General features: G+C 67.5%; 44 protein-coding genes, 1 tRNA gene and 2 pseudogenes (2 of these 47 running past the window's edge). 23 read left to right on the forward strand and 24 right to left on the reverse strand.

Translation table 11 applies throughout. The annotated features are described in order from the left end of the window. From J3A72_RS08800 to trxA, 5 genes and pseudogenes are all read right to left on the reverse strand, one after another. Positions 1-370, reverse strand: partial view of a hypothetical protein gene (locus J3A72_RS08800; protein WP_032961933.1) — the 5' portion only. Its footprint begins 347 nt before the window's first position; 370 of the gene's 717 nt are visible here — the first part of the coding sequence; the start codon lies at positions 368-370; the stop codon falls past the left edge of the window. Between the two features lie 47 nt (positions 371-417). Continuing rightward, on the reverse strand, positions 418-870 hold the full coding sequence (locus J3A72_RS08805) for a DUF4442 domain-containing protein (RefSeq protein ID WP_014647953.1): 453 nt from the start codon (positions 868-870) through the stop codon (positions 418-420). Between the two features lie 67 nt (positions 871-937). Continuing rightward, on the reverse strand, positions 938-2,563 hold the full coding sequence (locus J3A72_RS08810; RefSeq protein ID WP_049406215.1) for a CHASE2 domain-containing protein: 1,626 nt from the start codon (positions 2,561-2,563) through the stop codon (positions 938-940). Further along, a pseudogene (locus J3A72_RS23220) lies at positions 2,560-4,260 on the reverse strand (FecR domain-containing protein). Before J3A72_RS23220 ends, J3A72_RS08810 begins: the two are co-directional and overlap by 4 nt. A gap of 107 nt (positions 4,261-4,367) precedes the next feature. Further along, positions 4,368-5,225, reverse strand: a complete 858-nt coding sequence (gene trxA, locus J3A72_RS08820) for a thioredoxin (RefSeq protein ID WP_014038035.1) — start codon at positions 5,223-5,225, stop codon at positions 4,368-4,370. A gap of 323 nt (positions 5,226-5,548) precedes the next feature. Here trxA and J3A72_RS08825 point away from each other — a divergent pair, with 323 nt between their 5' ends. From J3A72_RS08825 to J3A72_RS08865, 9 genes are all read left to right on the forward strand, one after another. Next, a complete protein-coding gene (locus J3A72_RS08825) occupies positions 5,549-6,148 on the forward strand; it encodes a DUF998 domain-containing protein (protein ID WP_075076259.1) in 600 nt (199 codons plus the stop codon). Positions 6,149-6,253: 105 nt separating this feature from the next. Further along, positions 6,254-8,896, forward strand: a complete 2,643-nt coding sequence (gene leuS, locus J3A72_RS08830; RefSeq protein ID WP_046431889.1) for a leucine--tRNA ligase — start codon at positions 6,254-6,256, stop codon at positions 8,894-8,896. Between the two features lie 137 nt (positions 8,897-9,033). After that, complete coding sequence (gene lptE / locus J3A72_RS08835) at positions 9,034-9,609, forward strand: LPS assembly lipoprotein LptE (protein WP_041863673.1); 576 nt, start codon at positions 9,034-9,036, stop codon at positions 9,607-9,609. A 12-nt stretch (positions 9,610-9,621) separates the two neighbouring features. Next, on the forward strand, positions 9,622-10,659 hold the full coding sequence (gene holA / locus J3A72_RS08840; protein ID WP_032961944.1) for a DNA polymerase III subunit delta: 1,038 nt from the start codon (positions 9,622-9,624) through the stop codon (positions 10,657-10,659). A 3-nt stretch (positions 10,660-10,662) separates the two neighbouring features. Further along, entirely contained in the window at positions 10,663-11,328 is a 666-nt protein-coding gene (gene nadD, locus J3A72_RS08845; protein ID WP_014647945.1) for a nicotinate-nucleotide adenylyltransferase, read from the forward strand. 58 nt (positions 11,329-11,386) lie between these two features. Then, on the forward strand, positions 11,387-11,797 hold the full coding sequence (gene rsfS, locus J3A72_RS08850) for a ribosome silencing factor (RefSeq protein ID WP_075076260.1): 411 nt from the start codon (positions 11,387-11,389) through the stop codon (positions 11,795-11,797). 66 nt (positions 11,798-11,863) lie between these two features. Beyond that, entirely contained in the window at positions 11,864-12,334 is a 471-nt protein-coding gene (rlmH, locus tag J3A72_RS08855; RefSeq protein ID WP_075076261.1) for a 23S rRNA (pseudouridine(1915)-N(3))-methyltransferase RlmH, read from the forward strand. Between the two features lie 22 nt (positions 12,335-12,356). After that, a tRNA-Asn gene (locus J3A72_RS08860) sits at positions 12,357-12,433 on the forward strand. 77 nt (positions 12,434-12,510) lie between these two features. Next, a complete protein-coding gene (locus J3A72_RS08865) occupies positions 12,511-13,476 on the forward strand; it encodes an alpha/beta hydrolase (protein ID WP_172617732.1) in 966 nt (321 codons plus the stop codon). Positions 13,477-13,525: 49 nt separating this feature from the next. Here J3A72_RS08865 and J3A72_RS08870 read toward each other — a convergent pair whose 3' ends face one another. The 4 genes from J3A72_RS08870 to J3A72_RS08885 all read right to left on the reverse strand — a co-directional run bounded on the left by J3A72_RS08870 (position 13,526) and on the right by J3A72_RS08885 (position 19,714). Further along, positions 13,526-14,947 (reverse strand): basic amino acid/polyamine antiporter, encoded by a 1,422-nt coding sequence (locus J3A72_RS08870; RefSeq protein WP_046431885.1) that lies wholly within the window; start codon positions 14,945-14,947, stop codon positions 13,526-13,528. A 167-nt stretch (positions 14,948-15,114) separates the two neighbouring features. Next, on the reverse strand, positions 15,115-17,910 hold the full coding sequence (locus tag J3A72_RS08875; RefSeq protein WP_014647941.1) for a TonB-dependent receptor: 2,796 nt from the start codon (positions 17,908-17,910) through the stop codon (positions 15,115-15,117). A gap of 196 nt (positions 17,911-18,106) precedes the next feature. Then, positions 18,107-18,757 (reverse strand): energy transducer TonB, encoded by a 651-nt coding sequence (locus J3A72_RS08880; protein ID WP_049406597.1) that lies wholly within the window; start codon positions 18,755-18,757, stop codon positions 18,107-18,109. Positions 18,758-18,976: 219 nt separating this feature from the next. Continuing rightward, on the reverse strand, positions 18,977-19,714 hold the full coding sequence (locus J3A72_RS08885; protein WP_049442355.1) for an SIMPL domain-containing protein: 738 nt from the start codon (positions 19,712-19,714) through the stop codon (positions 18,977-18,979). 129 nt (positions 19,715-19,843) lie between these two features. On the opposite strand from J3A72_RS08885, the gene J3A72_RS08890 reads away from it, so the two are divergent. Genes J3A72_RS08890 through tldD form a run of 4 tightly spaced genes read left to right on the forward strand, consistent with a single transcriptional unit; the run spans position 19,844 to position 27,324 of the window. Next, entirely contained in the window at positions 19,844-20,452 is a 609-nt protein-coding gene (locus J3A72_RS08890; protein ID WP_032961948.1) for a Maf family nucleotide pyrophosphatase, read from the forward strand. Further along, positions 20,445-21,932, forward strand: coding sequence for a ribonuclease G (rng, locus tag J3A72_RS08895; RefSeq protein ID WP_005418079.1), 1,488 nt, complete (start codon positions 20,445-20,447; stop codon positions 21,930-21,932). Before J3A72_RS08890 ends, rng begins: the two co-directional genes overlap by 8 nt. Before the next feature lie 30 nt (positions 21,933-21,962). Continuing rightward, a complete protein-coding gene (locus J3A72_RS08900) occupies positions 21,963-25,820 on the forward strand; it encodes a YhdP family protein (RefSeq protein WP_075076263.1) in 3,858 nt (1,285 codons plus the stop codon). Between the two features lie 58 nt (positions 25,821-25,878). Next, positions 25,879-27,324, forward strand: coding sequence for a metalloprotease TldD (tldD, locus tag J3A72_RS08905; RefSeq protein ID WP_014647936.1), 1,446 nt, complete (start codon positions 25,879-25,881; stop codon positions 27,322-27,324). A gap of 41 nt (positions 27,325-27,365) precedes the next feature. Here tldD and yjgA read toward each other — a convergent pair whose 3' ends face one another. Continuing rightward, the gene (gene yjgA / locus J3A72_RS08910) at positions 27,366-27,953 is read right to left on the reverse strand and encodes a ribosome biogenesis factor YjgA (RefSeq protein ID WP_014647935.1); all 588 of its coding nucleotides are present in this window, start codon (positions 27,951-27,953) and stop codon (positions 27,366-27,368) included. 68 nt (positions 27,954-28,021) lie between these two features. Between yjgA and pmbA the strand changes: the two genes are divergently transcribed. Together pmbA and J3A72_RS08920 are read left to right on the forward strand one after the other, a co-directional pair. Then, positions 28,022-29,389 (forward strand): metalloprotease PmbA, encoded by a 1,368-nt coding sequence (gene pmbA, locus J3A72_RS08915; RefSeq protein WP_075076264.1) that lies wholly within the window; start codon positions 28,022-28,024, stop codon positions 29,387-29,389. 87 nt (positions 29,390-29,476) lie between these two features. After that, the gene (locus J3A72_RS08920; RefSeq protein ID WP_014647933.1) at positions 29,477-29,848 is read left to right on the forward strand and encodes a DUF4870 domain-containing protein; all 372 of its coding nucleotides are present in this window, start codon (positions 29,477-29,479) and stop codon (positions 29,846-29,848) included. Positions 29,849-29,924: 76 nt separating this feature from the next. Here J3A72_RS08920 and J3A72_RS08925 read toward each other — a convergent pair whose 3' ends face one another. From J3A72_RS08925 to J3A72_RS08945, 5 genes are all read right to left on the reverse strand, one after another. After that, positions 29,925-30,803 (reverse strand): farnesyl diphosphate synthase, encoded by an 879-nt coding sequence (locus J3A72_RS08925; protein ID WP_032961955.1) that lies wholly within the window; start codon positions 30,801-30,803, stop codon positions 29,925-29,927. Beyond that, positions 30,793-31,053 carry an exodeoxyribonuclease VII small subunit gene (locus tag J3A72_RS08930; RefSeq protein WP_014647931.1) on the reverse strand — a complete coding sequence of 87 codons (261 nt, stop codon included), beginning with the start codon at positions 31,051-31,053 and terminating at the stop codon, positions 30,793-30,795. Before J3A72_RS08930 ends, J3A72_RS08925 begins: the two co-directional genes overlap by 11 nt. Positions 31,054-31,089: 36 nt before the next feature. Beyond that, positions 31,090-32,376: a tRNA lysidine(34) synthetase TilS gene (gene tilS, locus J3A72_RS08935; protein WP_230374567.1), complete on the reverse strand. Its 1,287-nt coding sequence runs from the start codon at positions 32,374-32,376 to the stop codon at positions 31,090-31,092. A gap of 585 nt (positions 32,377-32,961) precedes the next feature. Beyond that, entirely contained in the window at positions 32,962-33,501 is a 540-nt protein-coding gene (locus J3A72_RS08940) for a WG repeat-containing protein (RefSeq protein ID WP_032960809.1), read from the reverse strand. Then, positions 33,498-35,204, reverse strand: coding sequence for an alkaline phosphatase (locus J3A72_RS08945; RefSeq protein ID WP_049442358.1), 1,707 nt, complete (start codon positions 35,202-35,204; stop codon positions 33,498-33,500). Before J3A72_RS08945 ends, J3A72_RS08940 begins: the two co-directional genes overlap by 4 nt. A 154-nt stretch (positions 35,205-35,358) precedes the next feature. On the opposite strand from J3A72_RS08945, the gene J3A72_RS08950 reads away from it, so the two are divergent. After that, a complete protein-coding gene (locus tag J3A72_RS08950; protein ID WP_014647927.1) occupies positions 35,359-36,693 on the forward strand; it encodes a dicarboxylate/amino acid:cation symporter in 1,335 nt (444 codons plus the stop codon). 212 nt (positions 36,694-36,905) lie between these two features. On the opposite strand, the gene J3A72_RS08955 is transcribed toward J3A72_RS08950, so the two are convergent. Further along, on the reverse strand, positions 36,906-37,613 hold the full coding sequence (locus J3A72_RS08955) for a C40 family peptidase (RefSeq protein WP_223224737.1): 708 nt from the start codon (positions 37,611-37,613) through the stop codon (positions 36,906-36,908). A gap of 197 nt (positions 37,614-37,810) precedes the next feature. After that, on the reverse strand, positions 37,811-38,350 hold the full coding sequence (locus J3A72_RS08960; protein WP_026347086.1) for a C40 family peptidase: 540 nt from the start codon (positions 38,348-38,350) through the stop codon (positions 37,811-37,813). A gap of 111 nt (positions 38,351-38,461) precedes the next feature. On the opposite strand from J3A72_RS08960, the gene J3A72_RS08965 reads away from it, so the two are divergent. The 7 genes and pseudogenes from J3A72_RS08965 to J3A72_RS08990 all read left to right on the forward strand — a co-directional run bounded on the left by J3A72_RS08965 (position 38,462) and on the right by J3A72_RS08990 (position 44,012). Further along, positions 38,462-38,944: a peptidylprolyl isomerase gene (locus tag J3A72_RS08965; RefSeq protein ID WP_014647924.1), complete on the forward strand. Its 483-nt coding sequence runs from the start codon at positions 38,462-38,464 to the stop codon at positions 38,942-38,944. A gap of 99 nt (positions 38,945-39,043) precedes the next feature. Next, positions 39,044-40,288 carry a DUF418 domain-containing protein gene (locus J3A72_RS08970; protein WP_041863671.1) on the forward strand — a complete coding sequence of 415 codons (1,245 nt, stop codon included), beginning with the start codon at positions 39,044-39,046 and terminating at the stop codon, positions 40,286-40,288. 26 nt (positions 40,289-40,314) lie between these two features. Then, positions 40,315-40,476: pseudogene (locus J3A72_RS23005) on the forward strand (amino acid dehydrogenase); the annotation flags it as partial. Beyond that, positions 40,473-41,831, forward strand: a complete 1,359-nt coding sequence (gorA, locus tag J3A72_RS08975; RefSeq protein WP_014647922.1) for a glutathione-disulfide reductase — start codon at positions 40,473-40,475, stop codon at positions 41,829-41,831. The pseudogene J3A72_RS23005 and the gene gorA, both read left to right, overlap by 4 nt. A gap of 160 nt (positions 41,832-41,991) precedes the next feature. Beyond that, a complete protein-coding gene (locus J3A72_RS08980) occupies positions 41,992-42,912 on the forward strand; it encodes a DMT family transporter (RefSeq protein WP_075075895.1) in 921 nt (306 codons plus the stop codon). Continuing rightward, a complete protein-coding gene (locus tag J3A72_RS08985; protein WP_223224586.1) occupies positions 42,909-43,247 on the forward strand; it encodes an MGMT family protein in 339 nt (112 codons plus the stop codon). Before J3A72_RS08980 ends, J3A72_RS08985 begins: the two co-directional genes overlap by 4 nt. A gap of 93 nt (positions 43,248-43,340) precedes the next feature. Further along, on the forward strand, positions 43,341-44,012 hold the full coding sequence (locus J3A72_RS08990; RefSeq protein ID WP_014647919.1) for a rhomboid family intramembrane serine protease: 672 nt from the start codon (positions 43,341-43,343) through the stop codon (positions 44,010-44,012). A 50-nt stretch (positions 44,013-44,062) separates the two neighbouring features. On the opposite strand, the gene J3A72_RS08995 is transcribed toward J3A72_RS08990, so the two are convergent. From J3A72_RS08995 to J3A72_RS09025, 7 genes are all read right to left on the reverse strand, one after another. Next, positions 44,063-45,646, reverse strand: a complete 1,584-nt coding sequence (locus J3A72_RS08995; protein ID WP_014647918.1) for an NAD(P)/FAD-dependent oxidoreductase — start codon at positions 45,644-45,646, stop codon at positions 44,063-44,065. A gap of 76 nt (positions 45,647-45,722) precedes the next feature. Then, positions 45,723-46,217 carry a VOC family protein gene (locus J3A72_RS09000; protein ID WP_014647917.1) on the reverse strand — a complete coding sequence of 165 codons (495 nt, stop codon included), beginning with the start codon at positions 46,215-46,217 and terminating at the stop codon, positions 45,723-45,725. A 123-nt stretch (positions 46,218-46,340) separates the two neighbouring features. Then, the gene (locus J3A72_RS09005) at positions 46,341-48,347 is read right to left on the reverse strand and encodes a M13 family metallopeptidase (protein WP_075075894.1); all 2,007 of its coding nucleotides are present in this window, start codon (positions 48,345-48,347) and stop codon (positions 46,341-46,343) included. A 215-nt stretch (positions 48,348-48,562) separates the two neighbouring features. Next, positions 48,563-50,665, reverse strand: a complete 2,103-nt coding sequence (locus J3A72_RS09010) for a M13-type metalloendopeptidase (RefSeq protein ID WP_075075893.1) — start codon at positions 50,663-50,665, stop codon at positions 48,563-48,565. Positions 50,666-50,837: 172 nt separating this feature from the next. Then, on the reverse strand, positions 50,838-52,865 hold the full coding sequence (locus tag J3A72_RS09015) for a prolyl oligopeptidase family serine peptidase (protein WP_075075892.1): 2,028 nt from the start codon (positions 52,863-52,865) through the stop codon (positions 50,838-50,840). A gap of 94 nt (positions 52,866-52,959) precedes the next feature. Beyond that, positions 52,960-55,938 (reverse strand): TonB-dependent receptor, encoded by a 2,979-nt coding sequence (locus J3A72_RS09020; RefSeq protein WP_032957471.1) that lies wholly within the window; start codon positions 55,936-55,938, stop codon positions 52,960-52,962. Positions 55,939-56,325: 387 nt separating this feature from the next. Continuing rightward, a protein-coding gene (locus J3A72_RS09025; protein WP_075075891.1) for a TonB-dependent receptor crosses the window boundary here: on the reverse strand, positions 56,326-57,671 show its final stretch. The gene runs 1,444 nt beyond the window's last position; only the last 1,346 of its 2,790 coding nucleotides appear in the window; its start codon lies beyond the right edge, outside the window; the stop codon is at positions 56,326-56,328.

Genomic DNA, 57,671 nt, shown 5'->3' on the forward strand with positions numbered 1-57,671 from the left:
GGTCGCTCATCACCGGATTGTCCGGGCGTGGTATCAGCTGGTGGTCCTGCACCGCCAGCACATAGCCTGACGGGCGCGACCACGCCACGGCGAGAATGCGCGGGTTGCTGTCGTACGGCGAGGGACCCAAGCCATCGTGCTCGATGACGTTGCGTGGCGCCTGCTGACGCAGCACCAGCGCCAGGTCCGCGCGGCCATCCTGGTCGAGATCGCCTTCGACACTCGATTCAAGTGCCCAGCCCTGCGGGACGAAGCCGGCGGCATTGGCCGCCTGGGCCGGCAGCGTCGGATATTGCACCGGTGGCAGGTCGAGGGCGTGGGCGGTGAAGGACAGCAGGGTCAGCAGTGTGGCAAGCGCATACGGGCGCATCGGAGCCTCCATGGCAGGGAGGCCGAGGATAGCGCGCGCGTGCTGGATCAGCGTGCGTGCGGCTTCAACCGCAGGTACACCTGCTTGCGTACCTGGGCGACCACTTCGCCGCTTTCGTCGACGACATCGTTGCTGAACCAGCGCAGCACCTTTTCGCCGCCGGCCGCTTCGGCACGCAGTTCGGCCAGCAGTGCATCATCGATGCGGAACGAAGTGCGCACCGTGCCCCGGCCAGGCTTGAGGAAATCGATCGCACCGGCCCGGTCCCACACGTAATAGTCACGGCCGAGGATGTGCAGCAGGCCCAGCATCCAGAATGGATCGGTCATCGCGAACAGGCTGCCGCCGAAATGCGTGCCCACGTAATTGCGGTTCCACGGCCGCAGTCGCAGTGCCACGTCGATCTGCCGGTAATCGGGCGTGATCCGGGTGACGTGGATGCCGGTGAACAGGAACGGCGGCCAGAGGTTGATGCCGAAGCGGAACAGGCGGGCGTTCATGCGGGTCCGGGGCGCGGGGCGAGGTGCCCAGTCTAACCATTCGCATGCGTATGTTGCACCCCGGGAGTCACGTCCCGCCGTCGATCATGAACCCGTCGCGGCCGTTGGCCTTGGCCTGGTACAGGGCGGTGTCGGCGCCTTCCACGAAATGGTGCGGTTGCAGGTCACCGTCGGGCACGCGGGTGAATACCCCGATGGTGAGCGTGACGCCGTCATCGCTGCCATCGCCTGGCGCCGGCAGTGCACGCACGCAGGCAATCAGGTCCTCGATCACCCGGCGCGCGCCCTCGGCCGGCGTATCCGGCAGCACCAGTGCGAATTCGTCGCCACCGTAGCGCGCCGCCATGTCGCGCGGGCGACGGGCATGCGCGCCGATCAGGCGGGCGACATCACGCAGCACGCGGTCACCGACCTGGTGGCCATGGCGGTCGTTGTGGCGCTTGAAGTGGTCGACGTCGATCAGCGCCAGGCTCAATGGCTTGCCACTGCGCCGCGCGGCGTCGCATTCCTGCTGCAGTGACTGCTCGAAGCGCAGGCGGTTGCCCAGGCCGGTGAGGGCATCGCGGTTGGCCAGGCGGTGCCAGGCCGAGATCCGCCACACCGCCCAGACCAGCAGTGCCAGCACCACGCCCAGCATCGCGCTGGCCGGTGCCCACCACAGGTCACCGGTGCGCAGCAGCAGCCAGCTCAGCAGCGGCGGCATCGGCAGCGAACACAGCGCGACCAGCCACGGCAGGCGCAGGCCGAGCAGGATCACGCACAGCGCCACCAGCACGCCACTGATGGCGTGCTGCCAGGCGTGCGGCAGCACGTCGATCTGCTTGTGCTGCAGCAGCATCGAGGTGATGTTGGCCTGGTACTCGCTGCCGCTCATCCAGAACTCGCGGGTGGTCGGGGTCAGCAGGCGAGGCGCGATGCCGCTGGCCGTCATGCCGACCACGATGCGGCGGCCATGCAGCATCGCTCCATCCACGTGCCCATCGAGCACGTCCGCATAGGACACCTGCGGCAGCCGCTCGGGCGGGCCGGCGTAGCGCACGCGCACGTAATCATCGCGACGCCATTGATAGGGCGAGCCCAGCGCCGGGTCGGGGTCGGGCAGGCCGCGTACCGCACCCGCCGGCAGGTCGGCCAGTGCCAGGCCCAGTGCCGGCCAGTGCGGCCGTCCGATACCGGCGTGCAGATAGACGCCGCGGGCGACGCCGTCCCCGTCCACCTCGACATCGGTGTGGCCGATCGCGGCGGCACTGGCGGCGATCTGCGGGATCGGCAGCATTTCCTCGGCCATGCGGTCGCCGGCCGCCGGTGCCGCCAGCACCGGCAGCACCACCCGGCCGTTGCGTCGGATCGCGGCCGCCAGCTCATCATCCTGGCGGCTGTCGCGACGGTCGGGTTCGGACAGCATCAGGTCCAGCGCAACGCGTTCGGCGCCGGCATCGGTCAGGCGGTCCAGCAGGCGGGCATGCACCGAGCGCGGCCAGGGCCACTGGCCGATACGCTGCAGGCTGCCTTCGTCGATGGCCACGATCAGCACGCTGGGGTCGGGGCGGTAGTCCCAGTTGCCGATCAGTGCGTCATAGGCTGCCTCGTCCTGCCGCCACAGCCATTGGCCCTGGCTGGCCACGATGGTCAGCACGCCGGCCAGCAGGGCCAGCAGGATCCGCTTCGACCATGGCAGCGGCGAGCGCCTCACAACAACAACCAGAGCAGCAGTGCACCGCCACCGGCGCCGTAGCACAGGCGGCATGGCAACGGGATCTGCTGGGCAGGAGAGAACTCGCCGGCGTGGCCGTCATCGTCGATGTACTGCACGCGCACGTGCAGCGTGCCGCTCCACGGGCGCTTGAAGCTCACCTGCGGCTGGGCCACGGTTTCATCGATCAGTGGGGCCTTGAAGTCACCGCGGCGATCCACCTGCACCCGGTAGCGCTGGCCTTCGCTGCCGGCCTGCCAGCGCAGGGTGAGCTCGCCGTGCGCGGCCTCGGGCGGTTGCAGTGCCGGGTCCACCGGCTCGTTGCTCAGCTGCAGCGGCAGCGCCTGGCCATAGCGGCCCTGGTGGCCTTCGGCATCGCGCGAGGCCACGCGCCAGTAGTACTGTCCGGGCGGCAGCGGTTGCGCCAGGCGCAGGTCGGTCGCATGGGTAGCCTGCTCCTGCAGTGGCTGCCGGAAGCTGGGTTCGGCGGCGATCTGCAGCACGCTGCTGCGTGCACCGGGGGCCTGGCTCCAGCGGAAGCGCGGGCGGTCGCTGTTGATCGTCTGCCCATGCAGCGGCGATACGGTCAGCGGCGGCGGTGGCTGGTCACTGAGTTCGAAATCGGCGCTCGCATCCATGCCTTCGACGCCCTGTGTGTCGACCGCGCGCAACAGGAGGCGCAGCTGGCCGGGCGGCAGGTCGCCGATCGCCAACCGGGTGTCGGCGGTGGAGGTGGCGAACAGCAGGATCTCCGGCGTTGCCGCCTGCACCACTTCCACCCGGTAGTGATCGGCGCCAGTGACCGGTTCTCAGGCAAGCAGGGTCGGCAGCGGCGCCAGGCGCAGCGCGTCATTGCGCAGGGCCGGCGCCGGCAGCAGGGCCGAGACCGCGGCGGGGGCCGCATCGGCGCTGCTGCTGCGGGTGGACTGCCCCGGCCGTACCAGCCGCTGGCCATGGGGGTTGCCGACCTGCACCTTGCCCTGCAGGACCTCGGTGGCGCCGACGTGCCCGGTATCCCCGGCGCTGACCCGGAACACCGTGCCGCGCACGCTGCTGGTCGCGGTGGGCGCATCGATGATGTAGCGCGAGGCCGGGCCGCGCGCCGGCGTCACCCGGTTGCTGGCGCGCCCCTGCTGCAGGCGCAGGCGGGTGTCGACCATGCCGGTGTGGCCATAGCGGCTGAGCTGGTCCAGGCGCAGGCGCGAGTATTCGCGCAGCTGCAGGCGCGAGGCATCGGCAAATTCCAGCGTGATGCTGGAATCGCCCTCGGTTTCCACGGTGTCACCGATATGCAGCTGCTCGCCGGCCTGGAGCGCACGGGTCGCCGTGCCATCGGCACCGGACAGCTCGACCTTGCCGCGCACCGACAGCACCCGGGCCGGCGCCGGTTCGGTGCGCAGCCAGCTGATCGGGAAGCGCAGCAGCTGGCCCGGCGGCAACTGGTAGGGGTTGTCGATGCGGTTGTGCTGCTGCAGCTGCTGCCAGCGTACCGAGGGTTTCAGGTACAGCCCGCCCAGGTCCCACAGGGTGTCGCCGGGCCGGACCCGGTAGTTCCAGTCCTGGGCGCCGGCGATGGCAGGCGGCAGGAGGAGGGCGCAGAGCAGGGCGCCCGTTAAACGCATGGCGAACGACAGAGAGCGGACGACGGTCACAGTTTGCAATCCCGGCAATGCGGGGGTGCAGCTGCAAGACCCCATGGCCCCGACCTCATCCCCCCGAACGGATCGTGGCGACCGCAAGGCCGCCAGCGCGCGCATTATTGCCCGCGTTCAGTGCAGGGATTCTGAACGGAGCGGGCTTCCGTTCAGAACAGCAGCGACGCCATCCTGCGGCGGTACTGGCCCACCAGGTCCTCGTCGGAGATCACATTGAAGGCGTCGATCAAGGCTTTGCGTGGCAGGCCCTCCTCGAATCCACGGTCGATCCGCAGCATTTCCAGGAACTGCGCCAGGGCGGCCTCGTCATGCCCGCCCAGCAGCAGCTGCACGCCGCGCAGGTGGCGGGCCTTGAGATCCTTGCCATCAGCGGCGATGCGGGCCTCCAGCACCTCGGCCGCCGGAGCATCCTTCAGCGCAGCGGCGAAGGCCAGCCGGGCACGGGCGCGCACGGCGCGGTCGTCGGTGGCCAGATTGGCCGGCAGGCCGTCGATCAGGGTACCGGCCTCGTCCACGCCGCCGATCTGCAGCAGGGCCAGGGCCAGGTCGAGCTTCAGCTCATCCTTGTCCGGCTCGGCGGCGATCTGCGCGCGCAGTACGTCGACCTGCGCCTGCGGGTCCAGCGGGGCGTCATCTTCAGGGGCGGCATCGCCGACATCGGCCGGCACGATGCCGTGCTGGGCCAGGAATTCACGCAGCTGGCCTTCCGGAATGGCGCCGGGGAAGCCGTCCACCAGCTGGCCGCCCTTGACCAGGAACACGGTGGGCACCGAGCGGATCTGGAAGGCTGCCGCGATCTGCTGTTCCTTGTCGACATCGACCTTGGCCAGCTCGAAAGCGCCGTTGTACTCGGCAGCCAGCTTTTCCAGCATCGGGCCCAGGGTCTTGCACGGCCCGCACCAGGTGGCCCAGAAGTCGACCAGCACCGGCGTCTGCAGCGACTTCTGCAGGACTTCGGCCTCGAAGGTCGCAGTGGTGGCGTCGAATACGTAGGTCGTCTCGGTCATGGGGGAGGCATCGCTTGGCATCTGGAGACCGATTCTATGGTGACGATCGATGTCGGTCTCAACCCTGCCATCACGGAGTACGCCCTCGAGTGGTGCTGGCGGGCCGGCAGGGGCGCAGTGCAGCGAGTGGATCACCCACTAGCCGGAGGCGACAGGCTTCGATGGGGAGGCGCGCTTGCGACAGGGCGGAACTGCCATGCCTCGAGCATCACGGTAGGCGCAGCAGGCGGATATTGAAGTGCTCTGGAATGCGCCGCGCTTGGCGCATCGCGCCGCTACCGCGACAATGCCGTGGTCCATTCCTTTCCGGGTGATTGCGCGCAATGTCCGTGGTCCGGCTTGATCGTTGGTTGGGGCTGCTTGCGGCAGTCGTATTCGTCCTGGCCGTGGCCGGCTTCGGTGCCGGCCTGGACGGCTATGCCCAGGCTCGCCACCCGGTGGCGCTGCTGGGTGCGCGCGGTGTACCGCATGCGCTGGCCTTCAATCTGCTGGGTTTCGTGCTGCCCGGCGTGCTGGCGGTGGCGGTGGCTGAACGCCTGCGCCGCAGTCTGCCGGCCACCGCTGGCTGGGCGCCACGGGTCGGCAGCCAGATGCTGCTGCTGGCCGGTCTGGCCTTTGCCGCGATGGGGCTGCTGCCACTGGACGTGGATGACCTGCATGGGCCCGCCAGCCAGCTGCATGCCAGCGCCTGGATGATCTGGGTGCTGGGTTTCGTCGCGGGCACCGTGCTGCTGGGCGTGTCCCATCTGCGCCAGGCGCATGGCCGGGCCTTGGGCGCAGTGGCCCTGGGCTGCGGCGTGCTGGCCGCGCTGGCGGCGTTCGCCCTGCAGGGCACACTGCCGGCGCCGATGGCACAACGGCTCGCGTTCGCCTGCTGGCTGGTCTGGCTGGCGGCGGCCCTGCCGCTGTCGCGCCCGCGCTGAGACGCCTCCCCGAGCGCTGCGGCGCCGGCGTCCGGCAGGCAGGATTGGAGCCATTTGCCGCACTGCGGTACGCTGTACCGCTTTGCCGCCGCATCCGCGTGTTCCATGACCAGCGCTGAAACCAACGCCTACGACCCGCAGCAGGTTGAATCCGCCGCCCAGCAGTACTGGGACGCCACCCGTGCCTTCGAGGTCGACGAGACTTCGGACAAGCCGAAGTACTACTGCCTGTCGATGCTTCCGTACCCGTCCGGTGCGCTGCACATGGGCCACGTGCGCAATTACACGATCGGCGACGTGATCAGCCGCTACAAGCGCATGACCGGCCACAACGTGCTGCAGCCGATGGGCTGGGACGCGTTCGGCCTGCCGGCGGAAAACGCTGCGATCAAGAACAAGACCGCGCCGGCGGCGTGGACCTACAAGAACATCGACCACATGCGCAGCCAGCTGAAGTCGCTGGGCTATGCCATCGACTGGTCGCGCGAGTTCGCCACCTGCCGTCCGGACTATTACGTCCACGAGCAGCGCATGTTCACCCGCCTGATGCGCAAGGGCCTGGCCTACCGCCGCAACGCGGTGGTGAACTGGGACCCGGTCGACCAGACCGTGCTGGCCAACGAGCAGGTCATCGACGGCCGCGGCTGGCGCTCCGGTGCGCTGGTGGAGAAGCGCGAGATCCCGCAATGGTTCCTGCGCATCACCGACTACGCCCAGGAACTGCTGGACGGCCTGGATGAGCTGGACGGCTGGCCGGAATCGGTCAAGACCATGCAGCGCAACTGGATCGGCCGTTCCGAGGGCCTGGAGATCCAGTTCGATGTGCGCGATGTCGATGGCAGCGCGCTGGACCCGCTGCGCGTGTTCACCACCCGCCCGGACACGGTGATGGGCGTGACCTTCGTGTCGATCGCCGCCGAGCACCCGCTGGCGCTGCATGCGGCGAAGAACAACCCGGAGCTGGCGGCGATGCTGGCCGACCTGAAGCAGGGTGGCGTGTCCGAGGCTGAACTGGAAACCCAGGAAAAGCGCGGCATGGACACCGGCCTGCGCGCGCTGCATCCGGTCACCGGCGAGCCGGTGCCGGTGTGGGTCGCCAACTTCGTGCTGATGGGCTACGGCACCGGCGCGGTGATGGCCGTTCCGGGCCATGACCAGCGCGACAACGAAGTGGCCAACAAGTACGGCCTGCCGATCAAGCAGGTGATCGCGCTGAAGGATGCGCGCACCGAAGAGGAGCGCAACTGGGACGGTAGCCGCTGGCAGGACTGGTACAGCGACAAGAGCCGTGCCTTCGAGCTGGTGAACTCGGCCGAGTTCGACGGCCTGGATTTCCAGGGCGCCTTTGAAGCCCTGGCCGAACGTTTCGAGCGCAAGGCCCAGGGCCAGCGCCGCGTCAACTACCGCCTGCGCGACTGGGGCGTGAGCCGCCAGCGCTACTGGGGCTGCCCGATTCCGGTGATCTACTGCGCCAAGTGCGGCGCGGTGCCGGTGCCGGAAGAGCAGCTGCCGGTGGTGCTGCCGGAAGACGTGGCCTTCGCCGGTACCGGCTCGCCGATCAAGACCGATCCGGAATGGCGCAAGACCACCTGCCCGGATTGCGGCGGCGCGGCCGAGCGCGAGACCGACACCTTCGACACCTTCATGGAGTCGAGCTGGTACTACGCCCGCTACACCTCGCCGGGTGCCCGTGATGCGGTCGACAAGCGCGGCAACTACTGGCTGCCGGTGGACCAGTACATCGGTGGCATCGAGCACGCGATCCTGCACCTGATGTATTTCCGCTTCTACCACAAGCTGCTGCGCGACGCGCGGATGGTGGACAGCAACGAACCGGCGCGCAACCTGCTGTGCCAGGGCATGGTGATCGCCGAAACCTATTACCGCCCGAACCCGGACGGCTCGAAGGACTGGATCAACCCGGCCGACGTGGAAGTACAGCGCGACGAGCGCGGCCGCATCACCGGCGCCACCCTGATCGCCGACGGCCAGCCGGTGGTGGTCGGTGGTACCGAGAAGATGTCCAAGTCGAAGAACAACGGCGTGGACCCGCAGGCGATGGTCGGCAAGTACGGCGCCGATACCGTGCGCCTGTTCTCGATGTTCGCCGCACCGCCGGAACAGTCGCTGGAGTGGAACGAAGCCGGCGTGGACGGCATGGCCCGCTTCCTGCGCCGCCTCTGGGCCCAGGTGCAGAAGCACGCTGCCGACGGTGCCGCCCCGGCACTGGATGCCGCGGCGCTGGATGCCAACCAGAAGGCGCTGCGCCGCAAGACCCATGAAACCATCGGCAAGGTCGGTGACGACTATGGCCGCCGCCACAGCTTCAATACCGCGATCGCTGCGGTGATGGAGCTGATGAATGCGCTGGCCAAGTTCGAGGATGGCAGCGAGCAGGGCCGCGCGGTGCGCCAGGAAGCGCTGCAGGCGATCGTGCTGCTGCTCAACCCGATCACCCCGCATGCCAGCCACGCCCTGTGGCAGGTGCTGGGTCATGGCGAGACGCTGCTGGAAGACCAGCCGTTCCCGCAGGCCGACAGCAGCGCGCTGGTGCGCGATGCGCTGACCCTGGCGGTGCAGGTCAACGGCAAGCTGCGTGGCACCATCGAGGTGGCGGCCGATGCCGCGCGCGAGCAGGTCGAGGCGCTGGCCCTGGCCGAGCCCAACGCGGCCAGGTTCATGGAAGGCCTGACGGTGCGCAAGATCATCATCGTCCCGGGCAAGATCGTGAACATCGTCGCTGCCTGATGTCCCCGGCACCGGTCACCCGCGCGGTGGCCGGTGCCATTCCATGAGCAGGGCCGGGCGCCTGATGGCCCTGCATTCACGCGGCTTCGGGCACGCTGTGTGTTGCCGTGATCGCCCGGCTCCGCCAGACTGTCTCCATGACCCGAATCCTGCTTGCCCTCGTTCTTGTCCTCGGCCTCGCCGGCTGCGGTTTCCATCTGCGCAACAAGCTGATGCTGCCGACCGACACTGCCCCGGTGAAGGTGGTCTCCACCGCCCCGTACAGTGAACTGGTCAAGCTGCTCAACCGCAGCCTGCTGGCCTCCGGTGCCAAGCTGGCCGATGAGGACAGCAAGGGACCCAACGCCCAGCTGCAGGTGCTGTCCGAGCGCTGGGGTGACCTGCCGATCGCCATCGACTCGCAGGGCCGCGCACAGGAATACAGCCTGCGCTACGCGGTGATCTTCATCTTCCGTCGCGAGGATGGCAGCGAACTGGTGCCGCAGCAGGTGATCGAACTGTCGCGCGACTATGTGTCGCCGCCGACCGACGCCACCGGTACCACCACCGAACGCGAAATCCTGGCCACGGAGCTGCGCCGGGAAATGTCCGCCTCGATCATCCGCCGTATCGACAGCGTGGTCCGCGCCGAGATCGAGAAGGGCGGCAGCCTGTCCGCGCCGAAGGCCAAGCCGATCGAGGGTGCGGTGCCGGCCGCCGACGCCAAGCACTGAGCGGCAGCGACGATGGAACTGCGTCCGGAGCAGCTGGCCAGCCAGGGCGCTGACACCCCGTTGGCGCCGGTGTACCTGATCGCAGGCCCGGAAACCCTGCGCGTGCTGGAGGCGGCAGATGCCGTCCGCGCGCGCGCGCGCGCCTCCGGCATCGGCGAACGCGAAGTGTTCGACGCCGACGGGCGGGATTTCGACTGGAACCAGCTCGACGCCAGCTTCAATGCGCCCAGCCTGTTCAGCGCCCGCCGCCTGGTCGAGGTGCGCCTGCCCAGCGGCAAGCCCGGCAAGGACGGCGCCGAAGTGATCAGCCAGTTCTGCGCCAATCCGGCGCCGGACGTGGTGCTGATGATCACCGCCAATGAATGGAGCAAGGCCCATCAGGGCAAGTGGGCCGAGGCGGTCAGCCGCATCGGCGTGCTGTCGGTGGCCTGGGCGATCAAGCCGCACGAACTGCCGGACTGGATCGAGCGCCGCCTGCGCGGCAAGGGCCTGCGTGCCGACCCGGCCGCCGTGCAGCGCCTGGCCGAGCGGGTGGAGGGCAACCTGCTGGCCGCCGCCCAGGAAATCGACAAGCTGGCGCTGTTGGCCGATGGCCAGCCGCTGGATGTGGAGCGGATGGAATCGCTGGTGGCTGACGCTGCCCGCTACGACGTGTTCCGGCTGGTGGAGGCGACGTTCTCCGGCCAGCCGCCGGCCGTGCTGCGCATGCTGGCTGGCCTGCGCGGCGAAGGCGAAGCGGTGGCCGCACTGATGCCGATCGTGATCCGTGAACTGCTGGCCGGTGCCGGCCTGGCCCGTGTGCAGGCCCGTGGCGGCAACCTGGCCGCCGAAATGAAATCGCGTGGCATCTGGGAATCACGGCAGGCGCCCTACAAGCGCGCGCTGCAGCGGCACCCGGAAGGCAAGCGCTGGGAACGCTTCGTGGCCGAAGCCGGGCTGGTCGACCGCATCGCCAAGGGGCGGGCCGACGGCGATGCCTGGCTGGCGCTGGAGCGCCTGCTGGTGGCCGTGGCCGAACCGCGTGCCGTGCGCCTGCTGGCGCGGGCCTGAGCGATGAGCCTGCGGATCTATTACGGGGGCACCTTCGATCCGGTGCACCTGGGGCATCTGGCAATCGCGCGAGCCGCCCGGGACGAACTGCAGGTGGCCGTGCGCATGTTGCCGGCAGGCGATCCGCCGCACCGTGCGGTGCCCGGCGCCACCGCCGAGCAGCGCTGCACCATGTTGTCGCTGGCCATCGGCGACGAGCCGGGCCTGCTGCTGGACCGTCGTGAACTGGACCGTGCCACGCGCTATCCCGGTCGTCCGTCCTACACCGTCGATACCCTGCGCGAGCTGCGTGGCGAGCTGGGCCCAAGCCGGCCATTGGCCTGGCTGGTGGGCGCCGACAGCCTGCTGGGCCTGTCCGGCTGGCACGAATGGGAGGCCCTGTTCGGGCTGGCCCACTTCGTGGTGGCCGAGCGGCCGGGCAGCCCGCTTCAGGCGTCGATCGACGGTGAACTGGGGCGTGCCCTGCAGGGGCGCTGGGCCGACAACGAACAGGCCCTGTTCGCCAGCCCGGCCGGACGCATCCTGCGCCTGCACCACCCGCTGCGCGAGGAATCGGCCAGCGCCGTGCGCTCGCAGATCGCCGCCGGTGGCCCCTGGCGCGCCCTGCTGCCGCCGGCTGTCGCGGACTACGTCGCTGCACACGGGCTGTACCGCCCGGCCACAGCGTGAATGGCGCCGCCGTGCCATCCCCGTATAATCGCCCCCACGTTTATCGAGTCGATCCACTTTGAGCAACCAGACCCAGCCCCAGACCATCAAGGTCGATCTGCCCAGCCCGCCGCCGTCCGTGCCGGAACTGCTGGCCAGCGTCCGTCAAGCCACCGAAGACCTGAAGGCCAAGGACCTGGTCGAGATCGACGTGCGCGGCCGGTCCAGCGTTGCCGACTACATGATCGTCGTTTCGGGCACCTCGACCCGCCACGTCAAGTCGATCGCCGATGAAGTCGTGCGCTTCGCCAAGAGCCTCGACGTGATGCCGCTGGGTGTTGAAGGCGAGCGCGAAGCCGAGTGGGTGCTGGTCGATCTGGGCGACGTGATCGTCCACGTGATGCTGCCGCGCGTGCGTGAGTTCTATGCCCTGGAGCGCCTGTGGACCGTTGGCGACCAGCCGCCGTCCAGCGACGACGAAGTGGCCTGAGCCGCACGTTGATGCATCCCTTCGACGGCGCCGATGGCGCCGTCGACGTTTTGGAGGACCGTGTAGATGAAAGCCCGCCTGATCGCCACCGGTGAACGCGCGCCCAGCTGGGTCGCGCAGGGCTTCGCCGAGTACCAGAAGCGGCTGTCGCACTGGCTGCCGTTCGAGCTGGTGGAAATCGAGCCCGGCTTGCGCGGCAAGGGACGTGATCCGCGCCGCGCCACTGAAGAGGAAGGCAAGCGGGTCATCGCCGCGCTGCCGAAGAACGCCTATGTGGTGGCACTGGATGTGCCAGGACGACAGCTGAGTTCCGAACAGCTGGCACAGCGCCTGGAGCATTGGCGCGGGCAGGGCCGCGACCTGGCGTTCCTGATTGGTGGCCCGGAAGGGCATTCGCCGGATGTGTCCGCGCTGGCCGATGAGAAGTGGTCGATCGGACCGCTGACGCTGCCGCACATGCTGGTGCGCCTGGTGGTGGCCGAGCAGCTGTATCGGGCCGCCGCAATGATTGCCAATCACCCCTACCATCGCGCGTGAAGAGTGGTTATACTAGTCGTCTGCCCGAATAGCTCAGCCGGTTAGAGCACTTGACTGTTAATCAGGGGGTCGTTGGTTCGAGTCCAACTTCGGGCGCCACCTTGAGAAACCTGCATCGCAAGATGCAGGTTTTTTTTTGTCGCTACACTCTGCTGCTGCAACCATGGATGCCGATCATGCGCGTGCTGCTGTCCTCGAGCTTCCTGCTGCTGGCGATGGTGCCGTTCGCCACAACGAAGGCCGCGCCTTCCACCTGGCATCCGCCACAGGGCACCACCGAGCTCCCGTTGTGGCCGCAGGGCACGGTGATCGCGCCGCCGAAGTTGAAGGGACCCGAGCAGGTCAGCGAAGTGATCTCCGAAGGCAGTGGCGAACACTGGATGATGCTGCAGAACGTCGCTGCGCCGACCCTCACCGTGTTTCCGCCGAAGGGACCGGCCACCGGCACCGCAGTGATGGTGGTGCCTGGCGGAGGCTATCGGGTGCTGGCGATGGACCTGGAAGGCAGCGAGATCTGCGACTGGCTGACCGCACAGGGCATCACCTGTGCATTGCTGAAGTACCGGGTGCCAGCCTCTGGCCCGAACTGGGACCCCGAGTGCAACTGCCGCGACATTCCGAAAGTGCCGATGGCCCTGCAGGATGCACAGCGTGCAATGGGCCTGCTGCGCGCACAGGCCGAGCGCTGGTCAATCAATCCCAAGCGAATCGGGGCGATCGGCTTTTCCGCCGGTGGTCACGTGGTGGCTGGACTGAGCACGCACGCGCTGCGCAGCTACGCGCCGGTCGATGCTGCGGATGAGCAACCCAGCCGTCCCGATTTCGCCATGGTGATGTATTCCGGGCACCTGTGGGCTGGGCACGGGAAGGGATTGTCGCTGGTCAGGGACATCACCGTGGATGACAAGGTGCCGCCGACGTTCATCGCGCAGGCCACCGACGATCGCACCGATGACGTGCGCGAATCGCTGGCCTATTACCGTGCCCTGGCGGACGCGGGGGTGCCGGTGGAAATGCACCTGTTCGCACGCGGCGGCCACGCATTCGGGTTGCGCATGAAGGATGCACCGGTCGCGGCGTGGCCGCAGCTGGCCGAGCGCTGGATGCAGGATATCGGCATGCTGGCGGATCGCCAGTTGTAGAGCCGAGCCATGCTCGGCCGCCTGTGTGAAGCCGGGCGCGGGCTCGGCTCTACAGTGCCAGCTCACCTCTGCAGAAGGCCACCAGCGTGGCGATCGCCACCGCCAGGATCGCGCCGAACAGTACCCACTCCCAGCGCGTGAATACCCGCTCGCCGCGCTGGCGCCGGGTCAAAGCGAACAACACCACGCCGGGCACGTACAGCAGTACCGACAGCAGCAGGTTGTCCAGGCCGCCGGCATACACCAGCCACAGCGCATAGGCGCTGGCCAGCAGTGCGACCCCGAAATCGCGCCAGCGCACGCCTGGTTCGCCGGCGTAGGCCTGCCCGCGCCAGGCCAGCTGCACGCCGAACGCGGTGGACAGGAAGTAGGGCACCAGGCTCATCGACGCAGCGAGCAGCACCAGCCCGGTGTAGCTGCCCGAACTGACCAGCACCATCAGCAGGAACAACTGGATCAGGCCATTGCTCAACCACAGTGCATTGGCCGGCACGCCACGCGCGTTCTCGCGGCCGAGGAAGGCCGGCATGGTGCCGTCACCGGCGGCGGCATACAGCACTTCGGCGCACAGCAGCACCCAGGCCAGCAATGCGCCGAGTACGGAGACGATCGAACCGATGATGATCACCGTCGCGCCCCATTCGCCGACGATGGCGCGCAGCACATAGGCCATCGACGGATTGGGCAGCCCGGCCAGTTCGGCCTGCGACAGCACGCCCATCGACAGCAGGCTGACCAGTACCAGCAGCAGCCAGACCCCGAGGAAACCGATCACCGTGGCACGGCCGACGTCGGCACGGCGCGCGGCACGCCGCGAATAGATGCTGGCCCCTTCGATGCCGATGAACACCCACACGGTCACCAGCATCATGCCGCGCAGCTGCTGGCCGAGGTCGCCGAGTGCGGGCGTACCGAGGAAATCGGCGCGGAACACGTCCATGCGGAACGCGCCCGCCGCCAGGATCAGGAACAACGCTATCGGCAGCAGCTTGGCCACCGTCACCAGGCCGTTGACGATGGCGGCCGTGCGCAGGCCGCGCAGCACCAGCAGGTGCACGGTCCACAGCAGCAGTGATGAAGCGGCTACGGCGGCGGGTGTATTGCCTTCACCGAAGACCGGCACGAAGTGGCCGAGGCCACTGAAGATCAGTACGAAGAAGCTGGCGTTGCCGAGCACCGACGCCACCCAGTAGCCCCACGCCGCGGAGAAGCCGATGTAGTTGCCGAAGCCTTCGCGCGCATAGGCGTAGATGCCGGTATCCAGGTCGGGGCGACGATTGGCCAGGGCCTGGAACACGAAGGCCAGCATCAGCATGCCGGCGCCACTGACCGCCCAGCCGATCAAGGCGGCGGCCGGGCCGGCGCTGCGCGCGACGTTCTGCGGCAGTGAAAAGATGCCGGCGCCGACCATCGAGCCGACTACCAGTGCAGTCAACGCGGGCAGGCCCAGCCGTTGCGATGTCGCGGCCATGGAGATCCCCTGCGGCGCGAATGCCGCGAGCATACGGTAGCCATGTCCTCGTGAACATGTCCGCAAGAGCCAGCGGGCAAGCGCCAGCCTGCAGGAGCCGGCCCGCGTGAAAACGACGAAGGCCCGGGCAACGGCCCGGGCCTTCGAAGGTGACGCTGCAACCGGTCTTACTTGAACGTGTACTTGAAGCCGACGGTGTAGTAACGGCCCAGCGCACCGGAGAAGTGCATCGGGTTGTAGTTCACCGCGCCGTAGGTGGTCGGATCGAGCGGGGCGATGCGGTCGAACACGTTGGCCACCGAGGCGTTGAGTTCGAACGAGTCGTTGATGCTCCAGCGACCGGACAGGTCCATGGTGGTGAACGAAGAGATCTTCTTCACCGGCGTACCGTCAGCGTAGAAGGCCAGGTAGCTGCCACCACGGCTGTCGATGTTGTCCATCTTGCTGATGTAGTTGACGATGCCGCTGACGCTCCACGGGCCCTGCTTCCAGGTGGTGCCGAAGTTGACCTTGTCCTTCGGCGTACCGATGCAGTTGGTGACGTCGCAGTTGCCGTGGGTACCCACGTAATCAACCGTGTCGCCGCCTTCGGTGCGCTCGAACTTCAGGATGTGGCTCCACTGCAGGTCCAGCTCCAGCTGGCCCGGGCCGATCTCGAAGGTCTGGCGGATATCGGTATCGATACCGCGCACGCGCGACGAGCTGGCATTCACGTAGCCGGTGTTGACCGCCAGGATGGTGCCGCTGTTGGCCACGCCATTGAGATTGTTGCTGTCGCGCAGCACGTTGCCGGCCAGGATCGCCGCCGCCGTGCTGCCCTGCACGATCTCGTTGGTACGCTTGATCTGCCAGGCATCGACGGTCATCGAGGTGGTCGAAGTCGGCTGCAGCACGATGCCGACCGAGTAGCTCTTGGACTCTTCCGGCTTCAGCAGCTTGTTCGGCTTGGTGATGATCGCCACCGAATTGGCGCCACATTCGCTGGCAGCGCCGCCGCTGATCTGGCAACGCACCGGGTCGACCGCAGTGGAGAAGGCGGCCAGGCCACCGTCACCGTTCTCGGCCGGGTTCGGCGCGCGGAAACCTTCGGCGTAGCTGGCGCGCAGGGCGATCCAGTCGGCCGGGGTCCACTTCACGCCCAGCTTCGGCGTAGCCTTGCCTTCGCCGCTTTCGTACTTGTCGTAACGCAGGGCGCCGGACAGTTCCAGCTGTTCCAGCACCGGTGCCGACAGTTCGACGTAGCCGGCGTAGACGTTCTGGGTGCCGTCATAGGCCGAGTAGCCCAGGCCGATGATGTCGCCCTGGTCGGTGTAGGTCTGCGGGGTCAGGCTGTTGCTGGTCTTGCGCCACTCGGTACCGATCGCCAGGCCCAGCGGACCACCCTTCAGGTCCATCAGGCTGCGCGAGACGGTGAAGTCGAACATGTCCAGGCTGGACTTGGCGCGGGCGCTGATCGTGGGCGAGATGTAGTCGTACAGCGCCTGCGAGTTCTTGCCGGCATCATCACCGATACGCCACACGCCACCGGCGCAGTTGGCATTGCCCAGTGCACACTGGACGGCGCTGTAGCGCAGGAAGCCGGTGCGCTTGTTGGTCAGGTCGGTGCCCGAGTGCAGGTAGGCGGTGTCGTAGCTCCAGTCGCCCCAGTTGCCCTTGATGCCGACCAGGAAGCGGTTGAACTCATTGGTGTTGTCGGTCACGCGCGGGCCGACATCCCAGGCCGAGTAACGCACGCGGCGCGCCGTGCCCGGGGTCGGGTTGTCGGGATGGTTCGGGCCCAGCACGGTGGCACCGGGGCCACTGTTGGCATTGACCGGGCCGCCCGGATAGCCCCAGCCGCCCGACACGCCGGACGGGGTGTTGCTGAAGATGGTTTCCTTCTTCGAGTAGCCGATCTCGGTGTAGATCTCGCCGCCTTCACCGAAGGCGAAGCTGGCGCGACCGAACACGTTGACGTACTTCTCTTCCGGAATCAGGTCGCGGTACTGCTGCGCCGGATCCCACAGGCAGCCATCGGCGGCGATGCTGGCCGGGGTCTGCCCACCGATGGTGGTCAGGCCGGCGCAACCCGGCAGCGGCACCAGATGGCCGGTGGCGTCGAGGTAGGAGCCGTTCGGGCCGGAACCGCCGGAGGTGCCACCACGGGTGTAGGCACCGCCGAGGAACTGGGCGGTCTTGTCATAGCCCCACGGGCGGGTGTCACCGGTACCGATCCACTTGCGGTTCTTGCGGTCGCTGATCTTGATCGCGTCGGTCTTGCCAACGTCCAGGCTGAAGAAGGCGTTCCAGCCATCGGTGGCCAGGTCGCCGGTACCGGCGGTCAGGGTTGCCTTCCGGGCGTCGCCATCGCTGTCACCGGACAGGCCGTAGGAGCCACGCAGGATGGCGCCCTGGAAGTCGCTGCGCAGGATGATGTTGACCACGCCGGCGATGGCATCGGAACCGTAGATCGCCGAAGCGCCGTCCTTCAGGACTTCCACGCGCTCGACGGCATCGAGCGGAATGGTGCTGAGGTCGGTGAAGACCTTCTGTCCGTCATCGGCCAGGCCATAGGTGGCCATGCGGCGGCCGTTCAACAGTACCAGCGTCGAGCCGGCGCCCAGGCCGCGCAGCGAGATGCCGGCGCCACCGCCGGCGAAACCGTTGCCGAAGGTCTTGGGAATCGAGCCGGCGCCATCGGCGGTGATGGTCTGCAGGTACTCGGCCAGCGAGGTCTTGCCGGTGCGGTCGATTTCCTGGCGGGTCACCACCTGCACCGGCGACGGTGTCTCGGTGTTGGTGCGCGGGATGTTGGAGCCGGTGACCGTGATGCGGTCGAGGTTGGTGGCCTTTTCCTGCGCGAAGGCGGAGGAGGAAGCGACGGCGCCGGCCAGCAGCAGGGCGCCGCCGGTGAGGATGTGGGTGATGGACGATGCCAGGGTGCTGCGGCGGCGGCTGGCGGGCCGTTGGATCGGGTGTTTCACAGCTTCTCTCCTAACTGGAAAACCGTAGCGTTGAGGGCTGTCGCCGGATCGATACCGGGACGCGCCAATCTAGGTTTCCTGCAGGTGACGAAGTCGTGAAATTTTGCTTAATCGGTAACGCTTGGTCCCGGCCTGTCCGCATTTCCCGGGCAGCGGCAGGGACCGGCCCGGCGCGAGGCCGGGCCGGTGGTGGGGCTCAGTCGGGCAGCGAGAACTGCACCGGTACCAGGCCGATGGCCGGAACTGCCACGCCGTCACGCTGGGCAGGCTCGAAGCGCCAGTGCCGGAGCACCTGCTGGCGGGCGGCCTGGTCCAGGTTGCGCGAGCCGCTGCTGCGCTCGACGCTGACCGCGACCGGTTGGCCATGGCTGTCCACTTCCACCCGCAACAGCACTGTTCCCTGTTCGTGGTTGCGCAGGGACTGGATGGGGTAGGTCGGCGGCGGGGCGCTGCGGTACTGCAGCTGGGCGCCGGCCAGAGGGGTGGACGTGTCGATGCTGGGCGCCAGCTGCGGCGGAGCCGGTTCGGCGGCCGGCAACGCGATGCCCTGGGTCTCCTCCACGGTCGCGGTGGGCGCGGGCAGTGGCGGCACCACCGGCTGCGTTCGCGGTTTCGGCACCACCTGGACGATCTCCTTGGGCGTGACCGGAACCGGCGGCGTTGGCGGTGGCGGGATCTTCTCGATCAGCCGGACCGGCGTCTTTTCACGCGGGACCTGCACGGCCTGGTAGGTCGCAGGGATGAGCAGCAACAGGAAGGCCAGCAGGTGCAGGGCGATCGCCGCGCTCCAGGCGGCCACCCGGGCGGGGTCGAAATGCAGGGATGCAACGGGGTACGTACGAACCATGATCCACCTCCATGCCAGTGACGAAGTCCTCAACGCACCAGGGCCCGTGGCGGGGTTGCCGCACGCGGCTGGCAGTCCATCAGTAGCGCGGCACGACGGCTACTGCCTAAAGGCAGGGGCATGATCGTTGGGCTGGCCTTCAGCCAGTGTCGGCGGAGGGCACGAAAAAGGCGGGCCCCCTGCGGGACCCGCCTGTGTCGTCGACCGCGGCGGACGCGATCAGCGGCCCAGTTCGAACACCACGTCCAGGTTGACCGAGACGGTCGATTCGCCCGGTGCGACCGGGGTGGCCTTGTCCATCGCCGCACCGGCCGCCATGGTGCGCATCATCTGCATCGGGCGGAAACCGCCGCTGCTGTTCTCGGAGATGCTGACGATGCGGCGCACCTGCAGGCCCAGCGACTTGGCATAGGTCTGGGCGCGGGCCTGGGCCTTCTTCAGCGCGGCCAGGCGGGCTTCGTCATAGACCGGTTCCGGCTGGTCGATCTCGAAGCTGGGGCCGTTGATCTGGTTGGCGCCCTGAGCGGCCAGCGCATCGAGCACCTTGCCGAGCTTGGCGATGTCACGGACCTTCAGGCTGACCGTGTTGCTGGCCTGGTAGCCGGTGATCTTCGGCGCCTCGTTGTCGGCATAGCGGTACTGCGGGTTGAGGCTGACGCCGCTGGTCTGCACGTCGCGCTCGGCGATGCCGGCGGCCTTGATCGCGGCCAGCACCTTGTCCATCTGCTGGGCGTTCTGGCGCATGGCGCTGTTGCCGTCGGCGGCCTGGGTGACCACGCCGGCCGACAGGGTGGCGACGTCCGGCACGCGGGTGGCCTCGGCGTTGGCCGAAATGTTCAGCAGGGTGCCTTCGGCCGCGGCGGCGATCGACGGCGACGACGGAGCAGCATGGGCAGTCATCGAGGTTCCAAGGGCGAGGGACAGGGCGAGCAGCAGCGGGGTGGCGGTCAGGCGCATGGGATCTCCTTGTTGTGCGGTGAGGGTGGTGTCGTAGCGATGAACGCGCTGTGAGCCTGTAAGGGGTTGTACGCGTTCCGTAACGGGTTGCCGACGATTCAGGTGACGGGCTCAGGTTATGCTGTGCCGATGCTCTATCTTGCTTCCCGCTCCCCCCGACGCAACCAGTTGCTGGCCCGACTCGGACGCCCCTTCCAGGCCCTGGACCTGGAGGTCGTCGAGCAGCGCGCCGCGACCGAGAGTGCCGAACAGTATGTGTGCCGGGTCGCCGCCGACAAGGCGCGCGCCGGGCTGGCCCGGGTGCTGGCCGAAGACCCGCAGGCGCGGGTGCTCGGCTCGGACACCGAGGTGGTGCTGGACGGTGAAGTGTTCGGCAAGCCGGCCGACGCCGCCGGCGCGCGCGCGATGCTGGCGCGCCTGGCCGGGCGCACCCACCAGGTGATGACTGCGGTGGTGGTGGTCGGCGCCGACGGGCTGGACAGCGAACTGGTCATTTCCGAAGTGACCTTCGCCCCGATCGCCGCCGCCGACATCGCCGCCTATGTTGCCACCGGCGAGCCGTTGGACAAGGCCGGGGCCTACGCCATCCAGGGCGGGGCCGAGCGCTGGATCGAACATCTTTCCGGCAGCTACTCCGGCGTCATGGGGCTGCCATTGCTGCATACCGATCGTCTGCTGGCGCGCTGTGGCGTGCCGGCCCCCACTGCCGATGCCGCCAGGGAGGCTGCCGATGTCTGAGGAAATCCTGGTCAATGTGACCCCCCGCGAAACCCGGGTCGCGGTGATCGAGAACGGCATGCTGCAGGAACTGCACATCGAGCGCGGCTGGCGCCGGGGTGTGGTCGGCAACATCTACAAGGGCAAGGTGCAGCGGGTCATGCCCGGCATGCAGGCCGCGTTCGTCGAGGTCGGCCTGGAGCGCGCCGCGTTCCTGCACGCCAACGACGTGGTGCGCCCGGCCCCGGTGGCCAGTGCCGACACCGAGAACACGACGCTGCCGCCGCCGGCCAGCGTGCCGATCGTCGAGCTGCTGCGTGACGGCCAGGACATCGTGGTGCAGGTGGTGAAGGACCCGATCGGCACCAAGGGTGCACGCCTGACCACGCAGATCAGCATTCCCTCGCGCTACATGGTGCTGCTGCCGCAGTCCAAGGTGGTGGGGGTGTCCGCGCGCATCGAGGATGAAACCGAGCGCGCCCGCCTGAAGGCGCTGGTGACCGAGTTGTCGGCGCAGCACGGCGGCTACGGCTACATCGTGCGCACCAACGCCGAAGGGCAGCCGGCCGAGGCCATCGCCGAGGACATCGCCTACCTGTCGCGCGTGTGGAACGTGGTCGAGCGCCGCGGCCGCGAAGCGCCGTCGTGCAGCATCATCTATGAAGACCTGAGCCTGCCGCTGCGGTCGGTGCGCGACCTGATCCGCAAGGACGTGGACAAGGTGAAGGTGGACTCGAAGGAGACCTTCGGCCAACTGCAGGCCTTCGTCGCCAAGTACATGCCGGTGCTGGCCGAGAAGCTGGAGCTGTACTCCGGTGACCGCCCGATCTTCGACATGTTCGGCGTGGAGGACGAGATCGGCCGCGCGCTGGACAAGCAGGTGCCGCTGAAATCCGGTGGCTACCTGGTGATCGACCAGACCGAGGCGATGACCACCATCGACGTCAACACCGGCTCGTTCCTCGGCCAGCGCAACCTGGAAGAAACGGTGTTCCGCACCAACCTGGAAGCGGCGCAGGCGGTGGCGCGGCAGCTGCGGCTGCGCAACCTGGGCGGCATCATCATCATCGACTTCATCGACATGGATGATGCGGAGCATCGTCGCCAGGTGCTGCGCACGCTGGAAAAGGCGCTGGCCCGCGACCATGCCAAGACCACGGTCTATGATTTCTCGCCGCTGGGGCTGGTGGAGATGACCCGCAAGCGTACGGTGGAAAGCCTGGAGCGCCAGCTGTCGGAGACCTGCCCGCAGTGCAGCGGCCGCGGCAGCATCAAGACCACCGAGACGGTGACCTATGAGATCTTCCGCGAGATCACCCGTGCCGTGCGCCAGTTCGATGCTGCGCGCCTGCTGGTGATCGCCTCGACCAAGGTGGTCGCGCGCATTACCGATGAGGAATCCTCGGCGGTGGCCGAGCTGGAAGAGTTCCTCGGCAAGAGCATCCGCTTCCAGGCGGACGAGCAGTACCTGCAGGAGCAATTCGATGTCGTTCTGCTCTGATCCTCGCCGGCTGCAGGCCGGCGGTGGCCGATGAGCGCGCCGCCGCGCCTGCGACTGCGAAGGATCCGCCGTCATTTCATTGCCGCCTGTGCGGTGGGCCTGGTCGGGCTTGCACTGCTGGTGGGCACGCTCAGCCAGCTGCTGCCGCTGGCCGAGCGTCATCCTGACAGGATCGCCGCCTGGCTGAGCGAGCGTGCCGGCCAGCCGGTGCGTTTCGACCAGCTGCAGACCGCCTGGACCCGTCGTGGCCCGCTGCTGCAGCTGAAAGGCCTGCGCATCGGCGCCGGGCAGGGCCTGGCGATCGGCGAGGCCGAGGTGCTGGTATCGATGTACAGCGGGCTGCTGCCCGGGCGCTCGCTGACCGAGCTGCGCCTGCGTGGCCTGGCGCTGGATCTGCAGCAGGGCGAGGACGGACGCTGGACGGTGCGCGGGCTGCCGCAATCGGACAACGGCGGCGATCCGCTGGATGCGCTGCGCCGGCTGGGCGAGCTGCAGGTGATCGGGGGGCGCCTGGGCGTGCACGCGCCGACGTTGGGCATCGACACCACGCTGCCGCGCATCGACCTGCGCATGCGGGTCAATGGCGATCGCCTGCGCGTGGGCGTACGCGCCTGGGCGCAGCCCGAAGCGCTGCCGCTGACCGCGGTGCTGGACGTGGACCGTGCGCGCGGCAACGGCGAGGCCTGGCTGGGCGCCGACCCGGTCGATTTCCACGCCTGGGCGCCCTTGCTGGCGGCTGGCGGCGTGCGCCTGCGCGAGGGCAAGGGCGAGTTGAACCTGTGGTTGACCCTGCGCGATTTCGCGCCGGTGGCGCTGACCACGGATTCGGACCTGCGCGACGTGCGTATCGATGGCGCACCGATACCCGGCATGGCGGCGCCGCAGCTGCAGCTGCAGCGACTGCAGGCCCGCCTGCGCTGGCAGCGCCAGGCCGAGGGCTGGGCGCTGCAGGTACCGCAGCTGCGGCTGAAGAATGAAGACGGCGAGCAGCGCCTCGATGGCCTGCAGCTGCAGGTCGGCAAACAGCTGCAGGTCCGTTCCGGTGAAGTGCAGGCCGGCATCGCACTGCGTGCGCTGGCCCTGAGTGATCGCCTTGAGCCGGGCCTGCGTCGCTGGCTGTTCCTGTCCAGGCCGCAGCTGGACGTGCGCGCGTTGCAGCTGTCGGGCGAACGCGATGGCCCCCTGTGGGCGCAGGGTGAACTGCAGTCGCTGGGTTTCGCCAGCGTGGGCAACTCGCCCGGCCTGCGCGGCCTGGGCGGGCGCTTTGAAGGCGACGCCGACGGCTTCAGCCTGCAGCTGCAACCGCAACGGCAGCTGCAGTTCGATTGGCCGACCGGCTTCGGCGTGCGCCATGACCTGCACCTGGCCGGACAGATCGTGGGCTGGCGCGACGAGGGCGGTGGTTGGCGGATCGGGACGCCGGCGATGCGTGTGGAGGGCACCGACTACGCGGCCGACGTGCGCGGCGGGGTCTGGTTCCAGGGCGACGGCACGCGGCCGTGGCTGCAGCTGGCCGCGAAGCTGGACGACGTGCCGATGACGGCGGCCAAGCGCTTCTGGATCCACTCCAAGATGAGCAAGGGCGCCACCGACTGGCTGGACATGGCGCTGGCTGGCGGCCAGGTGCGCAATGGCGTCGGCCTGGTCACCGGTGACCTGGACGACTGGCCGTTCGACAACAATGATGGCCGCTTCGAGGCCACCGGCCACATCACCAATGGCGACATCCGCTTCCAGCACGACTGGCCGCTGATGAGCCAGGTCGACGCCGACATCGCCTTCATCGGCCCTGGCTTCGACATGCGTGGACGGGGTGATCTTGCCGGCGTGGCGGTACAGAAATTCGAAGCGGGCATTCCGGACTTCGGGCACCAGCCGTTGTACGTACGTGCCGACGCGCCGAGCGAGGCCGGCAAGCTGCTGGCGATGCTGCGCCAGAGCCCGTTGCACAAGGATTACGGCGATACGCTGGACAATCTGGTCGCCAGTGGTCCGGCCCATGTGACCTTCGATCTGCTGCAGCCGCTGCATCAGGATGAAGGCGAGGGCCACCTGCAGGGCACGGTCGATCTGGCCGGCGTGAAGCTGGTCGACAAGCGCTTCCAGCTGACCTTTGACAACATGCACGGGCAGGCGCGCTACAGCAATGGCGGTTTCGGCGCCGAGGACCTGGCGGTGCGCCACCTCGGCCAGGAAGGACGGCTGAGCCTGCGTGCCGGCGGTTACGTGCATGACAGCACGCGCGCCTTCGAGTCGCAGCTGACCGCCCGCCTCGATGCCAGCGTGCTGATCGACCGTGCTCCCGAGATGGCCTGGCTCAAGCCTTACATCAACGGCAATTCGGCCTGGACCATCGGCGTCAACCTGCCCAAGGTGGCGCCCGGCGCACCTGCGCCGCCGAGCGAGCTGCGACTGGGTTCGGACCTGGTCGGCACCCGGCTCGACCTGCCGGCGCCGCTGGACAAGCCGGCCGCCGAGCCGCTGGCGACCACGGTGGCCGCGCAGCTGCCGATGGGCGCCGGCCGCATCGACGTAGCGTTCGGCCAGCGCCTGGCCCTGGCCGCGCGCAGCCACAACAACCAGACCGGTGTGCAGGTCACGCTGGGCAGCGACCATGTCGACCGCGAGCCGCCGGCGAGCGGACTGACGGTCAATGGCCGCAGCCCGACCCTGGATGCGCTGGAGTGGATCAGCCTGGCGCGCGGTGGAAGTGACGACGACGCGATGCCGCTGCGCGCGGTCGACGTGCAGGTCGGCCAGCTCAAGCTGATCGGCGGAGTGTTCGAGCAGACCCGGCTGCAGCTGCACCCGGGCCCGCAGGCACTGGACGTGCGCCTGGACGGGCCGTCGCTGGCCGGCCGCCTGACCGTACCCAACGCCGACGGCGGCACCATCAGCGGCCAGTTTGACCGCGTGCACTGGCAGTCACTGCCGGCGGCACCGGATGCGGCCGCCGCGCCGGCGCGGGTACAGGCCGGTGCCAATGACATGGACCCGGCCAAGCTGCCGCCGTTCGCGCTGGACATCGCCGACCTGAAGTTCGGCAAGGTGGTGCTGGGCCAGGCGGTGCTGCGCACGCGCCCGCTGGCCAACGGCCTGAACGTGGACGCGTTGCGCTTCCGCGCGCCGGACCAGGAAATCGACATCACCGGCCGCTGGCTCGGCCGTACGGGCGGCGCCCGTACCGAACTGACCGCGCAGGTGCGCAGCGAGGACCTGGGCGGGCTGATGCAGAACCTTGATTACGGCGGCCAGCTGCGCGGCGGTTCCGGCCAGGCGCAGCTGCAGGCGGCCTGGAGCGGGGGGCCGTCGGACTTCCAGCTGGGCAACCTGCAGGGCAGCCTCGACCTGCATGCGCGCAATGGCCAGCTGCTGGAGCTGGAGCCGGGCGCCGGCCGCGTGCTGGGCCTGCTCAGCGTCGCGCAGCTGCCGCGGCGGCTGATGTTCGATTTCCGCGACTTCTTCTCCAAGGGCTTCGCGTTCAACCAGATCGAGGGCAGCATGCAGTTCGGTCAGGGCATGGCGCGCACCGACAAGGTGCTGATCGAAGGCCCGGCGGCCAACATCACCATCCGTGGCCAGGCCGACCTGCGCAACCAGCAGTTCGACCAGACCATCGACGTCAACCCGCGCGCGGGCAACCTGCTGACCGTGGTCGGTGCGGTGGCCGGCGGCCCGGTGGGGGCGGCGCTGGGCGCGGCCACCAATGCGGTATTGTCCAAGCCGCTGGGCGAGATTGGCGCCCGTACCTACAAGGTGACCGGTCCATGGAAGGAGCCGAAGGTGGAAGTGATCGAGCGCAGCCGCGACAAGACCCCATCACCGCCCGTGCCGGCACCTGCACCGGCCATTCCGCCGACCGTCACTGACCTGCCGCGCTCGCGCTGAGCACGGCTTCCCGTTCACGGGGCTTGCCTGAGCGCCCCCGCACCCCCAGATCGAAACCATGACTGATATCGCCCTGACGCTTGCCCAAGACCGCCTGCTGCGCCCCGGCGGCCTGGATACCGCCGGCCTGGAGCGCACCTTCGGGCAGCTGCTCGGCCCTGGTGTCGACTTCGGCGACCTATATTTCCAGCACGCCCGCCGCGAGAGCTGGAGCGTGGAAGACGGCATCGTCAAGGACGGCGCCCATTCCATCGAGCAGGGCGTGGGCGTGCGGGCGATTTCCGGCGAGAAGACCGGCTTCGCCTACTCCGATGACATCCATGCCGATGCGCTGCTGGCGGCGGCGCAGTCGGCGCGCGCGATCTCGCGCGAGGGCGGTGCGCAGACCGGACGTTCGCTGCTGCGCGGCAATGCGCGCGCGCTGTACCCGGCGCTGGACCCGATCGACGGCATCGGCAACGAGGCCAAGGTCGAGGTGCTCAAGCGCCTGGATGGCTACCTGCGTGCCGCCGACCCGCGCGTGAAGCAGGTGATGGTGAGCCTGTCCGGCGGCGTCGATACGGTGCTGATCGCCCGCAGCGACGGCGTGCTGGCGGCCGACGTGCGCCCGCTGGTACGCCTGAACGTGCAGGTCATCGTCGAACACAACGGCCGTCGCGAGTCCGGCTACGCCGGTGGTGGTGGCCGTTATGGCTACGAAGCGCTGTTCGCCAGCGGCCGCCCCGAAGCCCTGGCCCAGGAAGCGCTGCGCCAGGCGCTGGTGAACCTGGACGCGGTGCCGGCGCCGGCCGGCATGATGCCGGTGGTGCTCGGCCCGGGTTGGCCGGGCGTGTTGCTGCACGAAGCGGTCGGCCACGGCCTGGAAGGCGACTTCAACCGCAAGGGCACCAGCGTCTACGCCGGCCGCATCGGCGAGCGCGTCGCCGCACCGGGGGTGACCATCGTCGACGACGGCACCCTCGACGGTCGCCGCGGTTCGTTGAACATCGACGACGAAGGCCACCCGAGCCAGTGCACCCCGCTGATCGAGGACGGCATCCTGGTCGGCTACATGCAGGACAGCCTCAACGCGCGGCTGATGGGCATGGCCCCGACCGGCAACGGGCGCCGCGAATCGTTCGCGCACCTGACCATGCCACGCATGACCAACACCTACATGCGCGCCGGCGAGCACGACCCGCAGGAGATGATCCGTTCGGTGAAGAAGGGCCTGTACGCGGTCAACTTCGGCGGTGGCCAGGTCGACATCACCAGCGGCAAGTACGTGTTCTCGGCCACCGAGGCCTACCTGATCGAGGATGGCCGCATCACCACCCCGGTGAAGGGCGCGACCCTGATCGGCAACGGCCCGGAGACCATGCAGAAGGTGCGCATGGTCGGCAACGATCTGGCCCTGGACGAGGGCGTGGGCATCTGCGGCAAGGACGGGCAGAGTGTGCCCGTGGGTGTCGGCCAGCCCTCGCTGTTGATCGAGGGCATCACCGTCGGCGGTACGCAGGCCTGAGCGTGGCGATGGCCGCGGCCACCGCCCGGGCCGGCGCGGACTCAGTCCTCGTCGGCCTCGTCGACCGGATCGCCGGCGTGTTCGTCGCCCGCCGTCTTCAAGCCCAGCGCCGCTGGCAGCATCAGCGTACGCAGCACCTGGAAGATCTCGCGGTAGGCGCGCGGCGGCTTGTTCTTCGCCTTTTCGGCCTGCGCGTTGCGTACCAGGGTGCGCAGCTGCTGGCGGTCGGCCTGCGGGTAGTCGTCAAGCAGGGCGGCCAGCGCCTTGTCACCGTCGGCCAACAGGCGGTCGCGCCAGTCTTCCACGCGGTGCATCATCGCCACTTCGCGGCGGCCAGTCTCGCTGTTGGCGTCCAGCGCATCGCGGATCGCGTCCAGCGTTGCCTCGTCCTCGCGGCGCATGTGCTTGGCCAGGAACGCCAGCTGGCGCTTGTGGGCGATGTGGGCGGTGATGCGCTTGCACTCGGCGATATGCGGCAGCAGGTCTTCCGGGATCGGCAGGCGCGCCAGCTGGGCCGGGGTCAACGACACCAGCTTCTCGCCCAGGGCCAGGACGTCGAGCGCGTCGCGCCGGTTCTGGCTGCGGCTCTTGTCGTGGAATTCACCGGTTTCTTCGTCGCGTCCGCGCATCGTCCCTACCTGATCTCAAAAAAAGTCGCCCGGCGTGATGCCGGGCCCAACCTGTACAGGATAAAGCATTGAACGTGATCGCCCCTGAAGTGGCCGTCGGCGACGACAGCCCGGCCCGGCTGGAACGGCTGGCCGACCTCTCCCAGCAGCTGCTCGACCGCGCCCGCGCGCTGGGCGCCAGCCAGGCCGAGGTCAGTTGCAGCGAGGACCGCGGACTGGAGGTCAATGTCCGCCTCGGCGAGGTCGAGACCGTGCAGTCCACGCGTGACCGCGGCATCGCCGTGACCGTCTATTTCGGCCAGCGCAAGGGCAGTGCCAGCACCGGTGACCTGAACGAGGCCAGCCTGGCCGCTACGGTCGAGCAGGCCTGCGCGATTGCCCGGCATACCGAGGATGACCCGGCTGCCGGCCTGGCCGAGGCCGCACTGATGGCCACCGACTTCCCGGAGCTGGACGGTTGGCACCCGTGGGCGCTGCAGGCCGATGAGGCGGTGGACCTGGCCCTGGCCTGCGAGGCGGCCGGTCGCGAGGCCGACGCGCAGATCCGCAATTCCGACGGCGCATCGGTGTCGAGCATGCAGAGCCTGTCGGTGTATGCCAATTCGCATGGTTTCTTTGGTCGTGAGCGCGGCACCCACCATTCGGTCGGCTGCGCGCTGATCGCCGGGCAGGGCGATGGCATGCAGCGCGATGGCTGGTACACCAGCGCGCTTGCCCGGGAGGACCTGGAAGACGTGGGCCTGATCGGCCGTCGTGCCGCCGAGCGCACCGTGGCCCGCCTGCAGCCGCGTTCACTGGCTACTGGCAGCATGCCGGTGCTGTTCGCCCCGGAAGTGGCGCGCAGCCTGGTCGGCCACCTGCTGTCGGCGGTGTCCGGCGGCGCCTTGTACCGCCAGGCCAGCTTCCTGCTGGACAGCGTCGGCCAACGCCTGTTCCCGGAGTGGATGCAGATCGACGAGCTGCCGCACCTGCGCCGTGGCCTGCGCTCGGCCGCCTTCGACGGCGACGGCGTGGCCACCCGTAGTTCGGCGCTGGTCCGAGACGGCGTACTGCAGCGCTACGTGCTGGGCAGCTATTCGGCGCGCAAGCTGGGCCTGCAGACCACCGCCAATGCTGGCGGCGTGCACAACCTGCAGCTGGCGGCCAATGCCGGCCCGCTGGAAGAGATCGCCCGGCAGATGGGTGACGGCCTGCTGGTGACCGAGCTGATGGGGCAGGGCGTGAACGGGGTGACCGGCGATTACTCACGAGGCGCGGGCGGCTTCCGTGTCGAGAACGGCGAGATCCAGTACCCGGTGGACGGCGTCACCATCGCCGGCAACCTGCGCGAGATGTTCAGCAGCATCGAGGCGGTCGGCAGCGACGTCGACCCGCGCTCGCACATCCGGACCGGTTCGATCCTGCTGGGGCGGATGACCGTCGCCGGTAATGATTGATGGCATTGATGACGTAAGCTATGCGCGCCTGACGCAACCAGCTTGGTGCTGGTGGGTCAAGACCACCCAATGAAAAGGAGTTTTGTCGTGAGCGAATTCGATAACGTCCCGCCGCCGCCGGCAACCACCGATGCCCCGGCCGACCAGCGCACCATGGCGCTGGCTGCGCACCTGCTGGGCATCTTCACCTGGTTCATCGGCGCCCTGATCATCTGGCTGATCAACAAGGATGACGCCAGCAAGGCCTTCGTGACCGACCAGGCCAAGGAAGCGCTGAACTTCCAGATCACCGTGACCATCGCCATGGTCATCAGCATCATCCTGATGGTGGTGATCATCGGCGGCATCCTGGCGCCGATCGTGGGCATCATCAACCTGGTGTTCTGCATCATTGCCGCAGTCAAAGCCAACAACGGCGAAGCCTATCGCTACCCGTTCACCCTGCGCCTGATCAAGTAATACCGGCCGCATGCGCAAGCAGGAACGCCCGGCATTGCCGGGCGTTCCTGTTTGAGGGCAGCGTCACCGGCGGCGATCAGTGATCGCGTTCCACCGCCAGCGTTGCCAGCGCGCGCAGCGCATCGGCCTCTTCGCCATGGCCGGCCAACGTGGCCTGCATGCGTGCGGCCAGTTCGCGCAGCTGCGCCTTCGCGCCGTCCATGCCGAGCAGCGCGGGGAAGGTGCTCTTGTCCTGCGCCTGGTCCTTGCCGGCGGTCTTGCCCAGCTGTTCGGAACTGGCTTCGACATCGAGGATGTCATCGCGGACCTGGAAGGCCAGGCCGAGTGCATCGGCGAAACTGTCGAGCTGGGCCAGCTGCGGCTCGTGGGCCTGGCCGCACAGCGCCCCCATGCGCACCGCTGCACGGATCAGCGCGCCGGTCTTCAGCGCATGCATGCGGGTCAGTGCCGCCAGGGTCTGCTGCTGGCCGGTGGCATCGATGTCCAGCGCCTGGCCACCGCACATGCCGGAGGCGCCGGACGCGTGAGCGAGGGTCTGCAGGCAGGCCACGCGCAGCGTGGCCGGCAGCGGCGCATCGGCCAGCAGGCCGAAGGCACGCGTCTGCAGGGCGTCGCCGGCCAGGATCGCGGTGGCTTCGTCGAAGGCGATGTGGGTGGTCGGCTTGCCGCGGCGCAGGGCGTCGTCGTCCATCGCCGGCAGGTCGTCATGCACCAGCGAATAGGCGTGGATCAGCTCGACAGCCATCGCCGCCGCGTCCAGCTGTTCCGGCTGCGCGCCGAACAGGTGGCCACTGGCATACACCAGCAGCGGGCGCATGCGTTTGCCACCGCCCAGCACCGAATAGCGCATGGCCTGGTGCAGGCGCTGCGGTGCTTCGGCGGGCGAGGGCAGGGCGGCATCGAGCTGGCTTTCGATACGGTCGCGCCAGCGCGCGAACAGGGCTTCAGCCGTCATGGTTGGGCGGATCGAAAGGCTCGGCCGTTTCCGGCTGGGCCGGATCGCTGAGCAGGCGCACGCGCAATTCGGCCTGCTCCAGCGCCTGCTGGCACTGACGGTACAGACCTACACCGCGTTCGTAAGCACTGAGCGACGCTTCCAGGCTCAGCTCGCCGGTTTCCATCTGCTCCACCAACTGTTCCAGCGATTCGAGCGACTGCTCGAACTGGGCGACCGGGGAGGCGTTTTCGGGGGACTTCTTGGCCATGCGGCAAGTGTGGACGGGCTGCGCGCGGGGGTCAATTCACCAGCCGCCGGGACGCCACTGCAGCTGCGCGTCGTGGGCCTGCAACCAGGCCTGCAGGGGAGCTGCGATGACCACGTCGGCGGCGGCAAGCAGCTGCGCTCCATCGAAGACCAGCGGCAGCTGGGCGCGTCGCCAGGGGGCAAGGTGTTCGCGTTGCAGGCAGTCCTTCAGCGCATGCGAATGCTGGCGACCGGGCAGCAGGATGCGTTCGCCGCCCACACGCGCACGGACCTGGAGCGGCCGTTCGAAGGCCTCGGCGCCGTGCAGGTGCAGCTGACCGCCATCGGGCAGCGCCAATGGCGCGCGTCCATCCCATCCGGCCTGCCAATCATGAGGAAGCGCCGGCAGTTGCGCGGGCAGGAGATAGGCATGATCGCGCCATTGCTGGATGGCATGATCGTGCCAGCGCACCCGCGCCTGGCGATCGTTGCTGGCTGGTAGCAGCTCGTCCAGCGCCTGCTGCAGCACCGTGGCCGGCAGTGGGGCGGCCCCATGGCCGATCACCCAGGCACGCAGCACGCGCGCGGCGCGGCCCGGTGACACCTGGCGCAGCAGCTGCAGCGACAGCACACGCGGTGCCACCTCCAGATGCACGATCAGCTCGGCGTCCTCCTCGTCCAGCAGTTCTCGGGTCTGCCGGCAATGCAGGGCGCTGCCCGCCAATGCCGCGGCGGCGTGCGGCCAGCGCTGGCGCAGCAACGGCAGCACCTGCAGGCGCAGGAAATTGCGATCGGCGTGGTCGTCGGCGTTGCTGGGGTCTTCAACCCAGCGCAGCGCGTGCTGGTGCGCGTAATCGAGCAGCGCACGGCGCGGCACCGCCAGCAGCGGTCGCCACACACGGTGTTCGCCTACGCGGCTGTCTGCGGACATCGCGGCAAGACCATCGACGCCGGAGCCACGCAGGGCACGCAGCAGGAAGGTCTCGGCCTGGTCGTCCAGGTGCTGCGCCAGCGCCAGTGTTTCGCCGTCGCGCAGTTCGGTGGCGAACGCGGCGCGGCGCGCCTGCCGTGCTGCGCCTTCCAGGCCCAGGCCCGATGTGGGGTCGATCTGCACGCGATGCACGGCCAGTTCGATGCCCAGCGCTGCGCATTGCTGCTGGCAATGCCGCACCCAGTCGTCCGCATCGGGGTGCAGGCCATGGTGCACGTGCACCGCGCGCTGCGCCGTGCCGGAGGCCTTGGCGCAGCGCCACAGCCAGTGCAGCAGCACGGTCGAGTCGACACCGCCGCTGTAGCCCACCAGCAGTGGCGCATCCAGCGGAACGAGGGCAGGGAAGGCAGTCACGGCGGCAAGTATAGGGTTGCTCGGCAGGGCTGCGCCCTGCACCCGGGTACGATCCAGAGCAACGGCAACGGCAACGGCAACGGCAACGGCAACAGCAACAGCAACAGCAACAGCAACAGCAACAGCAACAGCAGAAGCTGGTTTCCTGAGGGAAGGCGGGGTGGGGCCGGTTGCGGGAGACGCCGTAAACCCCCAGGCCGGCCCAGCCGCTGGCGGCTGTGCGTTCGGGCGCTTGCGAAGCAGTGCTTCGCAAGCAAAGCGCCCTCACCCATGGGGGCTTGGCCGCGGCATCCATGCCGCGGACACTCCCGCAACCGGACCCATCCCGCCTTTGACAGTGTCCTGCGAACTGTCGGAATGGCTCTTGGGGTCAGATCCGTTTTCCTGCGGAAAACGGATCTGACCCCGTATTCAATTCGATATCTGAGAGAAAAATCGTGTCGACCAAGCTCGACACCTACCAGGAGCAACAGCAACCGCCGTGGTTGCCGGCCGCCCCGCCATCCCACGGAATGCACGCTGTTGCTGTTGCTTCGGCCGTTGCCGTTGCATCGGCAGGTGCAGGGCGCAGCCCTGCCGAAAAACCTACTTCACCCGACGGCCCGCGCGGTCGATGCGGAACCACTCCCCGCCTTCCATCGGCGTGTGGCCATCGGCATCCGGCGTGCCGCGCCGACAGCCGTTGCAGACCTCGGCCACGCCATCCTGGAACGGCCACCCGAAATCGTAGGTGCCGGGCACCACCTGGCGGAACGTCAGGTCGAAGTAGCCGACACGGTTGCCGACGCGGCCGCGCAGCAGGCCTTCCTGCGGTGTTTCCGGGCCGTTGTCCCAGGTCAGCACAGGCAGGCTGCGGCCCTTGCGGTCGACGTAGTGGAAGCCCTGGTCGGCATACACCACGGCCAGGCCGTGGTCGTCGTAGTTCAGGTCCTTCAGCGCATCGGCGCTGATCTTCGGCCGGTGATCGACCACCTCGCAGTTGGGCAGCGGCCACAACCCGTGTTCGTCGGTCAGCAGCTTGCAGGCCGGCGCCTGCGCCAGCGCGCTGGAACCGGCCAGTACGCCGAGCAGGACCAGCGACCGCGCGAAGCGGCCGCGGTCGAGGCGGGCCTGCCGCACGATCACTTGGCCTCGGCCTTGCGCTCGAAGGCCGTCGGTGCCGGCAGCTGCACCGGCACGCCCTTGTCATCGCAGGTGCCGGCCTGGCACAGGCGCTCGCGCAGGGCCGGGGTGGCCTGCACGATCATGTGATAGATCGCGTTCTGTTCCAGCGTGCCGCGGATCGCCTTGCTGCCCGGGCCACGCGCCCAGATGCCGACATCCTCACCACCGTGCGATTCGGACTTCATCGGCACCAGTGCTTCCTGCATGTAGTCCGGATGCTCGGTGTCGACCTCGCGCAGGTTCGGGCGGCCGTTGGCCGGTTCGAAGCTGCTCGGGTTGTGCGGGTAACGCTTCGGGCCGGCCGGCTGCTGGTTGCTGCTGCCGGTATGGCCCGGGCCGTTGGCATAGCTCAGCGTGGTGTACGGCTGGCCGGTGCCGTCCAGCGCGTAGTCCAGCTTGCCGGCACCATCTTCGCCGCCCTTGTCCTTCACCTTGCCCAGGATCGGATTGCCACGTGCCGGGTAGCCGACGAAGTTCAGCGTATGCGAGTGGTCGGCGGTGACGATGATCAGGGTGTCGTCGGCCGAGGTCAGTTCGTTGGCCACGCGCACCGCGTCGGACAGCGCCACGGTCTCGGTCAGTGCACGGTAGGCGTTGCCGCTGTGGTTGGCGTGGTCGATGCGCGCGCCTTCGATCATCAGCACGTAGCCTTCCTGGTGCCTGGCCAGATTCCTGATCGCTGCAGCCGTCAGTTCGGCCAGGCTCGGCTCACCGCCCGGATCCTGCGGGCGCTCGTATTCGTAGCGCATGTGGTCCGGTTCGAACAGGCCGAGGATGGCCGGCGCATTGGCGGCCGCCGCCAGCTGCTTGCTGTTCCACACGTAGGCACCCTGCGGGTGCGCCTGCTGCCATTCCTGCACCAGGCTGCGGCCATCCAGGCGCTGGCCGACCTTGTCGTCGTATTCCGGATCGCGCTCTTCCACGGTGGTGAATTCACCGCGACCGCCGCCGAGAGCGACCAGCGGGCCGCGCCCATAACGCGAGGTCGACAGCAGCTGCTGTGCGATGTCCTTGCAGCCTGCAGCCTTGGCCGCTTCAGTCAGGTCGGTGTCGTTTTCCCAGTTGCGCTCGGGCGAGTGCGCATAGGTGGCAGCAGGGGTGGCATGGGTCAGGCGCGCGGTGGACACCACGCCAGTGGCCAGGCCGGCGCTGTCGGCCAGCTGCAGCCAGGTCAGCAGGCCTTTGGACAGGCTGTCGGCGCAGTCGGTGCGGCTGCCGGCGCTGACACCGATCGCGCCCATGTGGGTCTTCACGCCGGTGGTGATGGCGGTCATGGTGCCGGCCGAATCCGGCGTCTGCGAATCGGTGTTGTAGGTCTTGCTGAACGCCGTGGCCGGGAAGCGCTCCCAGGACAGCAGGTTTTCCTCGCCCGAGCCACCCTTCTGCTGGCCTTCGTAGATGCGCGAGGCGGCCACGGTGGTCAGGCTCATGCCGTCGCCGAGGAACAGGATGACGTTCTTCGCCTTGCCGGACATCGCGCCGTTGGCGGCGGCCTGGGCGGCGCCACTGCGGTACCACCATTGCGGGGTCTCGCCGGCCGGATGGGCGACCGGGTCGACGGCGACCTTCAGGCCGGCCGGGGCAGAGGCGGGGGGGGTGCTGGCGCAGGCGCCCAGCAGCAGGGTGGTGGCGCAGGCGGCCAACAGGGAGACGGAACGGCGCATGGACGCTGGGATCTCACAAACTGTAACGGGACGTTCATTATGCCCGCCCCTGCAAGGCACGCCGATGACACACTGATTTGCCGGCCGGGCGGTCGTTCTGCGGGCCGCCTTGGGCTATCGTGCCAGCATCCCTTCCTTCCCCTCTGGATTGCCTATGAAGCTGGTCTCTGCCTGGCTGCGGATTCCATTCTGGCAGCGCGTGGTCGGTGGCTTCGTGCTCGGCGCGCTGGCCGGCTGGGCGCTTGGCCCGGCCGCGGAAACGTGGTTCGGCCCGCTCGGTGAGCTGTACGTCACCCTGATCAAGATGATCGCCGTGCCGCTGGTGTTCTTCGCGGTCATCAACGCGATCTCGTCGCTGCACGGGCAGAAGTCGGTCGCCGCGCTCAGTGGCCGCACCTTCCTGTGGTTCGTGATCACCGCGGCGCTGGCGGTATGCGTTGGGCTGGGCGTGGGGACCGTGCTGCAGCCGGGTGCCGGCGGGCTGCAGCTGACAATGGCCAGCAACTACGTGCCGCGCGAAGTGCCCAGTGTGGTGCAGGTGCTGCTGGACGTGGTGCCGGCCAATGTCTTCTACGCGCTGTCCGGCATCGGTACCAAGGTCAATGCGGCCGGTGAGACCGTGCTGGCGGCCGGTCGCGGCTCGATCCTGCCGGTGATCTTCTTCGCAGGCCTGGTGGGCTTTGCCATCGTCAAGCTGGGCGAGAAGGTGACCGAGGCGCGCAAGCTGGTCGGCCAGATGAGCGACATCATGATCCAGGTGACCCGCTTCGTGCTGGAAGTCACCCCGATCGGTACCTTCGGCCTGATCGCCGGCCTGGTCGGCAGTTATGGCTTCGAAAAGCTGCTGCCGCTGGGCCATTTCGTGCTGGCCCTGTACGTGGCCTGCGCCCTGCACATCGTGGTGGTCTACAGCGCGCTGCTGCTGGCGCACGGCCTGAACCCGCTGAAGTTCTTCCGCGGCGCGGCGCCGGGCATGCAGGTGGCCTTCGTCAGCTCGTCCAGCTTCGCCGCGATGCCGGTGGCGCTGCGTTCGATCACCCACAACCTGGGCGTGAACAAGGACTACGGTTCATTCGCGGTGCCGCTGGGCGCCAGCATCAAGATGGATGGCTGCGGCGCGATCTATCCGGCGCTGTGCGCGGTGTTCATCGCGCAGTACAGCGGTGTGCCGCTGACCCCGGAGCAGTACGTGGTGGTGCTGATCGCCTCGGTGCTGGGCAGCTTCGGTACGGCCGGCGTGCCGGGTACCGCGGTGATCATGGCCACGGTGGTGCTGAGCGCAGCCAACCTGCCGCTGGAGACCATCGGCTATCTGTATGCCATCGACCGCATCCTCGACATGATGCGCACGATGACGAATGTGACCGGCCAGATGCTGGTGCCGGTGATCGTGGCCAAGGAAACCGGGCTGCTGGACCAGGCGGTGTATGACAATCCGTCCAGCAATGTGGGCGTGGACGATCCTGACCCGACACCGCCACGCAGCTGAGGTTGCGTGGAGATGAAAGGCCCGCCCTGACCGGCGGGCCTTTCGTTTGGGAGATGGCTGACGCGCTGCCGACCGCGGTAGATCCACGCCATGCGTGGATGGAGGCGGTGCCGACCAAGGTCGGCAGCTACCCACCATTACGCGGGCCCAACAAAAAAGCCGCTGCAGGGCAGCGGCTTTCTCGTGTCAGACGGCGCCGTGACGCCTGCCGGTCAGAGGTCGACCCGGCGGGCCTGCATGAACTTGTTGCCCCAGTAGCCACTGAGCAGGGTGTCCACGCGGACGTCCTTGCCCGAGCTCGGCGCGTGCAGGAAACGGCCATCGCCGACGTAGATGCCGACGTGGTCGACGCGGCCCTTGCGGCCGAAGAACACCAGATCACCCGCGGCCAGCGCGGTGCGGTCGTTGATCAGTTCGGCATTGTCATCGTGGGCCATCTCGCGCGAGACGCGCGGAAGTTCGATGCCCAGGGCCGAACGGAACACATAACCGACCAGGCCGCTGCAGTCGAAACCGCTGTCCGGGTTGCTGCCACCCCAACGGTACGGGGTGCCCAGCAGGGTCATCGCGCGGCGCAGCAGCGACTGCACCTTGCCGTTGTCGGCGGCGGTGCCGACGACGCTGCCATTGGCGGCGCTGCTGGTGTCGTAGTTGGCGAGCAGGCGGCTGAGGTCGCCGGCCACCACGGCCGAGCGGTCCATCAGCGGAATGGTGTCGTTGGCGGCCAGGTGCGGCAACAGGGCGGCCAGCGTGGCACTGGCGGCGGCATCGACGCGGCTGCGCTGCGGAGCGGCAGCCTCGGCCTTGGCGGCCGGTCGGGCGGTGCTCTCGGCCACCGGGGCCGGGGTCACATCGGAACGGTTCGGAGCAGTCTGCGACCAGGCCGGAAGGCTGGTCAGACACAGTGCCAGGCCAAGCAACAGCGGGCGGGCACTACGTGAAGATACGGAAGTCTGGCCTTCGCTTTTCAGGTCGTCAGTCGTCACGCGTCGGTCACAGGAAAAAAACGATGGGGCATCATGCCCTGTAAAAGCGCGGATAAGTTAAAAATTCCGTTAGTAATTCGTTAGTTGCGTGGTGATGTTCGTCACAGTTTTGAATATATCGCCTGTTCATTTTAGCGAAGGACGCGTTTCGCCCCTGTGTAGTGGTCCTTCCAGTAGGGACCGCTGAGCGAGTCCAGGCGCACGGTGCCGCCGGTGCTCGGCGCATGCACGAAACGCCCTTCACCTACATAAATACCGACGTGGGTGACGCTGCCGCGGCTGCCGAAGAACACCAGGTCGCCGGTGGCCAGGCGCTGCGGGTCGATCTTCGGGCCCTGCACCGCCGCCAGGTCGCGGGAGGTGCGCGGCAGCCGCAGGTCCAGCATCTCGCGATAGACATAAGCGACCAGGCCGCTGCAGTCGAAGCCCGAATCCGGGGTGTTGCCGCCATAGCGGTAGGGCGTGCCGACCAGGCTGATGGCGCGCATCAGCACCGAGTTGGCAGCCTCGGGGTTGTCCGGCACGGTCTTTGGCCAGTTCGCCGTGGGCGGGGGCGGGGCCGGGCGGGTGGCCTTGCCACCGCCACAGGCGGTCATCAACAGGGGCAGGGCCAGCAGCAGGGCCGGGGCGAGAAACCGGCGCTGGCCGGACGAAACTGGCGTGATGTGCATGATCTCCGGATAATGCGCCACCTTGGATTGGCCGTCATGATGGCGGCGTCCCCGCCGGGCGACAACCCGCCCTAACCCGCCTGCCTCCGGCAGATCCAGACAGAGTTGCGCATGAAGATCGAAAAAGACCGCGTTGTCCGCTTCCACTACACCGTTTCCGAAGTCGGCCAGGAGCCGATCGAATCGTCCAAGGACCGCGGCGAGCCGCTGGCGATCCTGATCGGTCACGGCAACATCATCCCGGGCCTGGAAAACGCCATGATGGACAAGGAAGCCGGCGCGACCTTCAACGTCGACGTCAAGGCGGCCGATGCCTACGGCGAGCGTCGTGAGGGCCTGTCCCAGCGCGTGCCGAAGAAGCACTTCGGCAATACCAAGCTGGCGCCGGGCCAGCAGGTCGTGCTGCAGACCAACTTCGGCCCGCGTGCGGTGACCGTGCAGAAGGTCGGCATGAGCGTCGTCGACGTTGACCTGAACCACCCGATGGCTGGCAAGGACCTGCACTTCGACGTCGAAATCGTCGACGTGCGCGAAGCCGGCAAGGAAGAGCTGGACCACGGCCACGTCCACGGCGACGGCGGTCACCAGCACTGATCGCAGCGCGATCGTGATGGCAGCAATGGCCCGCTTCGGCGGGCCGTTGCGTTTCTGGAACACGCCGCGGCCATCCATGGTGCACGGGCCGGCGGCATAATGGCGGACCTGCCTGACGGACGCCCCGTGAACGCCGCTTCTCCTTCCCTGCAGCCGGTGGCTTCCGGCGAACGCATCGCCGTGCTGGACGTGCTGCGTGGTGCTGCGCTGCTGGGCATCCTGCTGATGAACATCGAGGCTTTCAGCGGCCCGCTGGACCTGGCCTTCACCGGCATTGACGTGCACTGGCGGGGCATCGATTACTGGGCCGACGCCTTCGTCTATGTGTTCGTGCAGGGCAAGTTCTTCACCCTGTTCTCGCTTCTGTTCGGTGCCGGCTTTGCGGTGATGGCACAACGCGCCGAGGTGGCCGGGCGCGACTTCACCCCGTTCTACCTGCGCCGCAGCGCCGGCCTGCTGCTGATCGGCCTGTGCCATGCACTGCTGGTCTGGTCCGGCGACATCCTGGTGATGTATGCGCTGGTCTCGTTGCCGTTGCTGGCCTGCCGCGAGGCGCCGCGCAGCTGGCTGCCGTGGATGGGCGTGATCGTCTACCTCGGCGGTGTGGCGATGATGCTGCTGGTGGGTGCGATGGTGTCGATGGCGTCGGCCGAAGAGGTGCAGGGCATGCTTGCCGAGGCGCAGCAGAGCATCGACCTGCAGCGGCAGGTGTACGGGCAGGGCAGCTGGGCGCAGGCCACTGTGCAGCGCCTGAGCGAGTTCGGCACCTCGATGGGCGCGTTGCTGATCAGCGGCCCGGAAGTGCTGGGCATGTTCCTGCTCGGCAGCTGGTTCGCCGGCAGTGGCGCGCTGGCGACGCCGGAGCGCTTCCCGCGGCTGTACGCGTCGCTGCGCTGGATCGCACTGCCGCTGGGGCTGCTGGTCACGCTGCTGGGGGTTGCCTGGAAACCCTACCTTGCACCCGGCGCCTACAACCTGCCGGTGACCGCGGCGATGGCCCTGGTCACGGTTGGCGGGCTGCCGATGTGCCTGGGCTACCTGGCGTGGATCGTGCACTGGCGCACGCGGCTGGCGTGGCTGGCGCCGGTGGGGCGCATGGCGTTGACCCACTATCTTGGCCAGTCGCTGCTGTGTACCTGGACCTTCTACCACTACGGCCTGGGCAGGTTCGAGATGATGCCGCGCAGCGTGCAGCTGCTGTTCGCGCTGCTGTTGTTTGCCGTGCAGGTGGCTGTTTCGCACGCGTGGCTGGCGCGCTTCCGCTTTGGTCCGATGGAATGGCTGTGGCGTGCAATGACCTACCGGCAGTGGCCACCGATGCGGCGCAGGACGAAGCAGGGGTGAGCGATGAGCGCGCACGCGCTGTGCCGATCGGCCGCGCGCCCGCGCATCCTCACGTCTGGCCTGCAGCGGGGCATGGCATGCTCGGCGTCAGCATGAGCGCCGGCATCGGCCAGCGGATCGCCGATCTCGTCTGCGGCCACACGCCAGCGATCGATCCTGCCCCTTACCGACCCGAGCGATTCCGATGAGCACTGCATCCTATGATTACGACCTGATCGTCCTTGGCGGCGGCTCCGCCGGCCTGGCCGGTGCGATCCGCGCCGCGCAGCATGGCAAGCGCGTGGCAATGCTGGAACCCGGCGAACTGGGCGGAACCTGTGTCAATGTCGGCTGCGTGCCGAAGAAGGCGATGTGGCTGGCGGCCGACCTGCACGAGCGCATCGGCCTGGCCAATGCGATGGGCTTCGATGTCGAGGCACGCCCGGCGCTGTCGTGGAAGGAACTGGTGATCCATCGCCAGGCCTACATCAGCAACATCCACACCAGCTACCACAAGCGCCTGGACGAAACCGGCGTGGTGCGCATTCCGGCACGTGGCCATCTGCTTGATGCGCACACCGTGGCCTGCAGTGATGGCGTGCACTACAGCGCCGAACACATCCTGATCGCCACTGGCGCGCATCCACTGCGTCCGGATATTCCCGGCGCGGAGCTGGGCCTGGTCTCCGACGATTTCTTCGACCTGCGTGCGGCGCCGGCCGAGGTGGCGATCATCGGTGGTGGTTACATCGCGGTGGAGCTGGCTGGCCTGCTGCAGGCGCTCGGCAGCCGCGTGAGCCTGCTGGTGCGCGGCAAGCGCCTGCTGGAGCGCTTCGATTACGAGCTGACCGATCAGCTGGCCGAGAACCTGAAACAGCAGGGCGTGCGGATCCATTTCGACTATCGCCTGCGCGAACTGCAGCGCGATGGCGAGCGCGTGCGGGCGTTCGGCCATGACGGCCCGATCGACAGTGTGTTCGATGCGGTGTTCTTCGCTGCCGGCCGCCGCGGCAACAGCCGTGGCCTGGGTCTGGAAGCGCTCGGCATCGACATCGGCGAGCACGAGCAGGTGCAGGTGGACGAGTGGCAGACCACCCGCGTGCCGAGCGTGCACGCGGTCGGTGACATCGCCGGCAAGGTCGGCCTGACCCCGGTGGCGGTGGCCGCTTCGCGGCGGCTGATGGACCGCCTGTTCGGGGGGCGCCCGCAGTCCAAAATGGATTACGAGAACGTGGCCAGCGTGGTTTTCTCGCATCCGCCGCTGGGCGCGGTGGGCATGAGCGAGGAAGAAGCGCGCCGGCGTTTCGACCAGGTGAGCGTCTACCACAGCCGCTTCCGCCCGATGCTGCAGGCGCTGGCCAATGGTACCCAGCGCAGCCTGTTCAAGATGGTCTGTGCCGGCCCGGAAGAACGCGTGGTAGGCATCCACCTGCTGGGCGAAGCGGCCGACGAGATCCTGCAGGGCTTTGCGGTGGCGGTGAAGATGGGCGCGACCAAGGCCCAGTTCGACGACACCGTGGCGATCCACCCGACCTCGGCCGAAGAAGTGGTGCTGATGCGCTGAGCCGGGCCGTTGTGGGGCCGAGCCCTGCTCGGCAGCCTTTCGCACCGGCCTGGCGACGCCGAGCGCAGGCTCGGCTCTACAGGGCAGCGGGCGCCCCCATGCGACAATGAGCGTCCCCCACGCCTTACCGGGCCGCTCTGCGCGGCCCGCCGTCGTCCTGATGTCCACTCCCGCTTCCCGCATCGCCACTGCTTCCCCACGCATTGCGCTGGGCGGCATCGGCCTGGCCGCGACCGGCGCCATCGCCGCGTCGGGCAAGGCGATCATCGTCAAGCTCGGCCTGCGCCACGGCGTCGATGCCACCACGCTGCTCGCCCTGCGCATGCTGATGGCGCTGCCCCTGTTCGTACTGATGGCACTGTGGGCCGCGCGCCGGGCCGAGCCGTTGTCCTGGGCCGACCGTGCCCGCGTGCTGTGGCTGGGTTTCACCGGCTACTACCTGTCCAGCCTGCTCGACTTCCAGGGACTGCAGTACATCAGCGTGACCCTGGAGCGGCTGATCCTGTACTTGAACCCGACCCTGGTACTGCTGATCAACGTGCTGCTGGCGCGCCAGCGGCCGGGCCGCTGGCAGATCGGTGCGCTGGTGCTGAGCTACCTCGGCGTGCTGCTGGCCTTCGGCCACGATCTGCAGCGCGAGGGTGGGCAGATCATCGTCGGCAGCCTGCTGGTGCTGGGCAGTGCCCTCAGCTATGCGCTGTACCTGTTCGGCAGTGGGCAGGTGGTCGCGCGCATCGGTGCGGTGCGGCTGACCGCCTATGCCAGCTGCGTGGCCAGCGTGCTGGTGCTGCTGCATTTCGCGGTGACCCATCCGCTGCCGCTGCTGTGGCAGGCACCGGCGCCGGTGCAGTGGCTGTCGTTGGTCAATGCCACCGTGTGCACGGTGCTGCCGGTGCTGGCGATCATGCTGGCGGTGCAGCGCGTGGGTTCGTCGCTGGCCGCGCAGGTCGGTATGCTGGGCCCTGTTTCCACCATCGTGATGAGCCTATGGCTGCTCGACGAACCGATGGGGCCGGCACAGATCGCCGGCACCGTGCTGGTGCTGATCGGCGTTCTGCTGGTGACCCGCCTGCGGCGCTGACGCCGGAGCAGGCGCGTGCGCGCATTCTGGCGGTGATCCGCGCAATCCCGGCGGGGCAGGTGATGGGCTACGGCCAGGTGGCGATGCGCGCGGGCCTGCCCGGGCGTGCACGCCTGACCGCACGCATCCTGGGCCAGAACGACGACCCGGACCTGCCCTGGCACCGCGTGCTGCGCTCGGACGGGCGCATTGCCATGGAAGAAGGGTCGGCCGGCTGGCGCGAGCAGTCACAACGGTTGCGCGCCGAGGGTGTGCGGGTGGAGAACGGCCGGGTGCGGATGCCGGCGACCGATCCGGCGGCGGCGCTGGACGCAGCGGTGTGGGGCCCGGGCTGAGCACCGCTGGCGACTGAACAGGCCGGACCTGCGGGTCGCCAACAAGACACGATGCTGCGGCTATGATGGAGGCCGTTCCATGCCGGTGCTCCCATGTTCCCGCGACTGCCAACCGTCACCAAGGCCCTGCTGATCGCCAACGCGATCCTGTTCCTGCTGCAGCAGCCGTTCCTGCTCGGCATGCAGACCTTCGAGCCGTTCATGCTGCAACCGTTGCAGCAGGGCTTCGACGCGTTCTCGCCGGGTGGCAACTTCCAGCCTTGGCAGCTGCTGACCTACGGTTTCCTGCATGGCAGCTTCGGCCATCTGTTCTTCAACATGCTGGCGGTCTTCATGTTCGGCGCGCCGCTGGAGCAGACCTGGGGCGAGAAGCGCTTCCTGCTGTACTACCTGGTGTGCGTGGCCGGTGCCGGTGTCTGCCAGCTGCTGGTGGGTACGCTGCTGGAAAACCCTGCCACGGTGCTGGGCGCCTCCGGCGGCGTGTTCGGCCTGCTGCTGGCCTACGGCATGCTGTTCCCGAACCAGCGGGTGATGCTGCTGTTCCCGCCGATCCCGATGAAGGCGCGCACTTTCGTGATCCTGTTCGGTGTGGGCGAGCTGGTGCTGGGCATGACCGGCTGGCAGCCGGGCGTGGCCCACTTCGCGCACCTCGGCGGCATGCTGTTCGGCTGGTTGCTGATCCGCTACTGGCGCGGGCAGCCGCCGTTCAAGCGCCGCCCGCCCGGCCCACCGAAGCGCCCGAACCATCTGCGCAGCGTCAAATGATCCGAAGGATCATTTGACGCTGCAGGTGCCGACCGTTGGTGGGCACGCCTCTACAGATCCTGCAACACCACCTGCGCCGCGTTGTGCCCCGGTGCACCGGTGACGCCACCGCCGGGGTGTGTGCCCGAACCGCACAGGTACAGCCCGGGCAGGGCGCCACGATAGCCGGCCTGGCCGACCATCGGCCGTGCCGAGAACAGCTGGTTGGCGCTCAGTGCGCCGTGGAAGATGTCGCCGCCGACCAGGCCGAAGGTGCGTTCCAGATCCAGCGGCGACAGCACCTGCCGACCGAGCACGCTGGCGGTGAAGCCGGGCGCATGCCGTTCGACGGTGGCGATCATCAGGTCGGCCACGGTCTCCCGGTGATCGTCCCAATGGCGGCCTTCAGGCAACACCGGCGCCACATGCTGGCAGAACAGGCTGGCCACGTGCTGCCCGGGCGGCGCCAGCGAATCGTCCAGCGTGCTCGGAATCAGCATTTCCACGATCGGTTCGCGCGCCCAACCGTCGCGGCGCGCATCCAGCCAGGCGCGGTCCATGTAATCCAGGCTGGGTGCCATGATGATGCCGGCGCTGAGGTGATCGCCGGGCCCGGGCAGGGCGCGGAACTCCGGCAGCCGCGACAGCGCCACGTTCATCCGGAACGTGCCGGAACCGCAGCGCCAGTTCGCCATGCGTTCGCGTGTCGCGTTGGGTACCTGTGCCGGTTCCAGCAATTGTTCGTACAGCAGTTTCGGATTGACGTTGGCGACCACCGTGCGTGCGCGCAGGATCTCGCCGTTGGCCAGTTCGACGCCCACCGCGCGGCCCTGTTCGATTCGCACGCGCTGCACGCCGGCCTCCACGCGCAGTTCCGCCCCGGCCTCGCGTGCCGAGGCTGCAATCGCCTGGCTGATCGCGCCCATGCCGCCGATCGCATGGCCCCACGCACCCTTCACGCCATTGCACTGGCCGAATACGTGGTGCAGCAGTACGTAGGCACTGCCCGGTGTATAGGGGCTTGCGTAGTTGCCGACGATGCCATCGAAGCCGAACAGCGCCTTGATCGGTTCGCTTTCGAACCAGCGATCCAGATACTCGGCTGCCGACAGCGTGAACAGGTCCAGCAGCTCCTGCCGCAGCGAGGCATCCAGCGTGGCCAGTTCACGACCAAGACGACCCATCTGCCACAGCGCAGGCAACGCGCGCCAACCACCCGCAACGCCGGCATCCGGTGGCGCGCGCAGGGCCCACGCGCGCAGCACATCGGCGAAGATCTCCAGGCGCGCTTCGTATTCGGGAAGCCGCTGCGCATCCCGCTCGGAGAACTTCGCGACCTCTGCCTGGGTGCGGCCCGGTGCCGACAGCAGATAACGACCATCCTCCATCGGCAGGAAGTTGTTGACCGGGCGATTGATGATGCGCAGCCCATGCGCATGCAGTTGCAGGTCGTCGATCACCTTGGGCTGCAGCAGGGACACCGTGTACGACGCCACCGAGTTGCGGAAGCCGGGATGGAATTCCTCGGTGACTGCAGCACCGCCGAGAACGCCACGACGTTCCAGCACCAGCACCTTCTTTCCAGCGCGCGCCAGATAGGCCGCGCAGACCAGGCCGTTGTGGCCGCCACCAACGACGATCGCATCCCAGGACATCAACACCTCGCAAAAAGGGGACGGAGGGGATTAAGTCGCAATCTGCATTTGCACACGGGGCATGGGGAGAAACGACTTAATCCCCTCCGTCCCCTTTTTTGATTGCCGCTTCGATGGTGGCGATGTCGATCTTCTTCATCGGCATCATCGCGTTGAAGGCGCGCTTGGCCAATGCCTTGTCCTTGCTGGTCACGGCTTCGATCAACATGCGCGGGCTGATCTGCCAGGAGATGCCCCAGCGATCCTTGCACCAGCCGCATTGGCTTTCCTGTCCACCGTTGCCGACGATCGCATCCCACAGGCGGTCGGTCTCGGCCTGGTCCTCGGTCTGGATCTGGAAGGAAAACGCTTCGCTGTGCTTGAACGCGGTGCCGCCGTTGAGGCCGACGCAAGGAATGCCGCAGACCGTGAACTCGACCGTCAGCACGTTGCCTTCCTTGCCATCCGGAAAGTCGCCGGGGGCGTGATGCACGGCGATCACCGCGCTGTCGGGCAGGATGCTGGCGTAGAAGGTGGCGGCCTCGAGCGCGCCGTTGTCGTACCAGAGGCAGATCGTGTTCTTGTGTGCCATGTCGGGGCTCCGCGATGGACGAAGCCGCAGCGATAGCACGCGCGGTGTTAACCCGGGATCGTGCTGCACCCGCAAAAAAGGGCGCCCGAAGGCGCCCCCTGTACTACGGGTAGTGCGCGTGGCTCAGCGCCAGACCTTGATCTGGTCGGCTTCGCTGCGCTGCATCGGCTGGCCGGCCTTGCAGCTGAAGGTGGCACCGAATGCCGGCAGGTTGGCCAGCGTGCCGTTGCTGCGCCACAGGCCCGGCGCGCGGATGTCGGCGGTCAGGCGGCGCACGGCCTCGTTCGGCGACAGCTGCTGTGCCCACAACGCCGACCAGGCGCGGAAGAAGCCCTGCTGCTGTGCCGGCTTGGCCTTCGGCTCCTGCGCGGTATAGGCCGCCCAGGCCAGTTCCAGACCGGCGATGTCGGCCAGGTTCTCTTCCTGGGTGAGCGTGCCGTTGACCTTGGCACCCTTCACGCCCGGGAAATCGTAGGCGCTGTACTGCGCGGCCACGCGGTTGCCAAGCAGGGTCCAGGCGGTCTTGTCGGCCGGGGTCCACCAGCTGCGCAGTTCGCCCTTGGCGTCGACCAGTGCACCCTTGGCGTCGATCGCACGGGTCAGCTCATGGCCGACCAGGCCACCGAAGCTGCCGAACTTGTCGGCGGCGTCGGCCTTGGCATTGAACACCGGGCCCTGCAGGATCGCCGCGGTAACGATCAGGCGGTTCTGTGCCAGGTCGTAGGCCAGCGACGGCTGCTGCGGCAGCACGTCCCAGCGGCGGTCGGCGTTGCCCTTGCCGATGCGCTTCATTTCCTCGCGGTGGCGCCAGGTCGACGCGATCAGCATGTTGCCGCCGAACGAACCGCGGCCCATCGGCTGCACGCTGTAGTCGAGGTCGCGCAACGGGGTGCCGATCTCGATCTTCAGCGCAGCCAGCTTGGCCTGCGCTTCGGTCTTGGCTTCGGCGCTCATCCAGCTGTTGTTCTTGACCGCCTCGATCTGCACTTCGCGCAGCTTGTCGACGATCCACGCCGCCTGGCGACGGTCTTCGGCCGACAGGTAACGGGCCGCATATTCGCGGCCGACCATCGGGCCGGCGGCCACGTTGATCGCCTCCAGCACGTCTTCCCAGCGCTGCGGCGGCAGCGTTTCGCCACGCAGCACGCGGCCACGGAATTCAAACTCCGCGTCGCGGTAGGCCTTGGACAGGTACGGTGCCATCGAGTCGCCCACGCGCCAGCGCAGGTAGGCCTTCCACTGGTCCGGCTTGAGCTTGGTGACCATGCCATCGAGCTGCTTGAACAGGCCCGGGTCGGCCAGCGAGACCAGGTCGTCGTCCACGCCCTGTGCCTTCAGGAACGCGTCCAGCTGCAGGTTGCGGTAACGGCTGTTGAGCTCCTTGGTGGAGATCGGCGCGTAGTTGTTGAACGGGTTGTTGATGCCGGCCAGCGACTGCGCATTGCGCGCCAGCTCGGTCTCCAGCGCGATCACCGCCTGCGATTCGGCATCGAGCCTGGCCGCCGGGGTGCCGGTCAGCGCCAGGATCTGCTTGACGTAGTTGCGGTAGCGCCCCATCAGCGCCACGGTATCGGCGTCGGTGCGGGTATAGAACGCCGGGTCCGGCAGGCCCATGCCGCCCTGCATGAAGTAACCGATGTGGCGGTCCAGTGCCTTCAGGTCGACGTCCGGGCCGAAGTTGAAGGCCACCGGGATGCCCACCTGGTGCAGCGCGGCGATCGAGGCCGGCACATCCTTGGCCTTCTTGATGGCGTTGATGCGGGTCAGCAGCGGCGCGATCGGGTTGGAGCCGTCCGCTTCCGCGGCGGCTTCGTCCAGGCCGCTGGCCCAGAAGTCGCCCAGCAGCTTCTGCACGTTGCCCTGCGGCGACTTCATCGCGGCGTCGAGCAGTTCACGCTGCTGCTGGCGGCTGCGCTCGACCAGCTGGCCGAGCGCGGTGGTGGCACCGGTCTGCGGCACCGGGTTGGCCTTCAGCCAGCCTGCGTTGGTGGCGTCGTAGAAGTCGCTGCACTGGGCGCTGACGGCCGGGGCGCGCGCGGCCTTCTTCTTGGCGGCGAACGCATCGTGGGTCGGGACCAGGGTCGCCAGGCTGATGCCCAGGGCGATGGCAAGCGGACGGAAATTGGGCATGTGGAACGAATCCGTGATGGATTGAGGGCGCGCGCACTATAGCAAGCCGTGCATGGGCGCGGCATGCACGCGTCACGGTGGCGCCGCCGGGCCGTGCGCCGACCAGGGTCGGCATCTACCAACGGCCTGGGCCATGCGTGGATGACGGGCGCTGTGAAAAACAAAGGCCCGGGATTCCCGGGCCTTTGCAGGTCTGCCGCAGCGTCAGCCGTGGCTTACCAGATCACCACCTGCTGCTCGCCGGTGCGGGCCATCGGCGAACCGGCCTTGCACTGGAACGCGGCAGCGAAGGTCGGCAGGTTCGACGGCGCACCCATGGCACGGAACTGCGCCGGGGCGTGCGGGTCGGTGGCCAGGCGGACCTTGGCGTTTTCCGGGGTGTACTTGGTGCGCCACACGGTGGCCCAGTTGAAGAAGAAGCGCTGGTCGCGGGTGAAGCCGTCGACCTTCGCATCTTCCTTGCCGGCGGTCGCCTTCTGCAGGGCGTCGTAGGCGGTGGCCAGGCCGCCCAGGTCGGCGATGTTCTCGCCCAGGGTCAGGTGGCCGTTCACTGCCTGGCCGTCGACCTTGTACTGGTCGAACTGCTTGACCAGCTTGCCGGTGAGGCCTTCGAAGTTCTTCTTGTCGGCCGGGGTCCACCAGTCTTCCATGTTGCCGGTCGGCCCGAAGCGTGCGCCCTGGTCGTCGTAACCGTGGGTCATCTCATGGCCGATCACCGCACCGATGCCGCCGTAGTTCAGCGCGTCGTCGGCCTTCGGATCGAAGAACGGCGGCTGCAGGATGGCGGCCGGGAACACGATCTCGTTCTGCAGCGGGTTGTAGTAGGCGTTGACGGTCTGCGGGGTCATGCCCCACTCGGTCTTGTCCACCGGCTTGCCGATCTTGGACAGGTTGAACTTGTAGTTGAACTCGTTGGCCGCGCGCACGTTGCCCAGGTAGCTGTCGCGCTGGGTCTGCAGGCCCGACCAGTCGCGCCACTTGTCCGGGTAACCGATCTTCGGGGTGAAGGTTTCCCACTTGGCGATGGCCTTGGCCTTGGTTTCCTCGCTCATCCAGCTCAGGCCCTGGATGCGGTCCTTCAGCGAGGCGGCCAGGTTCTTCACCAGTTCTTCCATCTTCGCCTTCGCTTCCGGCGAGAAGGCAACCTTCACGTACAGCTGGCCGAAGGCTTCACCGGCATCGTTTTCGATGGTGCCCAGCACACGCTTCCAGCGCGGCTTCTGCTCCTTCTGGCCGTTGAGGGTCTTGCCGTAGAACTCGTAGTTCTCCTGCACGAAGGCATCGGCCAGGTACGGCGAGGCGCTGTCCACGGTGTGGAAGCGCAGGTAGGCGCGCCACACCGACGGATCGATGTCGGCCAGCGACTTGCTCACTTCCTCATGGAAGGCCGGCATGGCCAGCGAGAACTTCTCCGGCGCGGCCACGCCCTGCGACTTGAAGAACTCGGTCCAGCTGAAGTTCGGGGTCAGCTTGTCGGCGTCGGCCAGGGTGACCGGGTTGTAGTACAGCTCGACGTTGCGCGACAGCTCCACGCGCGACTTGGAGGCCTTGGCCAGGCGGGTTTCGAACTTGACCACGTCCTCGGCCTGCTTGGCTGCATCGGCCGCGGCCACGCCGGACAGCTCCAGCACCTTGGCGACATGCGCCTGATAGGCCTTCAGCTTGTCGGCGTTCTTGGCATCGGTGTAGTAGGTGGTATCCGGCAGGCCCAGGCCGCCCTGGCTGGCATAGGCCATGTTCACCCCGGAGTTCTTGAAGTCGGCTTCAGCGCCGAAGCCGAACAGGAGGTTGTCACCCTTGGCGGCGCTGGTGCGCAGGTAGTTGGCGATGGCCGCCTTGTCCTGCAGGCCGTCGATCGCAGCCAGGTCGGCCTTCAGCGGCTCGATGCCCTGGGCGTTGATCTTGGCTTCGTCCATGCCGGTGGCCCACAGGTCGCCGACGATCTTCTCGATGTGGTTCGGGTTCTTGACCTGCGCAACCTGTTCGGCCAGCTGGTGCTGCACGGCCACCGAACGCTCGTCGAGGATGGTGAACGCGCCCCAGCTGGTGCGGTCGCCCGGGATTTCATTGGCGGCCAGCCACTTGCTGTTGACGTAGTCGCCGAAGGCGGTGCACGCGTCCTTGGTGGTGTCCAGGTCGCTCGGCTGGAAGGCGTTGTAGGCCGGCAGCTTGCTGTCGTCCAGCTTGTAGGTGGTGGCTTCGGCGGTGGCCGGGGCGGGGGTGGCGGCATCCTTGGCCGGGGTTTCGTTCTTGCCGCAGCCGGCCAGCACGGCCGACACGGCCAGGCTGAGCAGGACGATCTTGGGAGTGCGCGTCATCACTATTCTTGGCCTCCAGGCCGAGTGAGTCAGGGAGAAGCCGCAGGTACGGCCGTGGGCCGAACGATACGCCGCCGGCCTGGCCTGCAAGGGTGTCGAAGGTCATGTCCGGGCGCAAGGGCCAGAACGTGCAAGGGCGCCCCGTGGACGCCCTTGCAGGAAGCGGTGCGGCTTACAGGCCGCCGCCGCCGCAGCCCTTGCCCAGGTAGTCGTCGATCAGCCTGAGCTGGTCACCCATGATCGCGCGGGTCCAGGCGGGACCATGCGCGTAGTCGGCGATGGCATGGAACTCGACCGGCTGCCCCGAACTCCTGGCCTTGTTCACGAACCACTCCGACTGCTCGATCGGCACCGTGCGGTCGCGGTCACCGTGGTAGACCATCAATGGAATCTTCATTTCACCGGCCTTGTCGACCGGGTTGAGGCCGGCCACGGTCGGCGCCTGGGCCTGGCGGAAGAAGGGGTTGGTATAGAAGCGCGACCAGATCTTCTTGATGTCCGAAACGCCGGCACCGGCGATGGCGCACTTGTACAGGCCATTGGGACGCACCGAAGCCGCGAACGCCGAGTAGCCGCCATAGGAGAAGCCGAACATGGCGATGTGGCCGGGCTGGGCGATCTTCTGGTCGATCATCCACTGCGCGCCATCGTCCTTGTCGTCCTGCATCTTCTGGCCCCATTCGGCATCACCGGCCATCCACAGCTTGCGGCCCCAGTCGGCCGAGCCGCGGAACTGCGGGCGCAGGACCGCCATGCAGCGTGATGCCATCAGCGGTACCCACATCGAGCCGTCGAAGTCCATGCCATCGCGTGCCCACGGGCCGCCGTGCGGATGCACCACGGCTTTCCACGGGCCGGCACCGCACAGCTCGGTGCTGGGCGTGGTCAGGAATGCCGGAATGTCCAGCCCGTCGCGTGCCTTGTAGTAGACCAGCCGGGTGGTGCCCAGCGCGGCTGGCTGGATCTGCGGATAGGTCTTGGCCAGCAGGGTCAGCTTGCCGTCGTGCAGCAGGTGATACTCGGGCGGGTTGGAAGGGCCGGAGGTAGCCACCAGCACATTGGAAAGATCGGCGGTGTAGTCGACGATGCGGTAGCTCAGGCCTGTATCGTAGTTGGCGGTGTAGCGCTGGCCGTTCGCGGTATCGACCATCGCCAGCGGCTCCTGGCGGATGCCAAGCGCCTGGCGCAGCCCCTGGTCCAGGGCCTTCATGCGCGGAGAGGTCCACTGGATGTCGTCGCCGCGCGGACCGGCGTAGCCGATTCCCATGATCTCGCCGAAGGGTACCGCACCGCTCCGGTGGCGGTTGATCAGCATCGAGCCGGCGTTGAACAGTTTGTGCTCGAACAGCACTTCCTTCTGCTTGCGGGCCGTGATGTCGTACTCGTAGACGATTGATTTGTCGCGGCCGACATTGCTGAGTACGAACGCGATGTTCGGATCATCGGCAAAGCCGATCACCTGGTTGACGTCGCGGTTCTTCACGTAGGAGCGGAAATGCTCCTCCCAGGCACCGTTGGCAGGCGAGCGGAACTCGGTGGCGACGTAGGCGCCGGTACCGTCGACGTCCTGCCGCAGGCGTGCCCGCAGTTCACTGTCCAGGTCGGTGATATAGCCCGCCACGCGCTCTTCGGTCTTCTGGATGCGCTGGGAGGTGAAGTTGCGCAGGTCGACCTTGTAGACGTCACCGGAACTGCTGCCCGAACCGTTGACCACCAGGATGTGGTCGGGATCGTTGGGCAGGGTGTCGAGCACCGTGGCGTTGGCCAGTGCCTGCTCGAGCTCTTCATTGCGACTGGAGGCGCGCGGCGGCGTGATCGGCTCCTTCCACTGCTTGCCTTCGATGTCGGTGATGAAGAACTTGCTGACGAAGGTCTTGGTCACCCGGTCGGCGCGCAGGTCGTAGGGTTGCCACAGCACGACGGCCAGCTGTCCGTTCTTGATGAACGACACGCTCTGGAACTTCATGCGGTTGGCGCCGATCACCGTGGGTGGCTTGTCCAGTGCATCGGTCCGCCAAACCACGATCACGCGCTCCTCGCCATCGGCGCGAAGGCCGGCGATGTGTTTTCCGTCTGGTGACAACGACAGGCTGGAGATGGCCGGGAAGGCGGCCATCTGTTCGATGGTGGGCGCCACAGGCTTGGCGTGCAGCAACGGTGAAAGGCTGGCCAGGGCCGCCAGCAGCAGGGCTCGCTTCATTGCAACCTCGGAATGCGTTGGCACCGGCCTGCGGAGAATCCGGTGCCTGAAATGGAACCGCCGCCCCGAAGGGCGGCGGTTGCAGGGAGCAGGATCAGAACGAACGCGTGATGTTCAGGAAGTAGCTGCGACCGAAGTAGTCGAAGCCGCTGTACAGCAGCGCGTTGCCGACGGTGTTGTAGATACCCTGGGAGATGGTCGGCGGCTTGCGGTCGGCGAAGTTGCGCACGCCACCGGTGACCGACCACTTGTCCGCTTCATACTTCACCGAGATGGCCTGCAGGAAGTAGTTCGGGGTGTACAGCTTGTACGCCGAGGTGGCCGGATCGAAGTCACCCGGGTTGCGCTCCTCGTAGTACGCGTAGCTGTCCATCTTGTCGATCCAGTCCAGGCCGTAACGCACCTGCCAGTTCTTCCACTTGTAGCTCAGGTCCAGCGAGGCGGTGTTTTCCGGACGCGACAGCATGCCGTTGTAGTCCACCAGCGGATCGTCGGAGAAGACCTTGCTGGCCTGTTCCAGGTAGTGGGTGAACTGCAGCGTGGTGCGCAGGGTGCCCGGGCCGATTTCGCGGACATAGCGGGTGGTGAAGTCCAGGCCACGGACCTTGTCGGTGGACAGGTTGATGAAGCCGTTGGTCACCACCAGTTGGTTGTTGACCGGGTTGCGGGCCACCAGGCGGCACAGACCCGAACCGGAGGAGAAGTCGGCACTGCCGCTGTCGTAGCAGCGCGACAGGATGTTCGCGCCGCCCGCGCTGTCGACGCCGTTCTTCACTTCGATGTCGAAGTAGTCGGCGGCGAAGGACAGGTCACCGAAGCCGCTGCCGAATTCCGGCTGGATCACCACGCCCAGGGTCTTGGCCTTGGAGGTTTCGGCTTCCAGGCCGGCCTCGGCACCACCCTGGGTGACCACGGTCACGCCCTGGGTGGCCAGGTAGTCCGGTGCCAGGCCCAGCGATGCGCAGTTCTGGTAACGCGGCGAGCTCGGGTTGCGATCACCATACTCGTTGCAGGGGTCGGCACTGCTGCTCAGGAAGCCGGTGGTGCCGCCCAGGAACTGTTCGAACAGCGCCGGTGCGCGGTAGGAGGTGCCGTACGACGCACGGAACGACAGCCACTTCACCGGGGTCCACAGCGCGCCGATCTTGTAGGTCTCATCCGAGCCGTAGGACTTGTAGTCGGTGTAGCGGCCGGACAGGTTGACCGTCAGTTCCTCGGCAGCGGTGACGCCGGACAGCAGCGGCAGTTCCAGTTCGCCGTAGGCTTCGAACACCGAGTCCGAACCGCGGGTCGGAGTGGCGTTGGTCAGGTTGTACAGGTCGGCATTGATCGAGTACGGCGACGGGGTGTCGTCGATGCGTGCCTTGCGGTACTCGACGCCGAATGCACCACCGGCCGAACCGTACGGCATGTCGAACAGCGGGCCGTTGACGTTGAAGTTGACCGTCGTTTCCTTGTACAGCGTGTTGCCGGTGACCGGCACGAACACCCAGTCCTTCCAGTCCTGCGGCAGCTTGCCACCGATGGTGTTGGTGTTCAGCGCCGGCGCGGCGATGCAGCCGTTGGAACCGTCCCGGCAGACATAGCCACCGGCACCGTTGGAGACCACGTCCAGGCTCTGGCGCAGGCGGCTGGTCAGGAAGCTCTCGAAGGTGTAGTCGGCGTCGCTGCGCGAGTGCATGACGTTGAAGTCATAGTTCCACTCCGAGCTCAGGTGGCCACGCAGGCCGGCATTGAAGCGCAGGAAGTCGACGTTCTGCTTGTTGGTGTCGTTGCCGAAACCGATGAACGCACGCACGCCCAGGTTCTTGCCGCTGGTCTGGTCGGTCGGAGCACCGGCAACGCTGTCACGCAGGTTGGCCGGGATCAGCGGGCTGCCCACGGCATAGTCCAGGGTCAGCTGGCGATAGCCGGTCTGGGTCGACTTGCGCTTGTTGCCCAGGAACTCGTAGTACAGCTCGGCATCGCCCAGTGCGTTGAGGTCGAAGCCACCCTGCAGGTACAGGGTGTGGGTCTTGGTCGGCGAGATCAGCGACTGGTTGCGCATGGCCGGATCGAAGGTGTCGCGGGTGTTCAGGTCCACGCCTTCGTAGCCCACCAGGCCGGTGGTGATGGCCGCATTCGGGCGCCAGCGGTTGAAGCGGGTGCCGGCGCCGCCCGGGGCCGCAACACCGGTACGGGTGTTGGTGCCGATGGTGTTCAGCGTGGTGCCGCCGGCATCGAGCGACCAGCACTTCGGCTTGCCGGTCAGCGGGTCGATGAAGTCGCCGCTGCCCCAATAGTCGCCCGCGTCGATGTCGCGGTACATGTCGGTCGGGCAGCCACCGGCCCAGCTGCGGTCGGCCAGGGTCAGCTCGTTGCGGGTGTAGTACTCATAGGAGCCGGAGAAGTGCGAGCGCTCGCCGGTGGCACCGAACATGATGGAGTAACGGCGCTCTTCACCGCCGCCGCCATCGGTGGCGTTGTGCTGTGCTTCGAAGCTGACGCCATCGACCTTCTTCTTGGTGATGATGTTGATTACGCCGGCAACGGCGTCGGAGCCGTAGATCGAGGACGCACCGTCCTTCAGGATTTCGACGCGGTCGACGATCGAGTTCGGCAGCACGTTCAGGTCGGTCGAGCCCACCGAGCCGCGGGTACCGGCCGGCGACACGCGGCGGCCATTGAGCAGGATCAGGGTGCGGGTCGGGCCGAGGCCGCGCAGGCCCAGGGTGTTGGCGCCCGGGCCCCCGTCGGTGACGTAGCCGCCATAGGCGTTGTTGATCTGCGCCGCACCGGCGGTGACCGCGGTGCTCTGCAGGGCCGCCGTGGTCGAGTTGAAGCCGGCCAGGGTGGTTTCTTCACGGGTGACGACCTGCACCGGCGAGACCGAGTTGAACACGTCGCGGCTGATGCGCGAGCCGGTGACGGTCACCGTATCCAGATTGGTGGCCTTGGACTTGGATGCCTCTTCGGTGGTCTGCGTCGAGCCCGAGGCGTCCTGTGCGATCGCCGGGGCGGCCGCAGCGAGCAGCACGGCGGAGGCGAGGGCGAAGCTCAGCGGATGCTTGCTGAGCGACTTGCGATTGATCATCTGAAATCCCCTTGAATCGAATGATTGCGTCGTACACCGGGACAGGTCCTTGTCGGCGTCTCCGTGTGCCCCTTGCCCGGGGTCGGCAGCGTGCTGCCACCCGGCGCTGGTACCGGCTTCACGTGCCGATGACCCGAGATTAACACGACATTAACCGAGCATGTCAAACGTTCACGAGGGAGTCATGAAGCTGTGGGTGATGGGCGCGCCTTGCAGTGACAGGAGCGCCCATTTCTCCTTCATCTCATTGATATGTATTGATTTGTTTCGGTTCATGTCAAACGTGTCTGAACCGTGAACGGGATGTGGCCGTGCTGTGCGACGGACAAAAAAAGGCCCCGCCGAAGCGGGGCCTGGTCCAGACACGCAGTCCGGAATACGACGGGATCAGAAGTCGTACTTGACCTGGGCCGAGATCTGACGGCCGTAGACGCTGTAGAAGCCGTCGTTGAACGGGGTCGATTCGTTGCCCGGGTAGTTGTAGCGCTGGCCTTCCGGCAGCTTGTTGAACACGTTGTTGACCATCAGCGACAGGGTCAGATCGTCCTGCGCCTGGTAGTTCAGGCTCATGTTGTAGGTGGTGTACGAGCCCCACTTGCCGGCCTTGGCGCCGGAGGAGTGGACGTAGTCATAGCTGCGGCCGGTGTAGGCCAGGTAGTTCGGGGTGCTGCCGACGTAGTTGGCGTACAGGGTGGTGGTGAACTTGGAGATGGCCCAGCCCACCGACACATCGCCGCGCACCTTGGCGAAGTTGTCGTAGTACCACATGTTGTACGGATCGCTCAGCAGATCCAGCTTCTGTGCGCCCGGCAGCGGCACCACTTCACGCTTCAGCATGTTGGTGTAGTTGCCCGAGAACATCAGCGAACCGAAGCGGCCCAGGTCCTGCTGGTACTTGGCGCCGACGGTCACCGCTTCCAGGTTCTGGCTGGCCACGTTGAGCTTCGGGGTGTACACGCGGGCCAGGTTGCCACCGGCGTCGCGGGACACCCAGTCGGTCACGTTCTGGCAGCTGGCCGAGGTGTTGTTCGGCAGGCCGTTGCGGCACTGGTACTCGGCCAGCAGCAGCTGGTCGGTGCTCAGGGTCTTGACCTCGTTCTTGATCTTCCAGTTGTAGTAGTCGACCGACAGCGAGAAGTTGCTCACCGGGGCCCACACCACGCCCGCGCTCCACACGTCGGCGGTGATCGGCTTCAGGTCCGGGTTGCCGGACTTTTCGCTGTACACCGAGGTGGTCTTGTAGAACGAGCAGGCTTCGTCACGCAGCGCGTAGCCCATCTGGCTGCAGCGGTAGTAGTCGTTCTGGCCGGAGGCGAACGAGCCGCTCATGCCCTGGAAGGCATCGGACAGGGTCGGCGCACGGAATGCGGTGCCGTACTTGCCGCGCAGCAGCAGGCTCTCAACCGGGCGGTATTCCAGGCCGATGCTGTAGGTGGCCTTGTCAACGGTCTTGTCGGCGATCTTGAAGGCGTCGTAGCGGCCCGAGGCGCTGATGGTCAGCGACTCGAACACCGGCATGCGCAGTTCGCTGGTCACCGCGTAGTTGCTGCGGTGGCCGGCACCGGCCACGGCGGTGGCGCCCCAGGCGTTACCATCGACGAAGGCCTGGTCGGGCGAGTAATCCCAACCTTCGCTGCCACCTTCCAGCACCACGGCCAGGCCGGCGTCGCCGCCCGGCAGGGAGAACAGCGACCCGTTGGTCACCTGCACGCGACCCAGGTTCTGCCAGGTCT

Source organism: Stenotrophomonas sp. PvP093 (assembly GCF_017876915.1).
Lineage (GTDB): Bacteria > Pseudomonadota > Gammaproteobacteria > Xanthomonadales > Xanthomonadaceae > Stenotrophomonas > Stenotrophomonas muris.

What these genes read in the sequence shown, in the direction of transcription:
- J3A72_RS08805 (WP_014647953.1), bottom strand. Translation starts at nt 870, where the DNA reads ATGAACGCCCGCCTGTTCCGCTTCGGCATCAACCTCTGGCCGCCGTTC.
- trxA (WP_014038035.1), bottom strand. Translation starts at nt 5,225, where the DNA reads ATGACCGAGACGACCTACGTATTCGACGCCACCACTGCGACCTTCGAG.
- J3A72_RS08825 (WP_075076259.1), top strand. Translation starts at nt 5,549, where the DNA reads ATGTCCGTGGTCCGGCTTGATCGTTGGTTGGGGCTGCTTGCGGCAGTC.
- leuS (WP_046431889.1), top strand. Translation starts at nt 6,254, where the DNA reads ATGACCAGCGCTGAAACCAACGCCTACGACCCGCAGCAGGTTGAATCC.
- lptE (WP_041863673.1), top strand. Translation starts at nt 9,034, where the DNA reads ATGACCCGAATCCTGCTTGCCCTCGTTCTTGTCCTCGGCCTCGCCGGC.
- holA (WP_032961944.1), top strand. Translation starts at nt 9,622, where the DNA reads ATGGAACTGCGTCCGGAGCAGCTGGCCAGCCAGGGCGCTGACACCCCG.
- nadD (WP_014647945.1), top strand. Translation starts at nt 10,663, where the DNA reads ATGAGCCTGCGGATCTATTACGGGGGCACCTTCGATCCGGTGCACCTG.
- rlmH (WP_075076261.1), top strand. Translation starts at nt 11,864, where the DNA reads ATGAAAGCCCGCCTGATCGCCACCGGTGAACGCGCGCCCAGCTGGGTC.
- J3A72_RS08865 (WP_172617732.1), top strand. Translation starts at nt 12,511, where the DNA reads ATGCGCGTGCTGCTGTCCTCGAGCTTCCTGCTGCTGGCGATGGTGCCG.
- J3A72_RS08870 (WP_046431885.1), bottom strand. Translation starts at nt 14,947, where the DNA reads ATGGCCGCGACATCGCAACGGCTGGGCCTGCCCGCGTTGACTGCACTG.
- J3A72_RS08880 (WP_049406597.1), bottom strand. Translation starts at nt 18,757, where the DNA reads ATGGTTCGTACGTACCCCGTTGCATCCCTGCATTTCGACCCCGCCCGG.
- J3A72_RS08885 (WP_049442355.1), bottom strand. Translation starts at nt 19,714, where the DNA reads ATGCGCCTGACCGCCACCCCGCTGCTGCTCGCCCTGTCCCTCGCCCTT.
- J3A72_RS08890 (WP_032961948.1), top strand. Translation starts at nt 19,844, where the DNA reads ATGCTCTATCTTGCTTCCCGCTCCCCCCGACGCAACCAGTTGCTGGCC.
- rng (WP_005418079.1), top strand. Translation starts at nt 20,445, where the DNA reads ATGTCTGAGGAAATCCTGGTCAATGTGACCCCCCGCGAAACCCGGGTC.
- J3A72_RS08900 (WP_075076263.1), top strand. Translation starts at nt 21,963, where the DNA reads ATGAGCGCGCCGCCGCGCCTGCGACTGCGAAGGATCCGCCGTCATTTC.
- tldD (WP_014647936.1), top strand. Translation starts at nt 25,879, where the DNA reads ATGACTGATATCGCCCTGACGCTTGCCCAAGACCGCCTGCTGCGCCCC.
- yjgA (WP_014647935.1), bottom strand. Translation starts at nt 27,953, where the DNA reads ATGCGCGGACGCGACGAAGAAACCGGTGAATTCCACGACAAGAGCCGC.
- J3A72_RS08925 (WP_032961955.1), bottom strand. Translation starts at nt 30,803, where the DNA reads ATGACGGCTGAAGCCCTGTTCGCGCGCTGGCGCGACCGTATCGAAAGC.
- J3A72_RS08930 (WP_014647931.1), bottom strand. Translation starts at nt 31,053, where the DNA reads ATGGCCAAGAAGTCCCCCGAAAACGCCTCCCCGGTCGCCCAGTTCGAG.
- J3A72_RS08945 (WP_049442358.1), bottom strand. Translation starts at nt 35,204, where the DNA reads ATGCGCCGTTCCGTCTCCCTGTTGGCCGCCTGCGCCACCACCCTGCTG.
- J3A72_RS08950 (WP_014647927.1), top strand. Translation starts at nt 35,359, where the DNA reads ATGAAGCTGGTCTCTGCCTGGCTGCGGATTCCATTCTGGCAGCGCGTG.
- J3A72_RS08960 (WP_026347086.1), bottom strand. Translation starts at nt 38,350, where the DNA reads ATGCACATCACGCCAGTTTCGTCCGGCCAGCGCCGGTTTCTCGCCCCG.
- J3A72_RS08965 (WP_014647924.1), top strand. Translation starts at nt 38,462, where the DNA reads ATGAAGATCGAAAAAGACCGCGTTGTCCGCTTCCACTACACCGTTTCC.
- J3A72_RS08970 (WP_041863671.1), top strand. Translation starts at nt 39,044, where the DNA reads ATGGCGGACCTGCCTGACGGACGCCCCGTGAACGCCGCTTCTCCTTCC.
- gorA (WP_014647922.1), top strand. Translation starts at nt 40,473, where the DNA reads ATGAGCACTGCATCCTATGATTACGACCTGATCGTCCTTGGCGGCGGC.
- J3A72_RS08980 (WP_075075895.1), top strand. Translation starts at nt 41,992, where the DNA reads ATGTCCACTCCCGCTTCCCGCATCGCCACTGCTTCCCCACGCATTGCG.
- J3A72_RS08990 (WP_014647919.1), top strand. Translation starts at nt 43,341, where the DNA reads ATGTTCCCGCGACTGCCAACCGTCACCAAGGCCCTGCTGATCGCCAAC.
- J3A72_RS08995 (WP_014647918.1), bottom strand. Translation starts at nt 45,646, where the DNA reads ATGTCCTGGGATGCGATCGTCGTTGGTGGCGGCCACAACGGCCTGGTC.
- J3A72_RS09000 (WP_014647917.1), bottom strand. Translation starts at nt 46,217, where the DNA reads ATGGCACACAAGAACACGATCTGCCTCTGGTACGACAACGGCGCGCTC.
- J3A72_RS09005 (WP_075075894.1), bottom strand. Translation starts at nt 48,347, where the DNA reads ATGCCCAATTTCCGTCCGCTTGCCATCGCCCTGGGCATCAGCCTGGCG.
- J3A72_RS09010 (WP_075075893.1), bottom strand. Translation starts at nt 50,665, where the DNA reads ATGACGCGCACTCCCAAGATCGTCCTGCTCAGCCTGGCCGTGTCGGCC.
- J3A72_RS09015 (WP_075075892.1), bottom strand. Translation starts at nt 52,865, where the DNA reads ATGAAGCGAGCCCTGCTGCTGGCGGCCCTGGCCAGCCTTTCACCGTTG.
- J3A72_RS09020 (WP_032957471.1), bottom strand. Translation starts at nt 55,938, where the DNA reads ATGATCAATCGCAAGTCGCTCAGCAAGCATCCGCTGAGCTTCGCCCTC.